At 66.5% G+C, this 57671-nt stretch carries 50 protein-coding genes and 1 pseudogene (2 of these 51 running past the window's edge); 27 read left to right on the top strand and 24 right to left on the bottom strand.

All coding sequences use genetic code 11. The annotated features are described in order from the left end of the window. Window positions 1-2807, top strand: partial view of an FtsK/SpoIIIE family DNA translocase gene (locus LK459_RS22920; protein WP_227920981.1) — the 3' portion only. The gene continues 130 nt to the left of window position 1, outside the view; 2807 of the gene's 2937 nt are visible here — the last part of the coding sequence; its start codon lies off the left edge, out of view; it ends in the stop codon at window positions 2805-2807. Between the two features lie 244 nt (window positions 2808-3051). Then, window positions 3052-4050, top strand: a complete 999-nt coding sequence (locus tag LK459_RS22915; protein WP_227920980.1) for a TerC family protein — start codon at window positions 3052-3054, stop codon at window positions 4048-4050. Between the two features lie 30 nt (window positions 4051-4080). Here LK459_RS22915 and LK459_RS22910 read toward each other — a convergent pair whose 3' ends face one another. Continuing rightward, the gene (locus LK459_RS22910) at window positions 4081-4365 is read right to left on the bottom strand and encodes a YciI family protein (protein WP_227920979.1); all 285 of its coding nucleotides are present in this window, start codon (window positions 4363-4365) and stop codon (window positions 4081-4083) included. A gap of 53 nt (window positions 4366-4418) precedes the next feature. Beyond that, window positions 4419-4979, bottom strand: coding sequence for an amino-acid N-acetyltransferase (locus LK459_RS22905; RefSeq protein ID WP_227920978.1), 561 nt, complete (start codon window positions 4977-4979; stop codon window positions 4419-4421). A gap of 37 nt (window positions 4980-5016) precedes the next feature. Between LK459_RS22905 and pgsA the strand changes: the two genes are divergently transcribed. From pgsA to LK459_RS22880, 5 genes are all read left to right on the top strand, one after another. Continuing rightward, window positions 5017-5715, top strand: coding sequence for a CDP-diacylglycerol--glycerol-3-phosphate 3-phosphatidyltransferase (gene pgsA / locus LK459_RS22900; RefSeq protein WP_007238154.1), 699 nt, complete (start codon window positions 5017-5019; stop codon window positions 5713-5715). 240 nt (window positions 5716-5955) lie between these two features. Next, window positions 5956-6300 carry a helix-turn-helix domain-containing protein gene (locus tag LK459_RS22895; protein WP_007238155.1) on the top strand — a complete coding sequence of 115 codons (345 nt, stop codon included), beginning with the start codon at window positions 5956-5958 and terminating at the stop codon, window positions 6298-6300. Between the two features lie 265 nt (window positions 6301-6565). Further along, complete coding sequence (gene pspA / locus LK459_RS22890) at window positions 6566-7390, top strand: phage shock protein PspA (RefSeq protein WP_039993780.1); 825 nt, start codon at window positions 6566-6568, stop codon at window positions 7388-7390. A gap of 26 nt (window positions 7391-7416) precedes the next feature. Next, window positions 7417-8619 carry a glycosyltransferase gene (locus LK459_RS22885; RefSeq protein WP_227923984.1) on the top strand — a complete coding sequence of 401 codons (1203 nt, stop codon included), beginning with the start codon at window positions 7417-7419 and terminating at the stop codon, window positions 8617-8619. 9 nt (window positions 8620-8628) lie between these two features. After that, window positions 8629-8823: a DUF3046 domain-containing protein gene (locus LK459_RS22880; RefSeq protein WP_007238158.1), complete on the top strand. Its 195-nt coding sequence runs from the start codon at window positions 8629-8631 to the stop codon at window positions 8821-8823. Window positions 8824-8882: 59 nt separating this feature from the next. On the opposite strand, the gene LK459_RS22875 is transcribed toward LK459_RS22880, so the two are convergent. Continuing rightward, window positions 8883-10160: a reverse transcriptase family protein gene (locus tag LK459_RS22875; protein WP_227920977.1), complete on the bottom strand. Its 1278-nt coding sequence runs from the start codon at window positions 10158-10160 to the stop codon at window positions 8883-8885. Between the two features lie 547 nt (window positions 10161-10707). On the opposite strand from LK459_RS22875, the gene recA reads away from it, so the two are divergent. Both recA and LK459_RS22865 read left to right on the top strand, forming a co-directional pair. Further along, window positions 10708-11751 carry a recombinase RecA gene (gene recA, locus LK459_RS22870; RefSeq protein ID WP_007238161.1) on the top strand — a complete coding sequence of 348 codons (1044 nt, stop codon included), beginning with the start codon at window positions 10708-10710 and terminating at the stop codon, window positions 11749-11751. A 14-nt stretch (window positions 11752-11765) separates the two neighbouring features. Beyond that, on the top strand, window positions 11766-12323 hold the full coding sequence (locus LK459_RS22865; RefSeq protein WP_227920972.1) for a regulatory protein RecX: 558 nt from the start codon (window positions 11766-11768) through the stop codon (window positions 12321-12323). 26 nt (window positions 12324-12349) lie between these two features. On the opposite strand, the gene LK459_RS22860 is transcribed toward LK459_RS22865, so the two are convergent. Genes LK459_RS22860 through LK459_RS22845 form a run of 4 tightly spaced genes read right to left on the bottom strand, consistent with a single transcriptional unit; the run spans window position 12350 to window position 15741 of the window. Further along, window positions 12350-13258 carry an amino acid ABC transporter permease gene (locus tag LK459_RS22860; RefSeq protein ID WP_007238163.1) on the bottom strand — a complete coding sequence of 303 codons (909 nt, stop codon included), beginning with the start codon at window positions 13256-13258 and terminating at the stop codon, window positions 12350-12352. Beyond that, window positions 13255-13926: an amino acid ABC transporter permease gene (locus tag LK459_RS22855; RefSeq protein ID WP_227920970.1), complete on the bottom strand. Its 672-nt coding sequence runs from the start codon at window positions 13924-13926 to the stop codon at window positions 13255-13257. Before LK459_RS22855 ends, LK459_RS22860 begins: the two co-directional genes overlap by 4 nt. Before the next feature lie 14 nt (window positions 13927-13940). Beyond that, window positions 13941-15011, bottom strand: a complete 1071-nt coding sequence (locus LK459_RS22850; RefSeq protein ID WP_407648678.1) for a glutamate ABC transporter substrate-binding protein — start codon at window positions 15009-15011, stop codon at window positions 13941-13943. Window position 15012: 1 nt separating this feature from the next. Then, the gene (locus LK459_RS22845; protein ID WP_051997906.1) at window positions 15013-15741 is read right to left on the bottom strand and encodes an amino acid ABC transporter ATP-binding protein; all 729 of its coding nucleotides are present in this window, start codon (window positions 15739-15741) and stop codon (window positions 15013-15015) included. 145 nt (window positions 15742-15886) lie between these two features. On the opposite strand from LK459_RS22845, the gene miaB reads away from it, so the two are divergent. Further along, the gene (gene miaB, locus LK459_RS22840) at window positions 15887-17473 is read left to right on the top strand and encodes a tRNA (N6-isopentenyl adenosine(37)-C2)-methylthiotransferase MiaB (RefSeq protein WP_227920966.1); all 1587 of its coding nucleotides are present in this window, start codon (window positions 15887-15889) and stop codon (window positions 17471-17473) included. A 94-nt stretch (window positions 17474-17567) separates the two neighbouring features. After that, the gene (locus tag LK459_RS22835) at window positions 17568-18284 is read left to right on the top strand and encodes an Rv2732c family membrane protein (protein ID WP_227920965.1); all 717 of its coding nucleotides are present in this window, start codon (window positions 17568-17570) and stop codon (window positions 18282-18284) included. A 71-nt stretch (window positions 18285-18355) separates the two neighbouring features. Here LK459_RS22835 and LK459_RS22830 read toward each other — a convergent pair whose 3' ends face one another. Then, window positions 18356-19786, bottom strand: coding sequence for a DUF349 domain-containing protein (locus tag LK459_RS22830; RefSeq protein WP_227920963.1), 1431 nt, complete (start codon window positions 19784-19786; stop codon window positions 18356-18358). A gap of 156 nt (window positions 19787-19942) precedes the next feature. Here LK459_RS22830 and LK459_RS22825 point away from each other — a divergent pair, with 156 nt between their 5' ends. The 4 genes from LK459_RS22825 (at window position 19943) to hflX (ending at window position 24215) form a co-directional block, all read left to right on the top strand. After that, window positions 19943-20719 (top strand): class III extradiol ring-cleavage dioxygenase family protein, encoded by a 777-nt coding sequence (locus LK459_RS22825; protein WP_322590801.1) that lies wholly within the window; start codon window positions 19943-19945, stop codon window positions 20717-20719. Further along, window positions 20716-21639 carry a tRNA (adenosine(37)-N6)-dimethylallyltransferase MiaA gene (gene miaA / locus LK459_RS22820; RefSeq protein WP_227920962.1) on the top strand — a complete coding sequence of 308 codons (924 nt, stop codon included), beginning with the start codon at window positions 20716-20718 and terminating at the stop codon, window positions 21637-21639. The genes LK459_RS22825 and miaA overlap by 4 nt, the downstream gene beginning before the upstream one ends. A 21-nt stretch (window positions 21640-21660) precedes the next feature. Then, window positions 21661-22560 (top strand): diaminopimelate epimerase, encoded by a 900-nt coding sequence (gene dapF / locus LK459_RS22815; RefSeq protein WP_227920961.1) that lies wholly within the window; start codon window positions 21661-21663, stop codon window positions 22558-22560. Between the two features lie 92 nt (window positions 22561-22652). Continuing rightward, a complete protein-coding gene (gene hflX / locus LK459_RS22810) occupies window positions 22653-24215 on the top strand; it encodes a GTPase HflX (protein ID WP_227920959.1) in 1563 nt (520 codons plus the stop codon). Between the two features lie 2 nt (window positions 24216-24217). Here the strand turns inward: hflX and LK459_RS22805 are convergent, their stop codons facing one another. The 4 genes from LK459_RS22805 to LK459_RS22790 all read right to left on the bottom strand — a co-directional run bounded on the left by LK459_RS22805 (window position 24218) and on the right by LK459_RS22790 (window position 28488). Next, window positions 24218-24478, bottom strand: a complete 261-nt coding sequence (locus LK459_RS22805; protein ID WP_007238174.1) for an HPr family phosphocarrier protein — start codon at window positions 24476-24478, stop codon at window positions 24218-24220. Between the two features lie 65 nt (window positions 24479-24543). Further along, window positions 24544-26634: a PTS fructose transporter subunit IIABC gene (locus LK459_RS22800; RefSeq protein WP_227920957.1), complete on the bottom strand. Its 2091-nt coding sequence runs from the start codon at window positions 26632-26634 to the stop codon at window positions 24544-24546. 121 nt (window positions 26635-26755) lie between these two features. Continuing rightward, the gene (locus tag LK459_RS22795) at window positions 26756-27721 is read right to left on the bottom strand and encodes a 1-phosphofructokinase family hexose kinase (protein WP_227920955.1); all 966 of its coding nucleotides are present in this window, start codon (window positions 27719-27721) and stop codon (window positions 26756-26758) included. Further along, complete coding sequence (locus LK459_RS22790; RefSeq protein ID WP_227920954.1) at window positions 27718-28488, bottom strand: DeoR/GlpR family DNA-binding transcription regulator; 771 nt, start codon at window positions 28486-28488, stop codon at window positions 27718-27720. Before LK459_RS22790 ends, LK459_RS22795 begins: the two co-directional genes overlap by 4 nt. Before the next feature lie 197 nt (window positions 28489-28685). Here LK459_RS22790 and ptsP point away from each other — a divergent pair, with 197 nt between their 5' ends. After that, complete coding sequence (gene ptsP / locus LK459_RS22785; protein WP_227920952.1) at window positions 28686-30401, top strand: phosphoenolpyruvate--protein phosphotransferase; 1716 nt, start codon at window positions 28686-28688, stop codon at window positions 30399-30401. A gap of 27 nt (window positions 30402-30428) precedes the next feature. Here ptsP and lexA read toward each other — a convergent pair whose 3' ends face one another. Beyond that, a complete protein-coding gene (gene lexA / locus LK459_RS22780; RefSeq protein ID WP_306302690.1) occupies window positions 30429-31076 on the bottom strand; it encodes a transcriptional repressor LexA in 648 nt (215 codons plus the stop codon). A 318-nt stretch (window positions 31077-31394) separates the two neighbouring features. On the opposite strand from lexA, the gene LK459_RS22775 reads away from it, so the two are divergent. Together LK459_RS22775 and nrdR are read left to right on the top strand one after the other, a co-directional pair. Further along, entirely contained in the window at window positions 31395-31997 is a 603-nt protein-coding gene (locus LK459_RS22775; protein WP_227920950.1) for a LysM peptidoglycan-binding domain-containing protein, read from the top strand. Between the two features lie 145 nt (window positions 31998-32142). Then, window positions 32143-32577: pseudogene (nrdR, locus tag LK459_RS22770) on the top strand (transcriptional regulator NrdR); the annotation flags it as partial. Window positions 32578-32697: 120 nt separating this feature from the next. Here nrdR and hrpA read toward each other — a convergent pair. Further along, window positions 32698-36714: an ATP-dependent RNA helicase HrpA gene (hrpA, locus tag LK459_RS22765; RefSeq protein WP_227920949.1), complete on the bottom strand. Its 4017-nt coding sequence runs from the start codon at window positions 36712-36714 to the stop codon at window positions 32698-32700. A gap of 134 nt (window positions 36715-36848) precedes the next feature. Here hrpA and LK459_RS22760 point away from each other — a divergent pair, with 134 nt between their 5' ends. After that, window positions 36849-38078 (top strand): aminotransferase family protein, encoded by a 1230-nt coding sequence (locus tag LK459_RS22760; protein WP_007238183.1) that lies wholly within the window; start codon window positions 36849-36851, stop codon window positions 38076-38078. Window positions 38079-38252: 174 nt separating this feature from the next. Here the strand turns inward: LK459_RS22760 and LK459_RS22755 are convergent, their stop codons facing one another. Both LK459_RS22755 and LK459_RS22750 read right to left on the bottom strand, forming a co-directional pair. After that, window positions 38253-38786 (bottom strand): carboxymuconolactone decarboxylase family protein, encoded by a 534-nt coding sequence (locus LK459_RS22755; RefSeq protein WP_007238184.1) that lies wholly within the window; start codon window positions 38784-38786, stop codon window positions 38253-38255. 11 nt (window positions 38787-38797) lie between these two features. Beyond that, a complete protein-coding gene (locus LK459_RS22750; protein ID WP_005172956.1) occupies window positions 38798-39385 on the bottom strand; it encodes a peroxiredoxin in 588 nt (195 codons plus the stop codon). Window positions 39386-39491: 106 nt separating this feature from the next. On the opposite strand from LK459_RS22750, the gene LK459_RS22745 reads away from it, so the two are divergent. Continuing rightward, window positions 39492-40463, top strand: a complete 972-nt coding sequence (locus tag LK459_RS22745; protein WP_407648674.1) for a hydrogen peroxide-inducible genes activator — start codon at window positions 39492-39494, stop codon at window positions 40461-40463. A gap of 2 nt (window positions 40464-40465) precedes the next feature. On the opposite strand, the gene LK459_RS22740 is transcribed toward LK459_RS22745, so the two are convergent. Both LK459_RS22740 and LK459_RS22735 read right to left on the bottom strand, forming a co-directional pair. Then, entirely contained in the window at window positions 40466-42565 is a 2100-nt protein-coding gene (locus LK459_RS22740) for a DEAD/DEAH box helicase (RefSeq protein WP_227923980.1), read from the bottom strand. Window positions 42566-42594: 29 nt separating this feature from the next. Beyond that, window positions 42595-43581 carry a PAC2 family protein gene (locus LK459_RS22735; RefSeq protein ID WP_227920936.1) on the bottom strand — a complete coding sequence of 329 codons (987 nt, stop codon included), beginning with the start codon at window positions 43579-43581 and terminating at the stop codon, window positions 42595-42597. Between LK459_RS22735 and LK459_RS22730 the strand changes: the two genes are divergently transcribed. Beyond that, the gene (locus tag LK459_RS22730; protein WP_227920934.1) at window positions 43580-44464 is read left to right on the top strand and encodes a hypothetical protein; all 885 of its coding nucleotides are present in this window, start codon (window positions 43580-43582) and stop codon (window positions 44462-44464) included. The genes LK459_RS22735 and LK459_RS22730 overlap by 2 nt on opposite strands. A 368-nt stretch (window positions 44465-44832) precedes the next feature. Continuing rightward, window positions 44833-45924, top strand: a complete 1092-nt coding sequence (locus LK459_RS22725; RefSeq protein ID WP_227920932.1) for a DUF4192 domain-containing protein — start codon at window positions 44833-44835, stop codon at window positions 45922-45924. Between the two features lie 28 nt (window positions 45925-45952). Here LK459_RS22725 and LK459_RS22720 read toward each other — a convergent pair whose 3' ends face one another. Next, window positions 45953-46636, bottom strand: a complete 684-nt coding sequence (locus LK459_RS22720) for a metal-dependent transcriptional regulator (protein ID WP_007238190.1) — start codon at window positions 46634-46636, stop codon at window positions 45953-45955. A gap of 133 nt (window positions 46637-46769) precedes the next feature. Here LK459_RS22720 and LK459_RS22715 point away from each other — a divergent pair, with 133 nt between their 5' ends. After that, on the top strand, window positions 46770-48014 hold the full coding sequence (locus LK459_RS22715; RefSeq protein ID WP_227920930.1) for an acetoin utilization protein AcuC: 1245 nt from the start codon (window positions 46770-46772) through the stop codon (window positions 48012-48014). Beyond that, window positions 47983-50919 (top strand): bifunctional acetate--CoA ligase family protein/GNAT family N-acetyltransferase, encoded by a 2937-nt coding sequence (locus tag LK459_RS22710; protein ID WP_407648673.1) that lies wholly within the window; start codon window positions 47983-47985, stop codon window positions 50917-50919. Before LK459_RS22715 ends, LK459_RS22710 begins: the two co-directional genes overlap by 32 nt. 10 nt (window positions 50920-50929) lie before the next feature. Here LK459_RS22710 and LK459_RS22705 read toward each other — a convergent pair whose 3' ends face one another. Continuing rightward, on the bottom strand, window positions 50930-51868 hold the full coding sequence (locus LK459_RS22705; RefSeq protein WP_233425548.1) for a sigma-70 family RNA polymerase sigma factor: 939 nt from the start codon (window positions 51866-51868) through the stop codon (window positions 50930-50932). 284 nt (window positions 51869-52152) lie between these two features. Continuing rightward, a complete protein-coding gene (locus LK459_RS22700) occupies window positions 52153-52539 on the bottom strand; it encodes a DUF3099 domain-containing protein (protein WP_007240446.1) in 387 nt (128 codons plus the stop codon). A gap of 183 nt (window positions 52540-52722) precedes the next feature. Between LK459_RS22700 and LK459_RS22695 the strand changes: the two genes are divergently transcribed. Further along, entirely contained in the window at window positions 52723-52998 is a 276-nt protein-coding gene (locus LK459_RS22695) for a DUF3039 domain-containing protein (RefSeq protein ID WP_039994443.1), read from the top strand. Window positions 52999-53055: 57 nt separating this feature from the next. On the opposite strand, the gene LK459_RS22690 is transcribed toward LK459_RS22695, so the two are convergent. Then, entirely contained in the window at window positions 53056-54306 is a 1251-nt protein-coding gene (locus LK459_RS22690; RefSeq protein ID WP_007240444.1) for a YihY/virulence factor BrkB family protein, read from the bottom strand. Window positions 54307-54634: 328 nt separating this feature from the next. Here LK459_RS22690 and LK459_RS22685 point away from each other — a divergent pair, with 328 nt between their 5' ends. After that, window positions 54635-56353: a DEAD/DEAH box helicase gene (locus tag LK459_RS22685; protein ID WP_227920926.1), complete on the top strand. Its 1719-nt coding sequence runs from the start codon at window positions 54635-54637 to the stop codon at window positions 56351-56353. Between the two features lie 115 nt (window positions 56354-56468). On the opposite strand, the gene LK459_RS22680 is transcribed toward LK459_RS22685, so the two are convergent. Then, a complete protein-coding gene (locus LK459_RS22680) occupies window positions 56469-56675 on the bottom strand; it encodes a DUF7455 domain-containing protein (protein ID WP_005173003.1) in 207 nt (68 codons plus the stop codon). 252 nt (window positions 56676-56927) lie between these two features. On the opposite strand from LK459_RS22680, the gene LK459_RS22675 reads away from it, so the two are divergent. Then, window positions 56928-57332 carry a DUF952 domain-containing protein gene (locus LK459_RS22675; RefSeq protein ID WP_322590800.1) on the top strand — a complete coding sequence of 135 codons (405 nt, stop codon included), beginning with the start codon at window positions 56928-56930 and terminating at the stop codon, window positions 57330-57332. Between the two features lie 41 nt (window positions 57333-57373). On the opposite strand, the gene LK459_RS22670 is transcribed toward LK459_RS22675, so the two are convergent. Further along, on the bottom strand, window positions 57374-57671 hold the 3' end of the coding sequence (locus LK459_RS22670) for an RNA polymerase sigma factor (protein WP_322590799.1). The gene runs 1163 nt beyond the window's last position; the window shows 298 of its 1461 coding nt (coding positions 1164-1461); its start codon lies beyond the right edge, outside the window; it ends in the stop codon at window positions 57374-57376.

Genomic DNA, 57671 nt, shown 5'->3' with positions numbered 1-57671 from the left:
GCGGTTCGGGTAACGGACGCCGCGCACAGGGATCGCGCTCGTCGGCGACGGGCACGTCCCGCCGTTCAGCGCAGTCGACCTCGCGCCGCGAGTCCGCAGACATCAGTCGGCGGTCCGCAGGCGCGGTGGTCGGCAGGGGAGTGGGCCGTGGAGTCGGCGGTGCGTGGTCGCTTCTCGCGCGTGGGGTGGGCTCCGTTGCCCGTGCGGGAAGTGGAGGTGCCGCCCGTGGTGGCGCCGCAGCCGTGGTCGACGAGGACGTCGTCGACTCCGACGGCGACTATCTGACCTCTGACGACGTCAGTGAATCGCGTGCGCGCACGTCGGTCACCTCGGGCGGTCACACGCACCGACGAGACGGTGTCGGGTTGGCGCTCCTCGCGCTGGCTCTGCTCGTCTCGGTGGGAGTCTGGGTCGGTGCCGGTGGCCCGGTGGGTGCCTTCATCGACGCCCTGATCCGTGCTGTCGTCGGCACCGCGGCTCTGCTGGTTCCCGTGGCGCTCGCCGCCTCGGCGATCGTCCTGATGCGGCGCGGCCCCAATCCGGACAAGCGTGCCCGTTACATCGGGGGCGCGCTGCTCATCGTCCTGCCGCTACTGGGTCTGATGCATCTCGTCGCCGGCGCACCGGAAGACCTTCCCGGCCGATCCCGTGCCGGCGGATTCGTCGGGTATGTGGTGGGAACCCCGCTCACCGCCGGTGTGACGGCCTGGGTGTCTGTGCCGATTCTGGTGCTGTGCATGGCTTTCGGCGTCCTCATCCTGTCCGGGCGTACGGTACGTGAGGTCGTCGACGGAGCACTGGGTTGGCTGGGACTCGGTGGCAGCCACTACGACGACGATGGTCTCCCGTGGGATGACGACGTCGACGACGCGGAATTCGACGACGCGGAATTCGACGATCCCGACAGCGACGACGACCTCGGCGATCCGTCACGTGGCTGGTCGTCGAGCGCTTGGTCGCCGTCGGCGCCCCGCTCGACCGATCCCTACGACAACTATCCGCCCGATGACGGGTCGGCCCCGCGCTCGCGCCGACGAGGCGCGCGCTCGGACAGGCGTAGCGCCCCGATCGAGGTGCCCGCGTCGACCACCGACACCAGCGACGCGCCCACGGACAATTTCGACGACATGCTCACCGAGCCCGTCGTCGACGAGGTCACCGAGCAACTCGCGCGACCTGCTGCGGCTACAGCCCGTAAGCGCGGAAGCGAGGTCACCAAGACGCGGGCACGGCAGACCTCACGGCCCGCCGAGCCCGTAGCGCCGGAGGCCGACAGCGCAGCGGATCCGGACGCTCTCGTCGTCACCGACGTCGAGGGTGACTACCGCCTGCCACCAGCCACGCTGCTCGTCGACGGTGACCCGCCCAAACGCGGCAGCCAGACCAACGACGACATGATCGACCGCATCACAGGCGTTCTCGAGCAGTTCAAGATCGACGCCGCGGTGACCGGTTACACCCGCGGCCCCACTGTGACCCGATACGAGGTCGAACTCGGCCCCGGGGTGAAGGTGGAGAAGATCACGGCACTGCAGCGCAACATCGCCTACGCGGTCGCCACCGACAACGTGCGCCTGCTGGCGCCGATCCCGGGCAAGTCCGCGGTGGGTATCGAGGTGCCCAATTCCGATCGCGAGATGGTCCGCCTCGCCGACGTATTGAAGTCGCCGTCGACCCGCAAGGATTCGCATCCGCTGGTGATCGGACTCGGCAAGGACATCGAGGGCGATTTCGTCAGCGCCAATCTCGCGAAGATGCCACACCTGTTGGTCGCGGGCTCCACGGGTTCGGGTAAGTCGAGCTTCGTGAACTCGATGCTCGTTTCGTTGCTCACGCGGGCCACACCCGAGCAGGTGCGGATGATTCTCATCGACCCGAAGATGGTGGAGCTCACGCCGTACGAGGGCATCCCGCACCTGATCACACCGATCATCACCCAGCCGAAGAAGGCAGCAGCCGCGCTCGCCTGGCTCGTCGAGGAGATGGAGCAGCGCTATCAGGACATGAAGTCCTCGCGGGTGCGTCACATCGACGACTTCAACGCCAAGGTCCGTTCGGGTGAGATCGCGACGCCGCTCGGGTCCGAGCGCGTCTACAAGCCCTATCCCTACATTCTGGCCATCGTCGACGAGCTCGCCGACCTCATGATGACCGCGCCCCGCGACGTCGAGGACGCCATCGTGCGCATCACCCAGAAGGCGCGTGCCGCGGGCATCCACCTGGTGTTGGCCACGCAGCGACCGTCCGTCGACGTCGTCACCGGTCTCATCAAGACGAACGTTCCCTCGCGACTCGCGTTCGCGACCTCGTCGCTCACCGATTCGCGCGTCATCCTGGACCAGCCGGGAGCCGAGAAGCTCATCGGCATGGGTGACGGTCTCTTCCTGCCGATGGGTGCCAACAAGCCGATCCGCATGCAGGGCGCGTTCATCACCGACGAGGAGATCGCAGCCGTCGTCGACTACACGCGTGAGCAGGCGGATCCGGAATACACCGAGGGGGTCACCACTGCCAAGGCCGGTGACAAGAAGGAGATCGACGGCGACATCGGCAACGATCTCGACGATCTGCTGCAGGCGATCGAACTGGTCGTGTCCAGTCAGTTCGGCTCGACGTCGATGTTGCAGCGCAAACTGCGGGTCGGATTCGCCAAGGCCGGTCGTCTGATGGATCTGATGGAAACCCGCGGCGTCGTCGGTCCAAGTGAGGGCTCGAAGGCGCGCGAGGTGCTCGTCAAGCCCGACGACCTCGCCGGGGTGATCGCATCGATCACCGGCGGGGGCGGCGACGAGGCCGAGGGCGAGTAGTCGACAGGCATGTCCGGCAAGTCGGATATGCCTGTGCGGGTGCTCCTGTTAAGGTGGTCGGCAGATCGAAGAGGGGAGTATCCCCATCTCGCAGCCCTTCCGTCAATACGGTCGAGAGGTCACACGATGCCGATCATCGTGCGGCGCTCCCGATCCGGATCGGCTGGTGCGGACATCGTCCGTACGGGAGAGACCTCTGGCATCGCAACCGTTGTGTGCTGCGCGCTGGAGGTAGATCGCTCTCATGAATGTTTCGCCCACCGTCTGGGCCATCACCTGTGTGGTGATCCTCGGACTCTTCGTCTTCGACTTCTTCGCCCACGTTCGGGTTCCACATGCACCGTCGCTCCGTGAATCGGGGACGTGGTCGGCGATCTACATCTCGATCGCCGTCCTCTTCGGACTGTTCGTGTGGTGGCAGTGGGGCGGCACCTACGGCGGCGAGTACTTCGCGGGCTATGTGACTGAGAAAGCGCTCTCCGTCGACAACTTGTTCGTGTTCGTGATCATCATGAGCAAGTTCGCGGTCCCGCGGGAGTATCAGCAGAAGGTGCTGCTGCTCGGCATCGTGATGGCGTTGGTCATGCGCGGTGCGTTCATCGCGGTCGGTGCCGCAGCCATCAACGCATACAGCTGGGTGTTCTACCTGTTCGGCGCGTTCCTCATCTTCACTGCGGTCAAACTGCTCCGCGAGAGCGACGATCCCGTCGAGCACGAGGAGGAGCGGGAGACCCGGCTCGAGCGCTTCCTCAAGAAGCGCCTGCGGACGAGCGACGAATACGACAGCGACAAGCTCTTCACCAGGATCGACGGCAAGCGGTGGGCCACGCCGATGCTGATGGTCCTCATCGTGATCGGGTTCACCGACGTGCTGTTCGCGCTCGACTCGATCCCAGCGATCTACGGGCTGACCCAGGAGCCGTATCTGGTGTTCACGGCGAACGCATTCGCGCTGATGGGTCTGCGTCAGCTCTACTTCCTGCTCGGTGGTCTGCTCGACCGGCTGGTGTTCCTGTCCTACGGACTCTCGTTCATCCTCGGCTTCATCGGCGTGAAGCTCGTTCTGCACGCCCTGCACGAGAACACGCTGCCGTTCGTCAACGGCGGGGAACACGTCGCGGTACCGGAGATCTCCACAGTCGTGTCGTTGTCGGTCATCATCGTGACTCTCGTCGTCACCACCGTCGCGAGCCTGCTGTGGTCCAGGCGCAAGGGTGCCTCGACGGACGAACCGGCGACCTGACGCGCGGTGCCGGTGGGTGCGCCGTGGGGCCTACTCCGTGAACGGGCCGTAGATCTGGGTGACCTCGACGACACGAACGCCGTCGATGGCCTGGTGCGCGTTGAACGGGTCATTCGCGATGAAGGCCTCGGCCTCGTCGAGGTCGCTGCCGCGCACAAGGATCAGGGCGCCCGAACCGTCGGGATACGGACCGGAGAACAGGACGTTTCCCGCGGAGAACTCCTCGGAGAGCCACTGGCGATGCAATGGCCTGTGCGCGTCGCGTGCAGCGGCCTTTCCGGGACCGTAGGTGTAGTGGATCGCGAAGATCGCCATGATTTCGCCTCGTCTCTCGTCTGTCGTCGGTCGAAGTGTGATCGGCTGACGTCTCAGGCCGGGGTCTCGTCGGATTGGATCCCGTCGGTCGGGGTCTGGTCGAGATGGGCCAGCATGCGGGTGTTGCCGAGTGTGTTGGGCTTGACGTAGCTGAGGTCCAGGAACTCGGCGACGCCGGTGTCGTACGAACGGCACATCTCTTCGTACACCTCGCGTGTGACGGGCGTTCCCTGGATCTCGCGGAACCCGTGTCGGCCGAAGAACGCCGTCTCGAAGGTGAGGACGAATACGCGGGACAGTTGCAGTTCGCGCGCCACGGACATCAGCTGCGCCACCAGCAGGTGGCCGAAACCCCGTCCCGCGTAGCGTGTGTCGACCGCGACCGTGCGGACCTCACCGAGGTCGGCCCAGAGAACATGCAGCGCACCGCATCCCACCACGAGGTCGTCGACCTGTGCGACCCAGAACTCCTGGACGGATTCGTACAGGGTGACGAGATTCTTCTCGAGCAGAATTCTGCCCGCGTAGAGGTCGATGAGTTCCTTGATGCGCGGTACGTCGGACGTGCGGGCGCGTCGTATCAGGGGCACCGTTTCCTGTTCGGCAGTGGGCACGGCATCTCAGCCTAGTCGGGACAGATACCCTGGAGGGGTGCGGAGCCCCGATCACATCACCGACCCGGTCGATCCGGTACCGGTGGTCAACATCGCCAACGCGCTGACGGTGTTCCGCATCCTGTTGGTCCCGGTGTTCATCGTGGTGCTGTTCATCGACGGCGGACACGACACGCTGTGGCGGATTGTCGCGGCTCTCATCTTCGCGGGGGCCGCCTTCACCGACAGGGTCGACGGCCGGCTGGCGCGCGAACGCGGCTTGGTGACCGATTTCGGGAAGATGGCCGACCCGATCGCCGACAAGGCGCTGATCGGCGCGGCTCTGATCGGATTGTCGATCCTGGGCGACCTGAGCTGGTGGGTGACCGGCATCATCCTCGCGCGCGAGCTCTGGGTGACACTGCTGAGATTCTGGGTTATCCGGTATGCGGTGATACCGGCCAGTCGTGGCGGCAAGCTCAAGACACTGTTGCAGTCGGTCGGCATAGGTCTACTCGTCCTGCCGCTGAGCGGACCGTGGCACACGATCGCGATGGTGATCATGTGGGCAGCGGTGGTGGTGACGGTCGTGACCGGCATCGACTACACCTGGCAGGCGTTACGCGTCCGGGTGCAGGCGGCACGATCGGACTCGACCAAGGGATCACTGCGCAAGGTGGTTTCCGAACCCGCGCGGCCGGATACCGGCTCACTCGACGGCGAGCCGCAGCGACGACGGCATTCCGACACCGTCTGACATCCCCCGACGTCGACGCACCTTGCGCCGGTTGACCGGCTCACCGTGGCGAGCGTTCGCGACGCGCGGACAGGCGGCGTACGGCGACCGTCGGGACTTTGGACTAGTGTCGTGCAGACACGCGGGGACCGAATGTATGTCGTCGGGGAACGTATCGACCGCTTCGGGCGTTGACAACGAACGGACAACTCGAACCGAACCGACGACAGTCACCTGAGACCGACACCGAGAGGAGACTCGATGGCGATGCTCTTGCGCGAGGCGCTGGGCGACAGCCTGCGCCGGGTGCGTACCCAGCAGGGCCGAACGCTGCGCGAGGTATCCACCAACGCACGGGTCAGTCTGGGATACCTGTCCGAGGTGGAACGCGGTCAGAAGGAGGCGTCGAGCGAACTGCTCGCCGCGATCTGCGACGCACTCGACGTGGAGATCGCTGATCTGTTGCTCGACGTGGGCAGCGCCATGCGGCCCGCAACGGCCGACGCCGACGCGATGGCACTCGCGGGCGATGCCGGACTCGCGTCCACCAAGGTGGTCATCCCATCACCCGACTCGCACCATGCCACCGCACTTGCTGCTGCTTGACGCCTGATCACGGTCCCGCCTGTCGCTGCCGTGTCGGCCCTCACCCCTTCGACCGGTTTCGAGGGACTGCGTCGTCGGACGGTGGAAGGATCGTCTGTTGCGTCGGGGGACAGGTCATCGCCGCTCGTCGTCGTTTGGCCGACATGCCCGGTTGCCACGGGTGGATAACCGCTAGATTGGGTGTCAACACCTCAACAGACCCGTCGAATGACAACATCCGTCGAACCGAGGTTTCGACGACCGCTGAATGGAGTTGACGAAGAGCATGGCGAATCCGTTCGTGAAGCTGTGGCGCTACCTGATGGCAGCGGGCAACGCGAAGATCGACGAGAACGCGGACCCCAAGATCCAGATCCAGCAGGCGATCGAAGACGCGCAGCGTCAGCACCAGGCGCTGTCGCAGCAGGCGGCGTCGGTGATCGGTAACCAGCGCCAGCTCGAGATGAAGCTCAACCGGCAACTCGAGGAGATCGAGAAACTGCAGGCCAACACGCGACAGGCGTTGACGCTCGCCGATCAGGCAAGCGCAGCCGGCGACACCCAGAAGGCCGCCGAGTACACCAACGCCGCGGAGGCGTTCGCCGCGCAGCTCGTGACGGCGGAGCAGAGTGTCGAAGACCTCAAGAGCCTGCACGATCAGTCGCTACAAGCCGCAGAGCAGGCCAAGCAGGCCGTCGAACGCAACGCCATGATCCTGCAGCAGAAGCTCGCCGAGCGCTCCAAGCTGCTCAGTCAGCTCGAGCAGGCAAAGATGCAGGAGCAGGTCTCGGCCTCGCTCAACCAGATGAGCGAACTGTCGGTGCCCGGCAACACACCGAGCCTCGATCAGGTGCGCGACAAGATCGAGCGTCGTTACGCCGACGCCCTCGGCTCCGCCGAGCTCGCGAAGAACACGGTTCAGGGTCGGATGCAGGAAGTGCAGCAGGCCAGCGTGCAGATGGCGGGACACTCGCGTCTCGAGCAGATCCGGGCGAGCATGAACGGGGGCGCGCTCCCGTCCGGCGGTGCCGCCGCGCAGCCGTCACAGAACGCCACCCCGGCGCAGCAGCCCACGCAACCGGCTGCGGAGCCGCCTCAGACCGGCAACTGACCGTCCGGCAACCGACAGACCGGCAACTGACAAGCACCCCGCCCCGCGTCGGTATCGTCGCGGGACCCGATGCAGGACATGCCTTCCCGGCGTTCGCGCTTGCCGAACGGTGCCGCGAAGCCGGCTGGCAACCCACGGTGTTCACCGGGACGCAGTGGTACGACACCGCAGGCGGTCGTGGCATCGACATCGCAGAACTCCCCGAACTGCGCGCCGACTGGGCCGACGATGATCTCGACGCAGGTGAGAAGCTGAGCGGCCGGGCGGCGCGCATGGCGGTGCGGCTGGCGCCGGTGCTGGCCACCCGAGGCATCGACCTCGTGGTCTCCGACGTCATCGCCGTCGCCGGAGCCTGGGCGGCAGAGCTCACCGGTTTGCCGTTCGTCGAATTGTCGCCGCATCCGCTGTATCTGCCGTCGAAGGGATTGCCCCCGGTGGGCGCGGGCCTGTCACCGGGTCGCGGCTTCCGCGGCAGGATGCGGGACGCGGCGATGCGCGCCGCGAGTGGTCGCTCGGTAGCTCTCGGGGTTCGGCAGCGCGCTGCGGCGCGTGCGGGCATCGGACTTCCCGGGCACGCACCGGCACCCGCGGCACGCTTGATCGCAACCCTGCCCGCACTCGAGGTCTGGCGACCGGACTGGCCCCGCGACACCCATCTGATCGGGCCGCTGCTGTGGGAGCCGACGCGGCGACTCTTCGAACGTCCCGCCGGCGACGGCCCCCTCATCGTAGTTGCCCCGTCGACCGCGGTCACCGGAAGTCAGGGGCTGCTCGACGAGACACTCACCGCGTTCGGCGAGCTGTCCTCGCGTACGCCACTGCGCGTGGTCATCTCATCGCTCGTTCCTCCGTCGCCGGAATCGGTGGCACTCGCCGGGGCGTCGTACGTGGTCCACGGACTCGGTCGTCAGGACGAGGTGCTCCGCCACGCCGACCTCGTGGTGTGTGGGGGTGGGCACGGCATGCTCGCCAAGTCGCTGCTCGCCGCGGTTCCCGTCGTGGTGATCCCGGGCGGAGGGGACCAATGGGAGCTCGCCAATCGTGTCAGCAGGCAGGGTAGTGGGGTGCTGGTCAGGCCGGCCTCGGCGGCGGCGATCGGCAGTGCCGTCGATACCGTGCTCTCCGACCCCGGGTACGCCGACGCTGCGGCAGCCGCCGGGAGATCGGCGAGCGCGGTGGTCGATCCGATCGACGTACTGCGCCGTGTCCTCGACAGCGCGGAAACGTAGGCTGGCCGGGTGCGTCTCACGGAGTTCACAGATCTGATGACAACCGAGTTCGGGGTGTCGTCGGCGGACGCGATCCTCGCCGACCACGTCCTCATCGACCTCGGCGGTCGGACAGGTGCCCAGGCCATCGAGGACGGTGTCGACCCGCGCGATGTGTGGGTCGCGATCTGTCGGGACTTCGACGTCCCGCGGGCCCGATGGTGAGTGACGCAGCGAATAGATCCTGCCTGCCACACCTTCGTCGCCTCACCCCTTGCGTCGCCTCACCTCGACCAATCGACACGGTCAGCCATGTCGAGTAGTCGACGTCTGCGTTCGTGGCCGGTGGCGCCGACCCATGCGATGAGTCCGTAGACGTGATCGCGAAAATTGTTGTGGCCCTGCAGGTTCTGTGATCGTGCGCCGGATCTGGCGGCGTTGTGCAGCAGTGCGCGCAGGTTGTCGTAGTCCTCACGTGACACCTGCGGCCGGTCGTTGACCACGAGTCCCGCCAGGCGTTGCTGCTGATGGCGGTGCATGACGCGCACCTTGTCGGGATGGACGACGAAGCCGCAGTCGGAGACGATCCGCCTGACGATCCACAGCGCGCGGCCGTGATCGAAGTCGTCGCCCGAGAGTGCCAGGTCGTCGCCGTATCGCGTGTAGTTCAACCTGTTGGCGCGCGCGTACCCGTCGATACGTCGATCCAACCGCGCGAGTGCGAGATTGGCGAGATGGGGCGACGTCGGTGCGCCCTGCGGCAGGTGTCGCCGACGGAGCAGTGCCGCGTGGGTGAGGTCGATGCCACCGAGTTGGTCGGCGGGTGTCGACGTCGTGCAGAGTTCTGCGAGAAGGCGGGCGATGTGCGCGGGGTAGCCGACATCGTCGAAGATCCGGCGGACACGGCCCGCGCCGATCGACTCGAAGCAGTGCTCGAGGTCGAGGCGCAGCACGGTCGGCCGGTCGCTGTGGGGCCAGGCGAACGCAGCGGTCGACGAACCGGGTTCGAATCCGCGCGCGGCAGGATGGGCCGGGATACGGGAGACGAGTCGGCGCAGTAGCCGGCGCTGTGTCTCGCGCATCCGTGGCTTGGGCGCCTCGATGACGCGGACACCCTGTCGCTTCTCGCGACGGAACACCCGATAGTGCCGCAGACGCGGGTTCGCGGTGCGCAACCAGGTGCCGCGGTCGGCGAACCATTCGAGTTCTGCGGGCGTGAAGTCGAGCCACGCGGCGAACTGTGCGACGTCGTGGAGCGGCGGCAGCCCGTATGGCAGGTCGGTCACCGGCGTCGGTCCCGGGAGTTCGACGGCGCGTGGGATGGGCGGTTCGGGAAGTGTCCAGCGTGACAGGGCGAGTCGGAACACTTCGGCGAGGTGTGGGGGCTCGTGCGGAGCGACGGCGAACGCTTCCTGTGCGACGTCGACGCAGATCTCCTCGGGCAGTTCTGCAGCGACCGCGCGCATCACGGTAGGCCAGGTCCAGTCGATGATCCGGTCGGCGAGGGCCGCCGCGACAGTGCGTACCTGGTCGGTGGTGAAGCCCGGGTCCGGTCGGGTCACGGCGCCACCCCGCACAGTCGACTCACGGCGTCACCGCGGCCGGTCGGGGAAGGGATGAGGGCGGTCGGGGCGACCACGAGCCGAACACTCGTCGCCGTCTGGCACGCGCAGCGTGCGGAGCGGCGTCGGACGCAGGAACCAACTGTGACATGTACCCAGGGGTTGCCCCTGAGACGGATCTCTCGATCCACACTCACCCCGACCACCCACGCCGATGAGCCTAATGGTTTCCTCGACGAAAGACCGACGATTACGCATAGCGCGCATATCGCCACGGCGGGGCGGCGATTCCGCTCCCACCCGCGTGTCACGCTTGCCGTCGAACAGGTGTTCGCTGCATGCTGTGTTCAGTGGAACCACAGCGACCGCGGCCGCGTCTGAGTTCTTGCCAGACCAGTTCTTGTCAGACCCACCGGCTAGCGTCCAACGCAACATGAAACGAACAACCGCCTCGAAGACACCGCGTTCAGCTCAGACATCTCGTTCAGCGCGCAGCACGCCGGACGGTACACACAAACCTCAACCATCCCGAACAAGGAGAGATCCCATGGCAGCAGCTCCCCAGGACCGCGAGAAGGCACTCGACCTCGCGCTGGCACAGATCGACAAGAACTTCGGCAAGGGTTCTGTGATGCGACTCGGCGAGGAGAGCAGGCAGCCGATCGAGGTGATCCCCACCGGTTCGATCGCACTCGATGTCGCGCTCGGGATCGGCGGACTGCCGCGCGGCCGCGTCGTCGAGATCTACGGACCGGAATCCTCGGGTAAGACCACCGTGGCACTGCACGCAGTCGCCAACGCGCAGGCCGCGGGCGGCATCGCTGCATTCATCGATGCCGAGCATGCTCTCGATCCCGACTACGCCACCAAACTCGGTGTCGACACCGACGCGCTGCTGGTCTCGCAACCCGATACCGGTGAGCAGGCTCTCGAGATCGCCGACATGCTGATCCGCTCCGGCGCGCTCGACATCCTGGTCATCGACTCCGTGGCCGCACTGGTGCCTCGCGCAGAGATCGAGGGTGAGATGGGTGACAGCCACGTCGGCCTGCAGGCGCGTCTGATGAGCCAGGCACTGCGCAAGATGACCTCGGCATTGAGCAGTTCCAAGACCACCGCCATCTTCATCAACCAGCTCCGCGAGAAGATCGGCGTGATGTTCGGTTCGCCCGAGACCACCACGGGCGGCAAGGCGCTGAAGTTCTACTCGTCTGTGCGGCTCGACGTGCGTCGTATCGAAACCCTCAAGGACGGCACCGAGGCTGTGGGTAACCGCACCCGCGTCAAGGTCGTCAAGAACAAGGTCGCCCCGCCGTTCAAGCAGGCCGAGTTCGACATCCTCTACGGTCAGGGCATCTCCAAGGAGGGGTCACTCATCGACATGGGTGTGGCAGAAGGCTTCATCCGCAAGTCCGGCTCGTGGTTCACCTACGAGGGCGATCAGCTCGGACAGGGCAAGGAGAACGCTCGGAAGTTCTTGCTGGAGAACACCGATATCCGTGACGAGGTCGAGAAAAAGATCAAGGAGAAGCTCGGCATCGGTGCTGTCGTCGACGCCGACGACATCGCGCCGGCGCCAGTGGAATTCTGATCCACTCATCGCGCATGAGTTCACCCGACGACCCCGGGGAACCGAGTGAGTCCACGACGGAACGGAAAGGTCCGACCGCCTGGGATGTTGCACTCCGGCTCCTCGGGGTCCGTGCTCGTAGCCGCAGCGAGATGGCACAACGTCTGGCACGCAGGGGGTTCGACGCCGACACCATCGCCGAGGTGATGGCCCGGCTCGACGCCCACAAGTTGCTCGACGACGAGGAGTTCGCCGCAGAATGGGTGCACTCGCGCCACATGTACTCCGGTCGTGGGCGCGTCGCGCTACGGCACGAACTCGCTGCCAAGGGGGTCGATGCCACGATCGTCGCGCGGGCGCTCGACGAGATCGATCCGGAGGACGAACGTGCCACCGCACGCGGTCTGGTCGACAGAAAGCTCACTCCGACGGTGACCGAACAACTCGTCCGTGCGCTCGACGACAACGACCGATCAGTGCGTGACAAGCACTTTCGACGCCTCGTCGGCATGCTCGTACGCCGCGGGTACCCGCAGGCGATGGCGATCGACGTCGTCGGCGGTGCGATCGACGAGATCACCACCGCCGACTGACGTCGGTCTCCGACTGCAGATGACCCTCAGGGTCGGGGTTTGGGCGAGGGCACGGGCATGTTCTCCATGGCAGCCTGATCGACCTGATCGGCGTGCGGCACGTCCTCGGCACTACTGCCACGGCCCTGCCGCAGCCTGCGCTCGATGTACGTCGCCAGCGACGAGAGGCCGAAGTTGATGATGATGAGGATCACCGCGATCACGACCAGCACCGGTATGTAGTTGCCGTACCGCGCGGCCGACAACTGCGCCATGTGGATGATCTCGGAGTAGCCGATGACATAACCGAGTGCGGTGTCCTTGAGGGCCACGACCATCTGGGAGATGATCGCCGGCATCATCGCCGTGACCGCCTGCGGCAGCAGAACCGACAGCATCATCTGCGTCTTGCGTAGACCGAGGGCCTTGGCGGCTTCGGTCTGCCCGGTCGGTAGCGATTTGATACCCGACCGCAGGATCTCCGCCATGACCGAACCGTTGTAGAGGGTCAGGCCACAGACCACGGCGGCGAATGCCAACTGGGACGACGGCACCACCCCGTATTGCGCGAAGAAGAACCACAGGAACAACATCAGGATCAGCACAGGGATCGCCCGGAACACCTCGATGAGGACGGTGCACACACCGCGAACCCAACCGTGATCCGACAGTCGTCCGATCCCGAGTATCGAACCGAGGATCAGTGCCAGGACGATGGAGAGTGCCGCGGCAGCCAGGGTGCGCCACAGGCCGGGGAAGATGTAGCCGGTCCATGTGCTCCACGTGACGAATGGACGCCACTTCTCGGCGGTGAATTGATCATTGCTCGCGAACACCGCGATCACGTAGGCGAGAATCGCGACGAGGACCGCGATGAACACGACTGCCACGAGCGCGTTACGCACGCGAGCGCGCGGGCCGGGAGCGTCATAGAGAACAGTTGCCTGGTCGCTCATCGTTTGACCGCCCATCGCTTCGCGAGCCAGCCGAAGACGGCTCCCTCGCTGAGTGTGATGATCATGAATCCGGCCGCGATCACCGCGAAGATGACCAGCAGCTGGTCGGCGAACGACTCGATCTCCGTCTTCATCAACGCCGCGGCCTCGGCGACACCGATCACAGAGGCGATCGTGGTGTTCTTGGTGAGGGCGATCAGAACGCTGCCCATCGGACCGATGGTCGCGCGCATGGCCTGCGGAAGCACGATGATGCCGAACACCTGGGTGAACGACAACCCCAGCGAGCGGGCAGCTTCGGCCTGTCCGAGCGGAACGGTGTTGAACCCCGACCGCAGGGTTTCGCAGACGAATGTCGACGTATAGACGATGAACGCGAGGACCGCCAGCCAGAAGTTGTTGGTCTTGATCGTCGACGAGAACGTCAGTCCGAGGTTCTGGTACAGGCCGATGGCCGCGAACAGGACGATCAGGGTCAGCGGTGTGTTGCGCACGGTGTTGACGTACGCCGTGCCGAAGCCGCGCATCACGGGTACGGGGGAGACGCGCATTCCCGCCAGGATGGTGCCCCAGATCAGCGAGCCGATCGCCGACCAGAAGGTCAACTGGATGGTCACCCAGAACGCAGGCCACAACTGCGGCCCCATGTCTTCCCAGAGTTCACTCATGTGTGGTCACCTCCTCACTTCAGGTCCGCTGGGCACGGTGTGGACTTCGATTCGAGGAATGCGAGATCGCCCGGGTCGGGCATGAACGCGAATTTCGAGCCGGGCTTCTGGGCACGCTGCGCGATGTCGTTGACGTAGTCGTCGCCGAGGCTGTCGCGTAGTGCGGTGATCCACGGTGACGGACCGTTGTCGGCGCTGGGCTTCAACATCGCGTCGAGTGCCTCGTTCACCTTGTCCACGGCCGCGGTGTCGCCCTTGGCCAGACCGATGCCGTACCGCTCGGTGGAGAACGGTGTGCCCGCTGCCTTGAGCGCATCCTTGACGCATGCGTCCTTGAGGTAGGTCATCTCCACCAGACGGAATTCTCCCTTCCAGAAGTTGGAGTACCCCGCCAGGATCGATTCGTCGGTGGTCAGCGCGTCGACCTTGCCCCGGCGCAGCGCCTCGACACATGCGGAGTACGAATCGTATTCCTGCAGTTCGATATTCGGGAGCTGCGCTTTGACGTTCTGTGCCGAGGTCGATCCGGTGACCGAACACAGTTTCTTGCCGTTGCCGAGGTCGGGCAGATTCTGGATCGACTCGTCGGACTTGCGCACCATCAGTCCCTGGTACGTGATCAGGTAGGGGCCGCCGAAATCGACCTTCTTCGCGCGGTTCTCGTTGATCGAGTACGTGGCCGCGATCATGTCGACCTCACCGTGTTCGATCATGGCCTCGCGGCGGGCGGAGGGGGTCTCTCGCCACGAGATCTTCGGGTGGGCGACTCCGAGTGAATCGGCGATGTGATTGACCACGTACTTGGAGACGGCGGGATCGAATCCGCTCATCGAGGTGTCCGGGTTGTAGATTCCCAGCCCCGGCTGGTCGAACTTGGTGCCGAGGACCACTTCGCCGCTACGGATCGAGTCGAGCAGACTCTTGGGTTCGGTGCTTCCGCAACCGGCGAGGAGGGACACGAACAGCGCACAGACGGGGAGGAACACTGCGAGGGCGACAGTCCTGTGCCGCCTTCGCGTCCTCGTCGGAGGTGCGCTCGCGGTTCGCTGCGAAGGCCGATGCGTCGTCGGCGACCTGTCGCTCATATCAGTGGCCCAAGATCTTGCCGAGGAAGTCTCTGGCGCGCTCGGATTGGGGGTTGTCGAAGAAGCTGTCGGGGTCGGTGTCCTCGACGATCGCGCCGTCGGCCATGAAGATCACGCGGTCGGCTGCCTTGCGCGCGAAGCCCATCTCGTGGGTCACGACGAGCATGGTCATGCCCTCCTTGGCCAGTGACACCATGACGTCGAGCACCTCGTTGACCATCTCGGGGTCGAGTGCCGAGGTGGGCTCGTCGAACAGCATCACCTTCGGTTCCATCGCCAGGGCGCGTGCGATGGCGACGCGCTGCTGCTGACCGCCGGACAGTTGCGCGGGATACTTGTCCTTCTGGCTGGCGATGCCGACGCGCTCGAGCAGCTCGAGCGCACGCTTTTCCGCGTCGGCCTTGTTCTTCTTGCGCACCTTGGTGGGCGCGAGGGTGACGTTCTGCAGGATCGTCTTGTGCGCGAACAGGTTGAACGACTGGAAGACCATACCCACGTCGGAGCGCAGTGCGGCGAGTTCCTTGCCCTCGGCGGGCAGTGGCCGACCCTCGACGCTGATCTCGCCGGAGTCGATCGGTTCGAGCCGATTGATCGTGCGGCACAACGTCGACTTGCCCGAGCCCGACGGGCCGAGGACGACGACGACCTGGCCGGCCGGCACCTCGAGGTCGATGTCCTTGAGCACGTGCAGATCGCCGAAGTGCTTCTGCACATCCCTGAGCACGATCATTGGGGTTCCGGAGGTGGGAGCCGGGGTGGCGGGCCCGACCGCCGAACCCCCCGTCGGTGAATCGGTCATAACCGTCGACAGTAATGCGGCAAACCCGTGTCGGCGCGCTGAATGCCAACCTCGGCGTTGCGCGCCGGGTGACCGGATGAGGCGATTTGCGCCGCACCGTACCCTGGATCCAGTGAGTACGGAGTTGTCGGAGCGGCATGAGCTGCCCCAATCGCGGCGCAGCTATCAGGTGCGCACGTATGGCTGCCAGATGAACGTGCATGATTCCGAGCGCATCGCGGGTCTGCTCGAAGACGCCGGGTATGTGCGCGCGGACGACGACGGCGACGCCGATCTCGTCGTGTTCAACACGTGTGCGATCCGCGAGAACGCCGACAACAAGCTGTACGGGAACCTCTCTCATCTCGCGCCGGTGAAGACCCGCCGACCAGGGATGCAGATCGCTGTCGGTGGATGTCTGGCGCAGAAGGACAAGGACACGGTGTTACGTAAGGCGCCGTGGGTTGACGTGGTGTTCGGCACGCACAACATCGGATCGCTGCCCGCGTTGCTGGACCGGGCGCGCCACAACGAGGAGGCGCAGGTCGAGATCCTCGACGCCCTCGAGGCCTTTCCGTCGACGCTGCCGGCGAAACGCGACTCCGCCTACTCGGGCTGGGTGTCGGTGTCGGTGGGCTGCAACAACACCTGCACCTTCTGCATCGTCCCGTCTCTGCGCGGTAAGGAAGTCGATCGGCGGCCGGGGGACGTGCTCGCCGAGGTCGGGGCGCTCGTGGATCAGGGCGTTCTCGAGGTGACACTGCTCGGTCAGAACGTCAACGCGTACGGCATGTCGTTCGCCGATCCCGACATGCCGCGCAACCGCGGCGCCTTCGCCGAGCTGCTGCGCGCCTGCGGCGACATCGAGGGGCTCGAACGGGTCCGTTTCACTTCTCCGCATCCAGCCGAGTTCACCGACGACGTGATCGACGCGATGGCGCAGACCCCCAACGTGTGCCCGCAACTGCACATGCCGTTGCAGTCGGGCTCCGACCGCATCCTGCGGGCGATGAGACGCAGCTATCGCACCACCAAGTTCCTCGGCATCCTCGACAAGGTGCGCGATGCCATGCCGCACGCGGCGATCACCACCGACATCATCGTCGGGTTCCCCGGCGAGACCGAGGAAGACTTCGCCGCAACACTCGACGTGGTCGAGCGCGCTCGTTTCTCGAGTGCGTTCACCTTCCAGTACTCGCCGCGACCGGGCACTCCGGCAGCATCGATGCCCGATCAGGTTCCGCCCGAGGTGGTCAGTGAGCGTTATCAGCGACTGATCGCACTCCAGGAGCGCATCTGTCTCGCCGAGAACCGCAATCTCGTCGGTTCCGACGCCGAACTGCTGGTCGTCGCCGATTCGGGACGCAAGTCCGCCGATACCGGACGGATGACAGGGCGTTCGCGCGACGGACGACTCGTGCACTTCCGCGCAGGCGACGCTGCCGCGAGCATCCGGCCGGGCGACGTCGTCGTCACGACGATCACCGACGCCGCACCGCATCATCTGATGGCCGATGGCGCGATCGCGTCGCATCGGCGGACACGGGCGGGCGACGCACACGAACTCAGCCGCACGCCGACGACCGCACCGGTCGGTGTCGGTCTCGGGATGCCCGGGATCGGCCCGGTGGCCACACCTGAGGTGACGGCGACGGGGTGCGCTTCGGGTGCGTGTGGTGCATGAGCGGATCACGCATCGTGACCTGCCCCGAGACACTGTGCCCTGCCGCTGCCGAGCAGCGGCGGCGCCTTGACCGACGAGAAATGAGGAGCGCGACATGAGCGATGAACCGCGCGACGACGCCACCGACGATCGGCACGAGCCGACCGAGACCGGATCATCCGGCAGCGAGTCGGCGCAGGCCGATCGGTCTGCGCAACCGGAGAGAGCGCCACAGACGGGGTCGTCCCAGCGCGCCGTCGACGTCGATTTCGCCCAGTACGCCGATGACCTCCGCAAGGCTGAACGCAAGGTCGCCGGTGAGATCGACCCGGGTGCCCGCGCACTGGTGGTCGCTGTCGCCGTGCTCGTCGCCATGGGATCGCTGCTTCTGCCGCACACCGGTTCGGCGAGCGGACTCGACGTGCTGACATCGTCCGCCGACGCCGCTGCCGAACGCGTCGCCGTGGTGTCGAAGGTGTTCGTGTGGTTCCTGGTCGTGTTCGGGATCTGCGGGTCGATGCTGGCGCTGGTGACCAGACGCTGGGTCATCGCGTGGATTGCTCTGTGCGGGTGCGCGATTGGCTGTGTGGCGGGGATGTTGGCGTGGTGGTCCCGAAATACGCCGGGTGTCGGGGGAGTGATGCCACCGTCGGGCGTCGGCGCCGGCCTGATCATCGGGTGGTTGGCGTTGCTCGTGTTGACCTTCCATTGGTCGCGCGTCGTGTGGGCGCGCAGCACCTATCATCTCGCCCTCGAGGAGGAGCGTCGTCGAGAAGCGGTGGCCCGCGAGGAGGCCGCACGCAGGTTGCAGCAGCGCCCGCACGAGCGCTGAGTTCCCGCGACAACGTCCGTGGTGGCGGACCACATGGGTAACCCGCTCTCACCGCTCACAGTCGGCAGGGGCTACCGATCGGCGATGGCGCTCTGCGCTGCCTGTGCCCACTCACGCCACTGCGCGGCCTGCTCGCGGAGTTTCTCGGCATCGCGGTTCTTGCCACGCTCCGCGGCCTTGGTCGCCTGCTCCTCGAGTTGTGCTGCGCGGTCGGCGAATTGCGCGGCTCGTGCCTGTGCCTCGGGATCGGTGCGCTGCCACTGGGCGTCCTCGGCGTCGCGGATTCTCTTCTCCAACGCGCGGGCTCGAGCTTCGAGGCTGTGCATCTGATCGCGCGGGACCTTGCCGATCTCGTCCCACTTCTCGCGGAACGTGCGGAACTCGCGGCGCGCCCCGTCGAGATCGGACGCGGGGTCGATCGACTTCTCGGCCTCGTCGAGCAGGGCGATCTTGGCTGTCGCGTTGGCGCCGAATTCGGCATCCCGCTCCGACGACGCCGCGTTGCGTGCGGCGAAGAACACGTCCTGCGCCGCCTTGAACCGCTGCCACAGCGCCTCGTCGGCGTCGCGTGGAGCCCGACCTGCAGCTTTCCACTCGGTCAGCAGCTCGCGGAAGGCACCTGCGGTAGGGCCCCAGTCGGTCGACGACGACAATGCCTCGGCTCGCTCGATGAGCTCTTCCTTGCGGGCTTTGGCCCCGGCACGCTCGCGATCGAGTTCGGCGAAGTGGGCGCCGCGTCGGCGGTTGAAGGCGTCCCGCGCCTTCGAATACCGCTTCCAGAGGGCGTCGTCGGTCTTGCGGTCGATTCCCTTGATGGTCTTCCACTCGTCGAGAATCGCGCGCAGGCGGTCACCCGCGGCTTTCCACTGGGTCGATTCCGCGCCGATGGATTCGGCCTCGGTGGCCAGTTCTTCCTTGCGGGCGATGGCAGCGGCGCGTGCCTGATCGCGCTCCGCCTTCAGCGAGTCGGCGACATCGTCGGCACTGCCGACGATGACGGTCAGACGTTGCTCGATGGCCGCGACGTCGCCGATGACGCTGGCATCGGGAAGTGTGTCCAGGAGGTGTTTGGCCGCCGCCTGCGACTTGCGCGGATCCCCGGTACGCGCGGCGAGGCGCTCCTCCAGGATCTCCACCTCGGTTGCCAGATCGGTGTAGCGACGTGCGAAGTGGGCGAGGCCTTCCTCTATCGTCCCCGCCTGCCACGACCCGATCTCGCGTTCGCCGGTCGGAGTGATGAGCCACACGACCCCCGCCTCGTCGATCCGGCCGAACTCACGTGGATCGAAGGCGTCGTGCTTGGTGGCGGCGACGATGGGGGCAGGCGCCGGTGTGGGCGACGCCGGTTTCGGTCCGGCACCAGGCCGCGGGCCGGGCCGCGGACCCGGTTTGGGCCCGGGCTTGGGCGCACCCGGTTTGGGGTTGGAGGGCGTGTCCTGGTGTGAATCCGCAGCGGGGCCCGACGCAGGTGTGGCCGGTCCGGTGGTCTCGTCGCTCGTCATGGTGTGGTCCCCTCACAGCGTCAGTGGTGCCGCGCGTCACGGCTGCCTGTCACCTCGCCCCGGTCGACTAGAGCCGGAGGCTGCAACCATTCAAGCAGGTCAGGGTTCTCGATGTGCGGCCTGCGCGACATCGCCTGAGCGAGTAGGACGCAGGCGGTGCTCAGCGCAGCGGTCGGTGCGGCGTCGGCTAGCGTCGATGATGTGCTGGCGTGCGTGGTTTTCGTCCCGAGCGCACCGCTGTTGGTTCCCGAACTCGCCGGGCCGGACGCGGTGGACACCTTCGAGGTGCGGTCGGCGGTTCGTGTCGCGGGCGCACTGCTCGCCGGCCATTCTCCGCACTGGTTGGGGGTGGGCGTCGACGACGCCTTCGCCCCGGTGAGCGAGGGTGTCGCAACGTCGGGCAGCTTCGGCCGGTTCGGCGTCGACGTTCCGGTCTCGCTCGGCACAGAACCGGCCCAGTCCGCGGGCCACATGCCGCTGTCACTGCTGATCGCCGGCTGGTTACGCGCACAGGCCGGTGCCGAGTCGGTCCGTCCTGTCGTGGTCGACGCCGAGGCGCCACCGGATGTGTGTGACGCGCTCGGCCGTCGACTCGCGGCAGACATCGACGTCGATCCTCACCCGGTCGGTGTGCTCGTCGTCGGCGACGGCGCGACTGCGCTCACGGCGAAGGCGCCGGGTGGCGGGCGACGGCAGAGTGCGGTCGCCCTCCAGGAACTCGTCGTCGACGCGATCGGGTCGGCAGATGTGGATGCCGTGCGACGTCTCGGTGTCGCCGAGTGCGCCGCGGAGGGCGTCTCGGGGCGCGCCGCGTGGCAGGTCGCCGCGGGACTCGTCGGGCACCGTCCGGTGCACGCAGAACTGCAGTACGTCGACGCCCCGTTCGGGGTCGGCTACCTCGTCGCGTCCTGGACCCCGGAGCGTGCGCAATGAGTGCGTCGGTGACACCGATCGCCGTCGTCGGCCCCACGGCGACGGGAAAGTCCGACCTCGCGCTCGACCTCGCCGAGCGTCTCGGCGGCGAGATCGTCAACATCGACGCGATGCAGCAGTACCGCGGCATGGACATCGGTACGGCCAAGTTGCCGCGCGAGGAACGTCGAGGCATCCCGCACCATCAACTCGACGTGCTGGACGTCACCGAATCGGCGACGGTGGCGCGGTATCAGAAGGCGGCGTCCGCCGACATCGAAAGGCTGCTCGACGCAGGTCGCACGCCTGTGATCGTCGGCGGCTCGATGATGTACGTCCAGGGTCTGCTCGACGACTGGCGGTTCCCCGCAACCGATCCCGCGGTGCGTGCACGATTCGAAGCGATGCTCGACGACATCGGTGTCGCGGCGCTGCATCGTCATCTGGCCTCGGTCGATCCGGCGGCGGCGGCGTCGATCCTCGACACCGATTCCCGACGCATCGTGCGCGCGTTGGAGGTCGTCGAGCTGACCGGGGAGCCGTTCGCGGCATCGGCGCCCACGATCGGCGAACCACGTTGGGGCACAAAGATACTCGCGTTGGACCGGGATACCGCCGACCTGGATGAGCGCATCGCGCTGCGTACCCGCCTGATGTTCTCGAACGGATTGGTCGACGAGGTCGCCGCACTTGCCGAGGTGGGGCTACGCGACGGAGTGACCGCCCGACGCGCCATCGGCTACGCACAGACCCTCGCAGCACTGGACGGCGAACACGACCTCGCGACCGCAGAGGAACTGACCTTCATCGGAACGCGCCGCTACGTGCGCCGTCAGCGCTCGTGGTTCCGCCGCGACCACCGCATCCACTGGCTCGACGCTGCGGCGCCGGCACTCATCGACGCCGCACTCGCGGCGCTCGACCCCGACGGATGCCACTAACGGGCCACGTATCCTGAACCGGTGACGACGATCAGCGAGGCAGTGACCTACGTCAAGGGACACGGCACACAGAACGACTTCGTGGTGCTCACCGACCCGGCGGTCGACCTCGATCTGACCGTCGATTTCGTCGCTGCGGTCTGCGATCGGCAACGCGGTGTGGGCGCCGACGGCATGCTGCGCGTCGCGCGGGCGGTGGCACTGGTGCGCGCCGGCGTGATCGACGAGCTACCAGCCGACGTCGAACCCGACGACTGGTTCATGGACTATCGCAATGCCGACGGTTCCATCGCGGAGATGTGCGGCAACGGGGTGCGCGTGTTCGCGCACCACCTACGGGCGAGCGGACTGGTCGACTCCGACGAGTTCACCGTCGGCTCACGAGCCGGTGCGCGACCGGTGGTGGTGCATTCGTTCGACGAGCTGCACGCCGACGTCAGTGTGCAGATGGGCCCTGTCACGATGGGTGCCGATGCCACCGTGCGCATCGGTGACGACCTCTACCCGGGAGTCGCCGTCGACGTCGGCAACCCGCATCTGGCCTGCGTGGTCCCCGACATGTCGGTGGACGACCTCGGTGCTGTCGACTTCTCCACAGGTGTCCTGCTGCCCGACGACACGTTCCCGCACGGCGCGAACGTCGAACTGCTCACCGCACCCGACGGCGGTGCGGATCACCTGCACGCGACGATGCGTGTCTTCGAACGCGGCGTCGGGGAGACGAGGAGTTGCGGGACCGGCTTGGTCGCGGCTGCGGCGGCTGCGCTGCGCACGCTCGACCGTGACGCGGGCGAGATGGTCATCGACGTGCCCGGAGGGCGGGTGTCGATCACTCTCGCGAACGGTCGGGCAACCCTGCGAGGACCTTCTGCTCTCGTCGCCGACGGCCGGCTGCGCGCGGGGTGGTACCGCGTCGACTGAGCACGCGGACAGCCCCGGCAGGTCCACGATCTGCGGTGCGTCGAAATATCCGCGTGCCCGAACAGGGGTGGGCGTGACACCATGGATGGTGTATGACCGAAACATCACCACAGGTACATGACCTGCACGACACCCGTCCCGTCGGCGCGAGTTCTCCCGCGATCGACCTCTCCCACGATCTGATCGATCCCGATGCCCTCCCGGCCGGTGAGTATCCGGGCGACGAACACGAGCGCGCGAACACCCCCACGACGGGCGAACTCGCCCTGTCCGACCGCGCATCGCTGCAGCGTGTGGCGGGACTGTCCACCGAACTCACCGACGTCACCGAGGTCGAGTACCGCCAGTTGCGCCTCGAGCGCGTGGTTCTCGTCGGGGTCTGGACCGAGGGCACCGCGGCGGCGGCACGCGCGAACATGGAGGAGTTGGCCGCACTCGCCGAGACCGCCGGTTCAGCGGTCCTCGAAGCGGTGATCCAACGCCGCTCCTCGCCCGACCCCGCGACCTACATCGGTTCCGGCAAGGCTCAGGAACTGCGGGACGTGGTCGCCGACACCGGCGCCGACACCGTCATCTGCGACGGCGAGCTCACACCTGCGCAGTTGACCGCGCTGGAGAAGGTCGTCAAGGTCAAGGTGATCGATCGCACCGCGCTCATCCTCGACATCTTCGCCCAGCATGCGAGTTCCCGGGAGGGCAAGGCCCAGGTGGCCCTCGCCCAGATGGAGTACATGCTGCCGCGACTGCGTGGCTGGGGCGAGTCGATGTCACGCCAGGCCGGCGGCCGCGCCGGCAGCAACGGCGGTGTGGGTCTTCGCGGTCCGGGCGAGACGAAGATCGAGACCGATCGACGTCGAATCCGCGAACGAATGGCCAAGCTACGCCGCGAGATTCGCGAGATGCGCACCGCGCGGGTGACCAAGAGATCTGCGCGCCTGCGGGGTTCGGTCCCGCGCATCGCCGTTGCCGGGTACACCAACGCGGGCAAGTCGAGTCTGGTGAACGCGATGACCGGGTCGGGTGTGCTCGTGCAGGATGCGCTGTTCGCGACCCTCGATCCGACGACGCGTCGCGCGACCCTCGACGACGGCCGCGAACTGGTCTTCACCGACACCGTCGGATTCGTCCGGCATCTACCGACACAGCTCGTCGAGGCGTTTCGTTCGACGCTCGAGGAGGTCGTCGACGCTGATCTCGTGCTGCACGTCGTCGACGGCAGTGATCCGTTCCCCGCCGAACAGATCACAGCGGTTCGTCGGGTGATCAACGACGTGGTGGCCGAGGAAGGGGTCGCACCGCCCCCGGAGTTGCTGGTGATCAACAAGATCGACGCGATCGACGCATCGCGACTGACCGAACTGCGCGCCATGCTCGGCGCCGGCGGCAGCACACACGGGCCCAATTCCGCAGGCGTGGTGTTCGTGTCGGCCCGCACAGGCGAGGGCTTGCCGGAGTTGTTCGAGACCGTCCGCGAGTTCGTCGGCCGCGACGACGTCGAACTCGTCGTCGACATTCCGTTCACCCGTGGCGATCTGGTGTCGCGGATCCACCGGGAGGGCGAGGTGCTGTCCACAGACCACAGCACCGAGGGCACTCGGATGCGTGTCCGTGTGCCCTCGGCGCTGGCGGGTGAGTTGGCCTCGCTGGCCGAGTAGCGCTACTCGGCGTCGAGGTCGGCCGCGACGAGCTTCGCGATCGCGTCGAGCGTCGCCTGATCGTCGGATTCGACCACGACAGCAGTGCCCTTCTCGGCGCCGAGCGTCATGATCATCAACGCTGAACCGGCGTCGACAGGTTCGCCGCCGACGATCGAGAGCGTGACGGGTGTACCCGCGTCGGCGACGGCCTCGGCGATGATGGTTGCGGGCCGCGCGTGCAGTCCGACGGCTGATCCGACCTCGACGGTGGTGCTTGGCATGAGGTGCTCCTTTGCAGGTGTTCTCGGGTGATGACTGAGTAGTGGTTGACGAGTGCGGATGCGGGTCAGGCTGCGACGGTCTCGAGCTGGGGTGCTGCCGAGCGCTCGGTGTGCGACTTGCCGAACTGCTTGGCGGCCACGACACAGACCGTGCCGAGCACCGTACCCGCAGCAAGCGCTGCGAGGAAGAGCAGCCAGTGGTTCATCGTGAAGAAGACGAAGATGCCGCCGTGCGGGGCACGTTGTGTGACACCGAACGCCATGATCAGTGCGCCCGCGAGTGCGCCACCGGCCATCATCGACGGGATCACGCGGACCGGGTCCTTGGCGGCGAACGGAATGGCTCCCTCGGAGATGAACGCTGCGCCGAGGAACCATGCGGCCTTGCCGTTCTCACGCTCGGGGTCGGTGAACAGACCGGGACGCACGACGGTGGCCAGCGCCATCGCCAGCGGCGGGACCATTCCCGCACACATCACGGCAGCCATGATCTCGAGCTGCGGGGTGTCGCCGATCGCGAGGCCCGTGGTGGCGAACAGGTAGGCGGCCTTGTTGACCGGCCCGCCGAGGTCGAAGCACATCATCAGGCCCAGGACGATGCCGAGCACGATCTTGGAGCTGCCGTTCATGCTGTTGAGGCCATCGGTGAGCTGAGTGGTGACCCAGGCCAGCGGCTTACCGAGGAGCATGAACATCAAGCCACCGACGATGAGGCTGCCGAACAACGGGATGATGATCACAGGTTGCAGGCCCTTTGCCCACTGCGGCAACGGAAGTCGCGAGATCGCGAGGCACACTGCGCCGGCGATCAGGCCGCCGATCAGGCCACCGATGAAGCTGGCGCCCACCGCAACCGAGACCAGACCGGCCACGAAACCGGGTGCGATACCGGGACGGTCGGCGATCGCGAAGGAGATGTAACCGGCGAGCACCGGCACCAGCATGCTCATGGCCAGGGCGCCGATCGCGAAACTGACGCCGCCGAGATACTGACCGAGTCCGCCCGCGGGCAGATCCCACAGACTGTTGTGCAGCGCGATGTAGGCGCCGTCGGAGAGCGTCTTGCTCGAATCGAGTGTCTTGTTGGCGATCTGGTAGCCGGCCAGCAGGAACCCGAGCGCGATCAACAGGCCGCCCGCTGCGACGAACGGGATCATGTAACTGACACCGGTCATCAGTGCCTGCTGGATCTTCTTACCGAGCGACAGACTCGACGACGAGCCCTCGCCGGTTGTGCCGCCGTCGGCCGCGCCCTCGACGCGCGAGGCGTGTGGATTGTGCGAGGCCTCGACCGCCTCGGCGATCATCGCGTCGGGTTCGTTGATCGCACGCTTGACCCCGGACTCGATCACAGGCTTGCCGTGGAAGCGGCTCTTGCCCTTCACGCCGACGTCGGTGGCGAAGATGACCGCGTCGGCACCGGCGATGACGTCCGGTGTGAACGGGGTGCTACCCGAGGAACCCTGGGGTTCGACGTGGAAGTCGACGCCCGCGCGCTCTGCTGCGTACTTGAGCGCGTCGGCTGCCATGTAGGTGTGCGCGATTCCGGTGGGACAGGCGGTGATCGCCACGATCGAGGGACGCTTCTGCGCTTCGGAGCCCGAGGTCGGGGCGGCGGCCGCGGTGACGCCCGTCGTCGCGGAGGCCGTACCTGCGGCGGCACTCGCGGAGCCGGGGGTTGCGGATGCCGTGGCGGCGGGGGCCGGATTGATGGCTTCGTCCACGAGCTCGACGACGCGCTCATCACTGGGGGCCTCACGGAGCGCCGCCACGAAGTCGGGCCGTACGAGTGCACGAGCGAGTGAACTCAGCAACTTCATGTGGTCGGCTGCCGCGCCCTCGGGTGCGGCGATCAGGAAAACCAGATCCGCGGGACCGTCGGGAGCGCCGAAGTCGACCTTGTTCGCCAGTCGGGCGAACGCGAGGCTCGCGGTGGCGACCGATGCGGCGCGGGCGTGGGGGATCGCGATGCCGCCGGGCAGTCCCGTTGCCGATTTGGCTTCACGGGCGAGTGCCGCGCGGGCGAGCTCCGACGGATCGGTCGTGCGCCCGGCGTCGCCGAGGTCCTCGGCAAGGAACGTGATGACGGCGGCGGGATCATTGCCCGCGTCGACATCGAGATTCACCGTGTTGACGGTGATGATCTTGTCAGACATTGGATTTCCTTCGATCTTTCTGTGGGTCCGGTGACGAGTCGTTCCGGTGTTGGTCGGGGAGTCGGTCGTTGTTGTGGTCGTGGGGTCGAGGTCGCCCGACCCGCGATGGGTGAGGGCGGTGTCACTGGATCGGGGCAGCTCCTGACAGTTCGACGACGGCGACTGAGTCGGTGTCGATGAGCGCGGGGTGCGGCGGCTGCGTTCCTGCCAGGGATGCGGCCGCGGCACCGTAGGCGACCGCCGAGCGCAGACGGTCGGGTTCGGTGGCACCGCTCGACTCCGCGATGAGGTAGCCGGCGAGGGAGGCGTCACCCGCACCGACGGTGCTGCGCGGCACGATGGGTGGCGGTGTGGCCAACCAACTGCCCGTCTGACTCGTGAGCACAGCACCGGCTGCCCCCAGCGTGGCGAGCACCGAACCCTGTGTCCTGGCGATCAATTCGCGAGACGCTGCGACCACCGGGCAGAAATCACGCGCTGCGATCGCTCTGGCGAGTTCGGCTGCATCTGCGCCGATGACCTCGGCGAGCTCTTCGTCGTTCGGCTTGATCAGGTCGACGGGCCCCGACGTCGCGGCGCCCAGCGGTGCTCCGGAGGTGTCGATGGCGACCCGGCACCCGTTCGCGACGAGGCGATCGGCGATGGTGCGATACCAGTCGTCGGGAACCCCCGGCGGAAGCGAGCCGCACAGCGCGATCCACGACGCATCGGCCGCGCAGGCGAGGACGAGTGCTGTGAGTTCGTTGAGTTCTGCGGGCCCGAGCGCGTTGCCGGGCGCATTGATCTTCGTCGTCGTCCCGTCGGCCTCGGCCACTGTGACGTTGTTGCGCACGTCGCCGTCGATGTCGATCGTGCGGTAGGGCAGAGCGACGGCATCGAGAGCGCTGAGCAGTGGATCGCCCGCATGGGCGGGCAGTACCGCCACGGTCGCGATGCCCGAGCCCGCCACCACACGGGAGACATTGACCCCTTTGCCGCCCGGCTCCGCCCGTGCGCTCACGCTGCGCTGGACCTCACCCCGTAGCAACGGGCCGGAGATCTCCAGCGTTCGATCGAGACTGGGATTGGCTGTGACCGTGAGGATCATGCGATCACGACCTCGATGCCGCGTGCCGAGAGCGCTGCGGAGAACTCCGGATCGATGCCGTCGTCGGTGATCAGCACGTCGACGTCGTCGAGTGACGCGAAGGAGCTGAAGTCGTCCCGGTTCATCTTCGACGAGTCGGCGAGCACGACGACGCGTTGTGCTGCGGCGATGATGGCCGACTTGACCGCGGCCTCCTCGACATCGGGGGTCGACAGTCCGTGGGCCTCGCTGATCCCGTTCGTGCCGACGAAGGCCACCGATGCCCGCATCCGGCTCAGTGCGGCGACGGTGTCGGCGCCGACCGCGGCCTGGGTGAGCCCGCGAACCCGACCGCCGACCATGAGCAGCGTGGCCCGCTCGTGCGCTGTGAGCGCCTGTCCGAGCTGCAGGCTGGTGGAGATCACCGTCAGTCTGCGGTCTGCGGGTAGGAGTTTCGCAGCCTGGTACGTGGTGGTGCCCGCGTCGAAGATCACCGATCCTCCGTCGGAGGGCAGGAATCTTATGGCAGCGCGCGCTATCGACGCCTTCTCCTCGGTATGGGCGGACTCGCGTTGGTCGAGCCCCAGCTCATCGAGAACCTCGACCGCTCCTGCCTTGACCGCACCCCCGTGGACGCGCTGCAGGCTGCCGGCGCGTTCGAGGACGGCCAGATCGCGACGCACCGTCTCGCTGGTCACCTCGAACCTGTCGGCCAACGCGGTCACGGAGGCGCGGCCGTGCGTGCGCACCTGATCCGCTATTGCCCGCTGTCGCTCTTCGGCGTACACCTGTCGTCTCCGATCTGTGGTGTGGCTCTCACGTCGGAAGCCCGGCTGTGAGTTTCTGTTGTTTTGAATGTTGATATATCTGGTTTTACGCCCGACTGTGTTGACAAGTCAAGCGTTCGGAGTAACTTTGATCACAGAACATGTCGGCAGTGAGCACCACTCACCCGGCAGATGGACCCGGAAGGCGGTAGTCACACATGGAGAATCACTTGGTATCGGACGATCGGGTCTCAATGAATGGACAGGGAGAACTGACGGGAACCCCCGTCGTCGCGGGATACGCCTACGGCCCCGCGCTGTGGCCAGGTGGCCGCGTCGAACACGACGATCGGCTACTCGGGGCCGACCGAAGTCTCGCCGACGACGACCTCGGCGCCGAGGCCGACAGGCTGGCGGCCGCCGCCGCAACGGTGGCGGGCCGACTGCGCAACCGCGCGTCGCACGCGTCGGGCGCCGCGGCAGAGGTGCTGAATGCGACCGCTGGTCTGGCCGAGGACAGGGGGTGGATAGGCGCGGCCAACAAGCTCGTCGCCGCCGGTACACCGGCGCCCGCGGCAGTCGTCGCCGCGACGCAGACCTTCGCCGAGATGTTCGCCAAACTCGGTGGGCTGATGGCCGAACGCATCACCGACCTCAACGATGTGCGAGATCGCGTCGTCGCTGAACTCCTCGGCGAGCCCGAGCCGGGAATCCCGACCCCCACGCAACCATCGGTCCTGCTCGCCGACGATCTCGCTCCCGCCGACACCGCGGGCCTCGACCCGACGGTCATCGTCGGCCTCGTCACACGGCTGGGCGGGCCGACGAGCCATACGGCGATCATCGCGAGGCAACTGGGTATCCCGTGCGTGGTCGCCGTGGCCGGACTCGGTGAGATCACCTCCGGTACAGAGGTGTTGATCGACGGCGCAGCGGGCTCGGTTGTCGTCGAACCCGATCCCGCCTCGGCTCGGGAACTCGTCGAGCGTGGCGCTGCAGAGGCTGCGCTGGTCGCCGCGTGGAGTGGACCCGGGCGGACCGCCGACGGCGTCGACGTGGCGATCCTTGCGAATGTCGCCGACGGCGCGTCGGCGCGAAGCGCTGCAGATGCGCCGGTCGAGGGGATCGGGTTGTTCCGCACCGAGTTGGCGTTTCTCGACCGGGGCGACGAGCCGAGCGTCGACGAGCAGACGCGACTCTATCGCGACGTGCTCGATGCGTTCGATGGCCAGAAGGTCGTCATCAGGACGCTGGATGCGGGTTCGGACAAACCGTTGGCGTTCATCGAGCACCCCGACGAGGCGAATCCAGCGCTCGGGGTGCGGGGCAACCGGATCGCCGCGGATCACCCCGAGATCGTGCGCGGACAGCTCGATGCGATTGCACGCGCCGCGACCGAAACGGGGTCGCGGCCCTGGGTGATGGCGCCCATGATCGCCACCGCCGCGGAGGCTGCACAGTTCGCGGGCATGGTGCGCGAACGTGGTCTGACTGCCGGCGTGATGATCGAGATCCCCGCAGCGGCGATCCTCGCTCGGGCGATCCTGGCCGAGGTCGACTTCGTGTCGATCGGAACCAACGACCTGACGCAGTACACGATGGCCGCCGACCGCATGTCCGCGGAACTGGCCGAACTGACCGATCCGTGGCAACCCGCCGTGCTCGCGTTGATCGCGCAGGTCGCTGATGCCGGGGCAGAGCTGAACAAGCCTGTGGGAGTCTGCGGTGAGGCAGCGGCCGATCCGGCGTTGGCGTGTGTGCTCGTCGGACTCGGTGTCACCTCGTTGTCGGCTGCTCCGGCCGCAACGCCCGCGGTGGGAGCAAAGCTGTCGACGGTGACACTCGACCAGTGTCGGGCAGCGGCCGCTGCAGTACTCCAGACCACGAGCCCGGCTCTCGCCCGCCGCGCGGCCGCCGAGCACCTCGACGACTGAGGAGCGGCACGCGATGATCGACGGGCGTCAGACCCGTCGCATCACCGTCACGACCTTGCCGAGGATGGCGGCGTCGTCGCCGGGGATCGGATCGAAGAGCGGATTGTGCGGCATCAGCCACACGTGTCCGTCCTTGCGCTTGAAGGTCTTCACTGTCGCCTCGCCGTCGATCATCGCCGCGACGATGTCGCCGTTGTCGGCGACGTTCTGCTGACGAACCACCACCCAGTCCCCGTCGCAGATGGCGGCATCGATCATCGATTCGCCGACCACCCGGAGCAGGAACAGTGAGCCCTCGCCGACGAGTTCGCGCGGCAGCGGGAACACATCTTCGACCGCTTCCTCCGCGAGGATCGGCCCGCCGGCCGCGATCCGTCCGAGAACCGGAACGAAGGTGGGCGTGGGGAGATCTCCGTTGACCGCGTCCGAGTGCATCGCGTCAGGAGCCTCGGAGACGTTCACCGCACGGGGGCGGTTGGCATCACGCTTGAGGAGACCCTTGCGTTCGAGCGTGCGCAGCTGGTGGGCGACCGAGGAGGTCGACGTGAGGCCGACGGCATCGCCGATCTCACGAATGCTGGGCGGATAGCCGCGTTCGCGCACCGACTTGCGGATCACGTCGAGAACGCCGCGTTGCCGATCCGTCAGTGATGCCTCGGCGGCAGCCGGATCGATCTGCGGTTCGGCATCACCCCCACTCTTCTTGGCGGCGACGCCGCGACCGCTGCCTTTCGGCGCCGACGGGCCGCGCCGTGACTTCTCTGTCATCGAATCCGTCCTTTCCGGATGTGTGCTGTGGTCGGGGTACCGCTGCTCGGGAATCGGCTCGGTCGTGTCGAGACCGGTCCGCGGTGCATCATCTGGCGCCGAGACTATCCGAGGCCTCCGACAACATCAAACATTTGTTCGACGTGTCGCACGACTTTGTCAGACCCCCGTGATAGAACTCGAACATCCGTTCATCGAACGCATGATCGAGCACTGGAGGTAGCGATGACCACCCTGTTGAGCCCCCTGGACGCCCGCCCGGAGTCCTCTCTGCAGACCCCCCTGACAACCCCGCCGGCCCCGACCACGGCCAGGGCCACGTCCGCGTTCGCGCCGACGCCCGTGCGGACGTCCGCGCGTCGTGCCGCGCCTCGACGAGTGTCGACGGGCCATGGTGTGACCACCGACCGTGCGGCGCGGGGGACGGGCCGAAACTCCCACGCGGGCGTTGCGCCTCGGAATCGTCCTGCGCAGGCAGCGGTGACCGCACGCCCGGTCGGCACTCGCTGTGCCGGCGGAGTCGGCGAGTTGACCGCCGCTCGTCGTCGGCGGGCGACGCTGTTGGCGGTGCTCGCAGGCGTCGGACTCGCACTGACCGTCTGGGTCGTCGGTGTCGTCGGTGCCGACTACCAGCGCGCCACCACGCCGACAGCGACGTCGACGCAGGTCGTGCACGTGCGTGCGGGCGATTCGCTGAGTTCGATCGCGCAGCGGGTCGCACCCGATGTACCTCGCCAGACTGTGATCGACGAGATCGTCGATCTCAATGATCTGCCGTCGAGTGGCCTGCGCGTGGGGCAACCCCTGCTCACGCCGACCTATCGCTGAGAACAGGGCGGTATTCTCGATGCCACAGGGTCCAGTCGGAAACCGACACGGTCACCGCCTCGGTCTCGAGCCCGTCGGTCGTCTGACGATCGACCGGGTCGAGACCTGCGGAGCCGATGCGTCCCGAGATTTGCACGAGGACTACATGCGCTGCCCGTTTTGCAAGAACGAAGACACCAAGGTCGTCGATTCGCGTGTCGCCGACGAGGGACAGGCGATCCGACGCCGCCGCGCCTGCAGTGAATGTGGTCGCCGGTTCTCCACTGTGGAGAGTGCGGTGCTCGCCGTGGTGAAACGAAACGGGGTCACGGAGCCGTTCAGCAGGGAAAAGGTGATGCGCGGAGTCCGCCGCGCCTGTCAGGGACGACACGTGAACGAAGACGACCTGGCGCAACTGGCCCAGCAGGTCGAAGATGCGGTACGGGCGTCCGGTTCCGCCGAGATACCCAGCAACGAGGTCGGTTTGGCCATCCTCCGACCCCTTCGCGACCTCGACGAGGTGGCGTATCTGCGTTTCGCGTCGGTCTACCGTTCCTTCGACTCGCTTGACGACTTCCAGCGCGAGATCGACGACCTGCAGGGCACTCTCACCGGGTCGCGAAACACCGCGGACGACGATGCCGCACCGGGTGGCCCCGACGCCGACCACGCTGGTGCCACTCCCGACGATTCGAACGCGGCGACCTCCCCGGCCGCGGTGTCAGCTGAGGCGGTCCAGAGCTCGTAGAGCTCGCTTCTCCGAAATCGGGTATGCGGTGCCCAGTTTCTGGGCGAAGAGACTCACCCGGAGTTCCTCGACGAGCCAGTGTGCTTCCTCGTTCACCACATCGCGCCTGGCCTCGGGAAGTTGGGCGAGGCGTTGGTTCCACCGTTCCGTGACACGGTCGATGGTGGCCAGTCCGTCCCGATCACGCGCCGCGGCAGCGGGAAGTTGCTCCAGTCGCTGGCGTGCACCCCTCAGATACCGCGGCACGTGTTGAAGGTGTTCACGGCCTGTGGCGAGGACGAATCCATCGAAGACGAGGTCGGCCAACTGTTCGGCGACGTCATCTGCCGCGACCCGGCCTGAGTGCCGGTCGATCTCAGCGCGCAGCGGTGCTATTTCACGGAAGACTGCAACAGCGAGCGCGAAGTAGTCGGGTGCTGCCGCGGCGACTCGGGAACGCAGCGTGGCGACGAGGTCGTCGAAGGCCGCCGGTGTACGTATCGATCCGAGGTCGGCTGCGGCAGGCGCGATGTCGCGGATAGCCCGTCGGGTGCAGTCCGAATACAGCGCGTCGGGTTTCTCGTATGGGCTCTGACTGAGCGCCAGTCTGTCCGACGGATCGAGTCCTGCGCTGATCTTGCGCGACAGCGGCGCGATGGCGTGATCGAGGAGTTCGATGACCGCGGCGCCCAGCTGTGCGCGCCGCTGGGCGTCGGTGGTGGCGAGTGTTCGTGCGACGCCCCGGGTGCCCTCCGGCCCGGCGACGACCTCGAGTGAGGGGTACCGCGTGATCTGCTGCCCCGCAACGGTGGTGACGACAGAGTCGTCGAGCGTTCCGATCCCGTCCGCTGTCCACGACGAATAGGTGCGACGCGGCGCGGGCTGTGGGGAGTCGCCGTCGACACGGGTACGCAGTTCGGCGAGTGACTTACCGGTGGCTACCGACTCCTCCTTCTCGTCGATCACGACGAAATTCATCCGTAGGTATGCCGGAAGGCGTTCCGGTGCGAAGTCCTCCGGCGCGATCGGATGTCCGGTGATCGTCGACAACTCCCGGGCGAGGCCGACGGTCAGTGGCTCTTTGCGCGGAGTGAGCCGCGACAGCGCGAGGTCGGCGAACCGCTGGGCGGGCGCCATCGTCTTTCGGATGGGCTTGGGCAGCGTTTTGATCAGCTCGGTCGCGAGTTCGCTGCGCATCCCCGGTACCAGCCAGTCGAAGCCCGCCGGGCGAACGTGGCGCAGTAGCGGACGCGGAATCAGTACCGACACACCGTCGTCCGGCGCGCCGGGCTCGAACCTGTACCGCAGGCGGTACCGGGTGTCGCCCTGTTGCCACGCTCCGGGATAGTCGGCGTCCGCGACGTGGACGTCTGCGGCCACGTCCTCTGGAGTCAGGTCGAGGAGTGTCGCATCGGATCTCCTCGCCTTCTTCCACCAGGTGTCGAAGTGACGCGCGGATGTGACCTCGGTGCCGATGCGCTGATCGTAGAACTCGAACAGCTGGTCCTCGGTGATCACCACATCGCGGCGACGGGCACGGTGTTCGACTTCGGCGGCGTCGCTGAGAAGCGCTCGATTGCGTTCGAAGAACGCGTGATTCGTCTTCCAATCGCCTTCGACCAGGGCGTGTCGGATGAACATGTCGCGCGCGGCGGCCGGATCGATGGGGCCGTAGTCGACACGGCGTCGGGCCACCAGCGGAACGCCGTAGAGCGTGACCCGTTCGTAGGCCATGCTCGCGCCGCGCTTCGACGACCAGTGCGGTTCGCTGTGCGTGCGCTTGACCAGGTCACCTGCGAGTCGTTCGGCCCACAGCGGGTCGATGCCCGCCACGGTGTGCGCGAACAGCCGTGAGGTCTCCAGTATCTCGGCCGCCATCAGAAACGCGGGTGGTCGTTTGGACAGCGTCGACCCGGGGAAAATCATCAGGGTGGTGTTGCGCGCGCCGGTGTACTCGCGCCCCTCGGCGTTACGCGCCGCGATGTTGCTCAGCAGACCGGCGAGTATCGCACGGTGGATCGAATCGGAATGCTGCGACGTCGCGCCGTCGTCGGACTCAACCGTCACCTCGACCGCCTGTGTCGACCACCCGAGGTCGTCGACGATGCGTCTCAGTTGCCGGTGCAGATCCTGCCACTCACGGATGCGCAGGTAGTGCAGGAATTCGCGCTCGCAGGTACGTCGGAACTGGTTGCCGGACAATTCCTGTCGCTTGTCCTGCAGATAGCGCCACAGACTCAGATACCCCAGGAAATCGGAACCGGGCACGACAAACCGCTTGTGTGCTGCGTCGGCGGCCTCGCGGTGATCCGCCGGACGCTCTCGGACATCGGGGATGGACAACGCGGCAGCGATCACGAGTACGTCGGCGAGACAACCGGATTCGTGCGCGGCGATGAGCATTCGCGCCACGCGCGGTTCGACAGGGATGCGTGACATCGTGCGTCCGACAGGTGTGAGGCGTGGGGTGGTGTCGGTCTTGTCGGTCGTCGTGATCGCACCGAGTTCGGTGAGAATGCCGATGCCGTCGCGGATGCCGCGCGCATCGGGCGGTTGCACGAACGGGAAGTCGGCGATGTTGCCGAGTTTCAGCGATGCCATCTGCAGGATGACCGAGGCGAGGTCGGTACGCAGTATCTCCGGGTCGGTGAACGCCTGCCGGGAATCGAAGTCGTCCTCGCTGTACAGGCGGATGCACGTGCCGGGTGCCACGCGGCCACATCTGCCGGCCCGCTGACGCGCGCTGGCCTGTGAGATCGGTTCGATCGGCAGCCGATGAACCTTGGTGCGTGCGGAGTATCGCGAGATGCGGGCGGTGCCGGTGTCGATGACGTAGCGGATGCCTGGGACGGTGAGCGAGGTCTCGGCGACGTTGGTGGACAACACGATCCGATTGCCCTGTGACGGCGTGAACACCTTCTGCTGTTCGGCGATCGACAAGCGCGCGTACAGCGGCACGATCTCGGCTCCGGCGGCGGCTCTCCGCCGCAGTGCGTCGGCGGCCTCCCTGATGTCGCGTTCGGTCGGCAGGAACACGAGGATGTCGCCGCCGCGTTGGGTTCGTCCCCACAGTTCGTCGATGGCGGCGTCGATGCCCTGGATCTGATCGAGATCCGCATGCTCGCCGCCCCCACGCTCGTCACCGGTGTCGGGGCCGTCGGAGGAGATCAGCGGACGATAGCGGACTTCGACGGGGTAGGCGCGACCCGACACCTCGAGCACCGGGACCTCGGCATCCGGTGTGGTGAAATGCCGTGCGAAACGGTCGGGTTCGATGGTCGCGGAGGTGATGATGAGCTTCAGATCGGGGCGCCGGGGCAGGAGGCGGTGCAGATAGCCCAGGATGAAGTCGATGTTGAGACTTCGCTCGTGTGCTTCGTCGACAATGAGCGTGTCGTAGGCACGAAGCATGGGATCGGTGGCGATCTCACGCAGGAGGATGCCGTCGGTCATCACCTTCACCAGCGTGTCGGCACCGGACCGGTCGGAGAAGCGCACCGAGTACCCGATGGCGTCGCCGAGTTCGGTGTTCGTTTCGTCGGCGATGCGTCGCGCCACCGAACTTGCGGCGATACGGCGGGGCTGGGTGTGGCCGATGGCGCCGCGAACGCCGCGACCGAGTTCGAGGCAGATCTTCGGGAGCTGGGTGGTTTTGCCCGATCCGGTCTCGCCGGCGATCACGACGACCTGGTGGGCAGCGATGGCGGCTGCGATCTCGTCGCGCGCCTCCGACACCGGCAGCTCGGGCGGGAACTCCAGTACCGGGACGGCGGCACGACGTCGCTCCACCCGACGCGCCGCCGCGTCGATGTCGCGGGAGACCGACAGGAGGCGGTCGTCGCTCGGAGATGCGCCGAGCTTGTCGATGCGACGTCGCAGACGATGTTGGTCGACGATTGTCAGGTCGGTGAGGCGTCGACGCAGAGAGCGCGGATCCGTCGAGGCGGAGTCCTCGGTTCTCGCGGGAGCCTCAGCTGGCCGATCGGGCCGTGGTTCAGGGGAGACGGACATGGTCATTCCAGGATATGGGTCACGAGCAGATCTGCTCCGCCCGGTGACCCGCGCGCTCTTGCCATTGGCGCGTACGCGCGGTGGCCGGGACCCTGGGTGCTCGAACAAAGCCCCCGGCGGGCATCATTGACCACATGTCAGGTTCACTGTGGCACGGATTCGCCGACATGGGGTCGGTCAGCGCAAACGGACCCTTCGTGGTCACGCGGGGCGAGGGCACCCGCATCTGGGATCGCGACGGCAACGAGTACCTCGACGCGACGGCCGGACTCTGGTTCACCAACATCGGCCACGGGCGCACCGAGGTCGCGCAGGCGGTGGCCGACCAGCTCGGAAAGCTCGCGCACTATTCAGGATTCGGTGACCTCACCGCTGACGTGACCGACGCGTTGGCCGACCGGCTCGCCACCATGGCACCGGTGCCCGGGAGCAAGATCTTCTTCACGTCGGGCGGCAGCGACTCCGTCGACACGGCGGCGAAACTCGCCCGACGCTACTGGGTCGAGGTGGGAAAGCCCGAGAAGACGATCATCGTCGGGCGGACCAAGGCGTATCACGGCATGCACGTCGCGGGCACCTCGCTCGCCGGCATCCCCGGCAACCACGACGGGTACGGCACCCTGATGCCCGACGCGCAGACCGTCGAGTGGGACAACGCGAAGAGTCTGCTGGGCCTCATCGAGCGCGTCGGAGCCGACAATGTGGCCGCCTTCTTCTGCGAGCCGATCATCGGCGCGGGAGGCATCTACCTTCCTCCCGAGGGCTACCTGGCCGAGGTTCGGCAGATCTGCCGCGACAACGACGTCCTGTTCGTCGCCGACGAGGTGGTCACCGGCTTCGGACGGATCGGCGGTGACAGCTGGTTCGCCTCCTCACGTTTCGATCTGCAGCCCGACATGATGACCACCGCCAAGGGGCTGACGTCGGGTTATGTCCCCATGGGTGCGGTGTTCATCGCACCGCGCATCGCAGAACCCTTCTACGCAGGCGGGGTGTGGTGGCGGCACGGATACACCTACGGCGGCCACGCCGGTGCCGCGGCGGCGGCCATGTCGAACCTCGACATCATCGAGCGCGAGGGACTTCTCGCCGAGGCGTCCCGCCTCGAGGGTGACCTTGCTGCGCAGCTTGCGCCGCTGGCCGATCTCGACGCGATCTCCGAGGTACGTACCGGGCTCGGCGCCGTCACCGCCGTCCAGCTCGCCGACGCCGCCCAGGCGCCCGCTGCGGTCGGCGCGCTGCGCAAGCACGGTGTCAGTACCCGCGCCGCAGGTCAGGGAGCTTTGCAGATCTCTCCCTCGTTCGTCATGCAGACCTCCGAGGTGGGCGAGTTGGCTGACCGCATCGGCGCCGCGTTGGGCTGAGAGCGCATCTCTCACCCCTGCGTCGTCGGCAACACCTCGATAGACGCGGCGTTGACCGTTGCCGGTGACGACACCGACCACGCCACGGCCTCCGCGATATCGGAGGAGTGCGTACCGCGAAGTCGAGAATGCCCCGGCCTCTGACGAGACCGGGGCATTCGTGTCCGTTGGTGATCAGGCGTTGGCCAGCACCTCGGTGGTGGCGATGGCCTGCGCGACACCGGAAACGGTCGCGGCGACCTTGACGGCCTCCCAGACCTGTTCCTTGGTGAGGCCCGCGTCGCGGACGACCTTCGCGTGTGCGGCGGTGCAGTCGTGGCAACCGTTGATGGTCGACACGGCCAGGCTCCACAGCTCGAAATCGGTCTTGTCGACGCCGGGGTTACCGATGATGTTCATCCGCAGTCCCATACGCACCTGGGCGTAGTCGTCGCCGAGGAAGCTCTTGGCCCGGTAGGCGACGTTGTTCATGCCCATGATCGACGCCGCGCCCAGCGCCGCGTTGTAGGCCTCGGCCGACAGTGTGTCGGCGGCTTCCTCGGATACCTCGGCCAGCACCTTCGCGTTACGCGATGCCGCCGCAGCGGCGAGGAAGGTGCCCCAGAGCTGCTGCTCGGAGAGTTCGGTCGAGCGGGCCAGCGAACCCAGGTTCAGCTTGAGATCCTTGGCGTACTCGGGGAGGGCTTCCTTGAGATTGTCGATGCTCATACGAATTCCTCTCAGACGCTTGCGGTGAGGAGCTCGCCGGCGTCGATAGTCGGGTCGCCCTTCTTCCAGTTGCAGGCGCACAGCTCGTCGGACTGCAGCGCGTCAAGAACGCGGAGCACTTCGTCGACGTTGCGACCGACGGAGCCGGCGGTCACCGAGACGAACTGGATCTCGTTGTTGGGATCGACGATGAACGTCGCGCGGTCGGCGACACCATCGGCGTTGAGAACGCCTGCTGCGGTTGCCAGCTCACGCTTGAGATCACTGAGCATGGGGAAGGGGAGGGTCTTGAGATCCTCGTGCTGTGCACGCCACTGGAAGTGGACGAACTCGTTGTCGACCGACGCGCCGAGCACCTGGGCGTCACGGTCGGCGAACTCGTCGTTCAGCTTGCCGAAGGCGGCGATCTCGGTCGGGCACACGAACGTGAAGTCCTTGGGCCAGAAGAAGATGATCCGCCACTTGCCCGGGTGATCGTCGCTCGACACCTGGGTGAAGTAGTCGTCGGGCTGCTGCGCGTCGACCTTGCTCAGATCGCCTCCGATGACAGCCGTCAGGTTGTATGCGGGGAATTGATCTCCGATGGTCAGAAGAGCCATGTGTCTTTTGCTCCTTCGTGTCGATGGCGTTCGTGGGTGGCGCGCGAACTCACGTATCTGCAGTTGCCCCTCAATTCTGCCCAAAGACCACCGAAAACGAAACGTGATGATTAGCACTAGACTGATAGGCATGAGTGATAGAAGTTATCAGCCGTCGATCGCCGGTCTGCGGGCATTCGTCGCGCTGGCAAGAAAACGTCATTTCGGTTCGGCGGCAACGGAACTCGGCGTCAGTCAGCCGTCGCTGTCGCAGGCGCTCGCCGGCCTGGAGGCCGGGTTGGGTAGGCAGCTCATCGAACGCACAACCCGGCGTGTCTTCTTGACTCCGGAAGGCGAGGCGCTCCTGCCCAAAGCGATCGCGGTGACCGATGCCGTCGACGAGTTCCTCTCCGCGGCCGCGGGATCCGACGACCCGCTGACCGGCACCTTGCGGCTCGGCTTCATACCGACGGTCGCGCCGTACATTCTGCCCACGGTGCTGCGCGGGCTGGCCGAAAAATTGCCATCTCTCACTTTGCGTGTGGTCGAGGACCAGACCGCGCGACTGCTGGCTCAGTTGAGGGAGGGATCGCTCGACGCGGCGTGTCTCGCGCTGCCGGCGGACGCTCCCGGACTCGCCGAGATACCCATGTACGCCGAGGATTTCGTCCTCGCGCTGCCTTCGGATCATCCGTTGGCAGGGCGCAAACGTGTTGATCCGAGCTCGCTCGCCGATTTGCCACTTCTGCTGCTCGACGAGGGGCACTGCCTACGCGATCAAGCGCTCGAGGTGTGCAGGCTCGCCGGGGTGCGTGCCGACATCGGGCACACCCGCGCGGCGTCCCTCGCCACCGCGGTGCAATGCGTGGAGGGTGGCTTGGGAGTGACCTTGATCCCCGGCACCGCCGTGGCCGCGGAAACGGCCGGCGGCGACCTCGCCACCGCGACGTTCACCGTGCCCCGTCCCGGCAGACGGATCGGGCTGGTCTACCGCGAGTCCTCGGGGAGGGGTGAGTCGTATCAGCGACTCGCGTCCATCATCGCGCGGCTCGTCGAACAGACCGGCGCGGTGCGCGTGGAAAAGGCCGCGTCGGTATGAGGTCACCTCTCACGGGCCAGGGCGTCGGCGGCATCGGTGCGAGCCAACTCCTCCCATTCGTCGAGCAAACTCGAGTCGACCTCACGCACCATGTCGCCGACCCGCTCCGTGATCTCGACGATCTCGTCGGTGAGGACCGTCGTCGGTACCCCCTGGCGTAGAACGCGATAGCAGTCGGACAGGTACCGCAGTACCACTCCTTCGCTGCGGGCAAGGCCGTATGCCGAGATCAACTCGGTGAACGTCATGGCCCGCTCGAGCATGAGGCGTAATACCGATTTCGGCGACGGCGGAAAGCCCGCGATCCACGGATGCGAACGTCGATAGACGCCGAAGGCGTAGTCGATCTCCTCGGCGAGTGGACGCGGCCAGGTGATCTCCTCGAGGCGAGCCATGCGCTCCTCGTACTCGATTCCGTCGGCCTTCATCTCGGCGATCGCCGCGTCGCGCGCTTCTTTCCGTTGCGCCATCAGGACGGGGCGGGGGTCGTCGAGCGTCGCTTCGAGGATCGAGATCACGTCGAGCGCATAGGTCGACGAGTCCGGGTCGAGCAACTCGAACGCGGCGAGGGCGAACGCCGACAGCGGATTGGTAAGCGCGAAATTCTCCGGCATGTCGACGCTGAGCGCGATGTAGCGGCCGTCGGAGTCGGGCTCGGGCAGTTGTACGACGATGCCGGCGTCGCGCAGGTCGCGGTAGAGACGAATCGTGTGCCGGATCTGGCCGAGCTGGCGGTGGCGCGGGAGGTGGTTCTCCTCCAACAGATGCCGCGTGGCGGTGAAGCAGTCGCCGGGCCGTCCGAGTACCTCGAGCAGCATCGCCGTGGTCATGCGGAAGTGTGAGCGCAGTGGCTCGTCCGGTGCGTCGACGAGTTGCAGGAACGTCTTCTCGCCCCATGAGACGAAACCCTCGGGTGGCTTCTTGCGGACGATCTTGCGCAGCTTCTTCGGGTCGTCTCCTGCCTTGGCGACGGCGCGTGCGTTCTCGACGTCGTGTTCGGGCGCCTGGGCCACCACGTAGCCGATGGTGTCGAAGCCCGCGCGGCCGGCGCGGCCGGCGATCTGATGGAATTCGCGAGCGCGCAGTCGACGTACGCGCGTGCCGTCGTACTTGCTCAGCCCGGCGAAGAGCACGGTCCTGATCGGAACGTTGATGCCGACTCCGAGGGTGTCGGTGCCCGCGATGACCTTGAGTAGACCTTGCTGTGCGAGGCGTTCGACGAGCCGACGGTAACGGGGCAGCATCCCGGCGTGGTGCACGCCGATGCCTGCGCGCAGGAGTTTCGACAGTGTCGAGCCGAAACCCGTCGAGAAGCGGAAATCGCCGATTGCTTCGGCGATCTGCGCCTTCTCCTCCTTGGTGGTGATACGCGCCGACAACAAGGCCTGCGCGCGCTCGACGGCCGCGGCCTGGGTGAAATGTACGACGTAGATCGGCGCGCGGCCCGCGTCGATCAATCCCTCGATGGTTTCGTGGATGGGGGTCATCGCGTAGGTGTACTCGAGGGGGACCGGCCGATGCGTGCCGGTGACCGCACTCGTGCTGCGACCGGTGCGACGGGATAGATCGTCGACGAAGAACGTGATGTCGCCGAGCGTCGCCGACATCAGCAGGAACTGCGTGTTCGGCAGCTCGATCAGCGGAACCTCCCACGCCCATCCGCGGTCGGATTCGCCGTAGAAGTGGAACTCGTCGGCGACGAGGACACCGATGTCGCTGTCGGGGCCGTCCCGGAGAGCGAGGTTGGCCACGATCTCGGCGGTCGCGCAGATGATGGGAGCGTCGGAGTTGACCGACGCGTCACCTGTCATCAGGCCGACCTGATCGGCTCCGAACTGTGCACAGAGGTCGAAGAACTTCTCGCTCACCAGCGCCTTGATCGGCGCGGTGTAGAAGGCACGTTGGCCGCGGCACCGCGCGAAGTAGATGGCGCCGGACGCGACCAACGATTTTCCCGAGCCCGTGGGTGTCGCCAGGATGACGTTGTTGCCGGAGATCAACTCCAGCAGTGACTCCTCCTGGTGCGGATAGAGCTCGATACCGCGATCAGCCCACCACCCGGTGAAAGCGTCGAACGCGGCGTCGTCGTCGGCGACGGGGATCAGTGTCGCCGACGACGCGGTGTCGTCGATCAGTTCGGCGATGACGGACCGCCGCTGTCGCCGCCATCGTTCTCACGGCCATCGACATCGCCACGTGACTGCTCGGCCAAGAACTTCTCGAGTTCTGCGCCGAGTTCGTCGCCGCTCGGCAGTGGTTCGTCGGCGGCCAACAGAGAGGCTCGCTCGGTCTGGGCCTCGGTGAAGCTGTCGTACTGTGCCTCGAGTGCGGCGACCACCGACTCGATCTCACCATTACCAGACACCTCGGCGTCAACCTGCTCACGCACAGCTGCGGCCGCGGATTCCAATGCGCTGGTGGGCAATTCGAGCCCGGTCAGTCCTGACACCGCGTCGAGCAGTCGGGCCGCCGCAGCCGGATAGTCGGTCTGGGAGAGATAGTGCGGCACATGCACCGAGAGTCCGGACGTGCGTCGGCCACCCTGGCCCAGGCGTAGTTCGAGCAACATCGACGCGCTCGCGGGCAGCTTCATCTGCGAGCCCCAACGCGGCAGGTCGCCGAGCGAATCGGGTTCGTTGCCGTGTGCGGTCAACGACGACGGCCGCGTGTGCGGAACTGCCATCGGAATGGCGTTGAGACCGATCACGTCGGTCACCCGGAAGTGATCGGCGAGGCGTTGAATGGCCTCGGTGAACTGTTCCCAGCGCAGGTCGGGTTCCGAACCCGACAGCAGCAAAAACGGCTTGCCCGCGTTGTCGCGGATCGCATGCAGCGTGAGCGAGGGCATCTCCACATCGGTGAAGGTCTCACCGCTGAAGGTGATCGTCGGACGACGCGAGCGGTAGTCCATCAGCTCGTCGTTGTCGAAGGTGGCGACCACCTCGGAGTCGAGAGAATCCCGAAGATTCTGCGCCGCCAATGCGACGGCGTGCCCGGCATCGGCGAAGCCGTCGAGCGCATGCACGAGTACGGGACCCGTACCCGCCTCATCGGAGACCCGCGGGGCGGGGAAGGCGAGCTCGAAGAGCTGACGGCCCTCGTGTGGATTGGGATCCATGTCGTCCCTCCTCTTGAAGATCGGCACGTGCCTGTCCTACCTGTTCGTCGAATTGTCCCGTATGCACGCCTCGCGTGACCAATCGGTCTCGACGTGGGGATGCACGGGTGTCCGTCTCTTTGGTTCAACAGCGGCAGCGACCTGTGGATTCCCCGCAGTTCCGACACGGTCGGAGTGTCGGGAGCAGGTCACGGCCCGGCCGGTGGCACAGTGGGATGTCGTGGGTGGACGCAGCGTTGGTGTGGTGATCGGCTTGGCCGCCGCGTTTCTCGTTGCAGCGTGTTCGGTCGACGGCGACGCAGTACAGAACACCGACGATCTCTCGCCGCGATCGGTGACCGCAGCGGATTTCCCGGTCCAGGGCGCCACCCGCGTCCCGCAGAATTCCGTGGCCTATGCCATCGGTGATCTCATCGGACGACCCGCCGACTCGCCGTATGATCCGCCGCAGTGCCAACCGGCGGCCGTGCAGTCGGACGGCGCCGTGGTCTACCTGGGAATCGTGCAGGCCGATCGGGCTTCCTTCACCTCGGCGGTCGTGGGCGTCGACGACTCATTGAGCACCGTGGTCGACAAGGTCAGGGCGTGTCCCCGTGCGAAGACGGGCAATGCCACGACCGCCACGAGCACCGTGCAGAGCAGGGTGGTCGACGCGCCGGAGCATCCGGCGGGCGTCGACACCGCCGCGATACTGCGCACGGTGGAGACCGGCGGAGACCAGGCGCCGTTGCTGACCCGGACCATGACCTACATCGGGCAGAAGCAGAAGGTGCGCGTGTACTGCCAGTACCGCTGGCCGTCGGCGGGTGACATCAGCGAGCAGGCGTCTGGGCAGCTCGCCTCGCTGTTCGACAAGGCATTGAAAGCGGCGTTCGGCACCTGAGGTCACTGCTCCGCGGCGACTTCTGCTCCGCAGCGACTTCTGCTTCGCGGCGACTTCGGCGTTCGGTGTTTCCGCACATTCATGTCTGGCCGCATTCATGTCTGGCCGCATTCATGTCTGGCCGTATCCACGTATGTGTGCATTCGCCTACGCGTGCATCGGTGTCTCCGTATGTGCGCTTCTCCATGGAGTCGTGGCTCTCTGCAGTTGTGGGTCTGTGCAGTTGTGGCTCTCTGCACTCGTGGCTCCACGAATTGGCGACTCCACGACATCGGTGATCTGTGCACACGCCAGGAGTTGTGCACAGCCACGGTGTCCGGGGCCTTTCCGGAGTCGAGCCGTCGTCGCGCGAGCCCAAGATGTTCGACATGTCACCTCGAAGAAATCCTCCGAGCGGTCCCATCCGGACCGTCTCCGCGCTGCTCACCGCTGTTCCCGGCTTTTTCGGCTTCATCCCGACTCGCTCGCTGATCCTGCTGGCGCTCGCGCCCGACGCTCGAACGATCCAAGCGTCGGTGCGCGTCGACCTCGATCTCCGTCCCGACGGCGCGCTCGACTCACACATGCTCGCCGAGATCGATCACCTCGCGGCGATCCTGCAGGGCTATGGCAGTTCCGACGTGATCGCCGTCGTCGCCGATGACCGTTTCGACCTGGAGAGCCCGACCTACCGCGCGGTGGTATCCGTCGTCGACCGGAGGATGTGGGCATGCGGAGGTGTCGGTCGTGGCTACGTGTGCAGTCGCTTCGGCGAGGGTGAGCGCTGGATCCAGGTATGGGAGGACGGCGCGGAACTGACGCTGCGGCTCTCACGCAACCGGGGTGTGCTCGGCGACCCGCGGATCTCACCGACCGCGGTCTCCGATGCTGTCCACTCGGGCAGATTGTTGCTCGGTACGCGCGAGGAGATCGAGGCCATGCTCCAGCCGACCTCGCACTGCGACGACCCGTGCTGCGCCCCTGATTCGACGCGATGTCCCGTGATCGAGGCAGTACTGGACGCGCACGCGACCCCGCAGCAGTCGATGGCCGCCATTCACGAAGCGATCGCCGTGCGGCGTCTCCGGTTCGATTGCGCGAGCATCGCCGAACTCGAGCGCGCCGTCTGCGACCTGCGGGTCCGTGACGCGGCGTTGGCTTTCGCGGTCACCGATCTGCGCACGGAGGCAGAGGCACTGTGGCGGGAGCTCACCAGACGACTGTCGGGTACGGGGAGGGCGAGTGCTGCCACCCTTCTCGCCCATCTGCACTACATCGGCGGCGAGGGCAGCTTCGCCGGAGTCGCCCTCGACGTGGCGCTGGATGCCGACCCGCAGTGGAGCCTGGCCCGACTTCTCGATCGCTCCCTGCGAAACGGACTGCGTCCCGACAACCTGTGGGAGATCATCGGGGACTCATACGACGCCGCCGCAGCCCTCGGGGTGGTCATCCCGAGTGCCACTCTGCGTGATGCGAGCTGACCGCTGTGGTCGTAAACGACGTTGCGGCTCAGACCTTTTCGACGAACAGCGAGTGGGCCATCTCGGGTGACAAGGTCAGGCCGGCGTGTCCTGGCGTACTGATCTCGACCTTGTGCGGCGTGCACGTCACCGTCACACGTGCATTGGGCACCACGCCCGCCTCGCGCAGCGCTGCGATCAGTTCGGTGTCCGACTGCGCATGTTCGGACAGTCGGCGCACGATCACCGGAACCGCCTCGCCCTGCGGGAGATCCGACAGTCGAGCGGCCTCGCCCATCGCCTCGGGCGGCTCGACACCGAGTTCTGCGAGCCCCGGAATCGGATTCCCGTAGGGCGAGGTCGTGGGATTGTCGAGGACCGACAGCAGACGGCGCTCGACGTTCTCGCTCATCACGTGTTCCCAGCGGCAGGCTTCCTCATGCACCTCGTCCCAGGGCATGCCGATCACGTCGACGAGCAGCCGCTCGGCGAGACGGTGCTTACGCATCACGGCGATCGCGAGGGCCCGGCCCTTGTCGGTCAATTCGAGGTGGCGGTCGCCCGCGACCCGCAGCAATCCGTCACGTTCCATGCGTGCGACGGTCTGCGACACCGTCGGGCCACTCTGCTCGAGACGTTCGGCGATGCGTGCGCGCAGTGGGACGATTCCCTCTTCTTCGAGGTCGTAGATCGTCCGGAGGTACATCTCGGTGGTATCAACCAGATCGTTCACTTGAGTCCAGTCCCTTCCGTCCTCACAAGGGTACCTTGACCTGCGTCGCGTCTGGCTCGTCACATGCTGAACGCGTCCGGGCCACGCAACGAGGCACTAACGTGAGAACCGTGGCTAGTGCGTGGAGACGACGATGAACGCGGCTGTGATCTGGAGTGAGGACTTCCTCTCGTACCGTTGGGCACACACCCACCCGATGAATCCGGTGCGACTGGCGCTGACCATGACGCTCGCTCAGAGCCTCGGCGTCCTCGACGACATCGACGTGTCGCCACCCCTCGATATCGGTGACGACGCGCTGACCGTGGTGCACAGCCAGGACTACATCGATGCCGTACGGGCGGTGGGTTCGGGAACTGCGTCGCTGTCGGGGCCGCTACTCGAGAGGCTGTTCGGCCTCGGCGACTCCGACAATCCCGTATTCGACGGGATGCATGAGGCCGCGCGGCTGCTCGTCGGCGGCACGCTGGCCGCAGCACAGGCCGTCGGGTCCGGCGCCGTGCGGCGTGCGGTGAACATCGGCGGCGGCATGCATCACGCGATGCGTGCGCGGGCGGCGGGCTTCTGCATCTACAACGACTGCGCCGTCGCGATCCACTGGTTGCTCGAGAACGGATTCGACCGCATCGCCTACATCGACATCGACGCCCATCACGGAGACGGCGTGCAGGTCGCGTTCGCCGCCGACCCGCGCGTCATGACGGTGTCGCTGCACCAGCATCCGGCCACGCTGTGGCCGGGCACCGGATGGCCGACCGAGGTGGGCGACGACGCCGCAGAGGGGTCGGCCGTGAACGTCGCCCTCATGCCCGACACACAGGACCGGTTGTGGTTGCGCGCGTTCCACGCCGTCGTGCCGTCGCTGATCGCCGAGTTCAAACCGCAGATCATCATCAGCCAGTGCGGCGCGGACAGCCATCGGGCGGATCCGCTGACCGACCTGTCGTTGACCGTCGACGGGCAGCGTGCGGCCATGATCGCGATGCGTGACCTCGCCGAGAAGTACTGCGACGGCCGCTGGATCGCGGTCGGGGGCGGAGGCTATGGAGTGGTGAACGTCGTGCCCCGTAGTTGGTCGCACCTGCTCGGCGTCGTCCTCGACCGCGACGTCGACGTCACGACACCGATCAACGAATCATGGTGTGCCACAGCTGAACAGATCGCGACCCAGGTGCACTCGGAATACTCGCAGGCGCCGGTGCGCGTGATGGGCGACAACGGCGACGTCGACTTCGTCGAATGGGACGGCGACACCGGCCAGGAACCGCCGCCGGGGATCGACGACAGTGCGCAACGGCAAACTGATCGCGCGATCATGGCTACCCGTCGTGCGGTGTACCCACTGCATGGACTCGACCCGGAGGATCCCCGTGACTGAATCCACTGTGCGTACCGGGGAACAGAACGAACGCCCCGACGAGGACCACGCCGACGGTGTCCGTGACGAGGGGGAGCGTCACGAGGGTGAGCGGCCCCGCGGTCCGTGGGATTACCCGCGGCACTGGATCGCCGACGTCCTCGCGTCCGACGGAGGGGTGGTGCACCTGCGCCCGATCGTGCCCGACGACGCCGACCGTGTCGTCCGATTCCACGCGGGATTGTCTGAACGCACGAGGTACATGCGGTATTTCGGCCCGACGCCGACTTTGCCGCCGCGCGAGGTGGCGCGGATGACCACGGTCGACCACCACCAGCGGGTGGCGCTCGTCGCGGTTCTCGGTGGTGAGATCATCGCGATCGGCATCTACGAGGGACTCGCGGCCGACGGTAAGCCCGAGTCGGCGGAGGTCGCGTTCGTCGTTGCCGACGAACACCAGGGCCGCGGTCTCGGTCCGATCCTTCTCGAACATCTCGCGGGAGCCGCTGCCGAGAACGGTTTCACCCGATTCGAAGCAGAGGTCCTCAGCGAGAATCCCAACATGGTCGCCGTCTTCCGCGATGCCGGTTACCAGATCTCCCGTGCGTTCGACGGCTCGACCGTCCATGTGGAATTCACGATCGATCCCACCGAGGCGATGCTCCTGGTGCGCAACGACCGTGAGCGCGCGTCGGAGGCGCGCAGCGTCGCCAATCTGTTGCGACCTGCGTCCGTGGCGGTGATCGGGGCGTCGACAGACCCGAAGAAGGTCGGAAATGCGCTGTTGGCCAACATCATCGCGGGTGGATTCACCGGACCCGTCTTCCCGGTCAACGGCCCCGACCGCGAGCCAGAAGACGACCAGGACGCCGTGTCCGGTCACGACGCGGCACGCAACCGGGCAACACGACCGCCGCAGCGACGACATCGCGGCCCGTCACGCACACCACATGTGCGGCCCCCCTCGGTGCGGGGTATCCGCGCGTACCCGACCGTGCGCGACATCCCCGACCCGGTCGACCTGGCCGTCGTCGCGGTCCCGGCCGCCAGTGTCGACGAGGTACTCGACGACTGTCTGGTCAAGGGCGTCCGAGCGCTGGTCATCGTGTCGTCGGGATTCGGTGAGAGTGGCGAGGCGGGTCTCGAGAGCGAGCACCGCCTCGTGCAGCAGGTCCGCGAGCACGGGATGCGGTTGGTGGGTCCGAATGCGCTCGGTGTCGCGAACAACGATCCGTCGATCGCGCTGAATGCCACACTGGCGCCGCGTATCCCACCACTGGGACGTGTCGGCTTCTTCTGCCAGTCGGGTGCGCTCGGCATCGCGATCCTGGACACGGCAGCGCATCGACAGATCGGCTTGTCGACGTTCGTGTCCGCGGGTAACCGGGCCGACGTCTCGGGCAACGACCTGTTGCAATACTGGGACTCGGACGCGTCCACCGACGTCGTGTTGCTCTACCTCGAGAGTTTCGGAAATCCCCGCAAGTTCTCGCGCATCGCGCGTCGGGTGTCCCGGTCGAAGCCGATCGTGGCAGTGAAATCCGGCAAGGGGGCGATGAGTCCGGTGCGCGCCGAACGGACTGCGGCCGCGAGTCTCGACGACCGCATCGCACAGATGATGCTCGACCAGGCAGGTGTCATCCAGGTCGACACCATCCCCGAATTGTTCGACTGCGCGTCGATCTTCGCGTATCAGCCGACACCGCGCGGCCCACGGACCCGCATCATCGGCAACTCCTCGGTGCTCGGCAGCCTCGCCGCCGACACCGCGCGGTCCGGCGGCCTCGAGGTCGAGTCGACGATCGACCTCGGTGCGGGCGCTTCCGAAGACGAATTCGAGACCGCCGTCGCGCAGGCGATGGCTGACCCGGCGGTCGACAGCGTGATCGTCGTGTTCGTGCCGCCGGTCGCCGTCGACCTCGATTGGCACGCGCGCGCACTGATGGCAGGCGCGAACACACCGGATGCCGACGCCCCCAAACCGATCGTGACCACCTTCCTCGCGGTCGAGGGTATTCCGCCCGGGTTGATGAAGCCCGGCCCTTCGGGATTGCCCGAACGCGGCTCGATCCCGTCGTACTCGTCGCCGGAACGAGCGGCGGCATCACTCGCGCGGGCGTGGCAATACGCGCGGTGGTGCGCACGGCCGGAGTCCGAGGTCGAGCGACCCGATGGCATCGACCCCGAGGCGGCACGGATGTGGGTGCGCGAGGCGATGAGCGAACTTCCCGACTCCGACGACGACTCCGACTCGGAGATGATCCTCGGCGATCTGGATTCCGCGCGGCTGTTGGCCTGGTACGGCGTGACGGTGGTGCCGTTTCGCGAGGTCTCGACAATGCACGAGGCATCGGCGGCGGCGCGGGAACTGGGCTTCCCCGTTGCGGTGAAGGCCACGTCGCCGGCCTGGCGCGGCAGACTGGACCGCGAGGGGGCCCGACTTGATCTGCCGGACGCCACGGCCGTGGTCACCGCTTTCGCGGAGTTGGCCGAGTTGACCGGCGACGACATGTTGCACGTGCAGAAGATGGCGCCCAAGGGGGTCGGCACGATGGTGCGGATGCGCGACGATCCGTCGTTCGGGCCGCTGATCTCGTTCGGACTGTCGGGACGAACCTTCGAGCTACTGGGCGACGACGGGTATCGCGCGATCCCCATCACCGCGCTCGACGCGGACGAACTCATCGACGAGCCGCGGTCGGCGCCGTTGCTTTACGGTTATCGCGGTGAATCGCCCGTCGACAGGGGAGCACTCGTCGATCTGCTCATCCGGATCTCGACGATGGCCGACGACATCCCGGAGATCCGCGAGATCGTCGTCGATCCCGTGCTGTGTTCGCCCGAGGGCGCCGCGGTTCTCAATGCCCGGATACGAATCGGTCCGGTGCCCACCATGGCGGACACCGGACCGAGACGTCTGAGTTAGGAGTGCGAGGTCAGCTCGCGTAGGCGCGCAGGCGCTCGGCACGCTCGCCCTGGCGAAGCTTGCCCATCACCTCGCGTTCGATCTGACGGACGCGTTCCCGCGACAGTCCGAACATGCGGCCGATCTGGTCGAGGGTGCGTGGCTGTCCGTCGTCGAGTCCGTAGCGCATCCGGATGACCTGCTGCTCACGCTCGTCGAGCGTCGCGAGCACGGCACGCACATCCGAGTGCAGCAGACCCGCGATGACAGCACTCTCCGCCGACGTGGCTTCGGCATCCTCGATGAAGTCTCCGAGCGGAGCCTCCTCGTCGCTACCGACCGGCATGTCGAGGCTCACCGGGTCGCGGCTGTGATCGAGCAGGTCCGCGATCTTCTCCGCGGGGATGCCCGATTCGTTGGCCAGTTCGTCGTCGGTTGCCTCACGCCCGAGTTGCTGATGCAGCTCACGCTTGATGCGTGCCAGCTTGTTGACCTGCTCGACGAGGTGGACGGGGAGACGGATGGTGCGGCTCTGGTCCGCCATTCCGCGGGTGATGGCCTGACGAATCCACCAGGTCGCATATGTCGAGAACTTGAAGCCCTTTGCGTAGTCGAACTTCTCCATCGCGCGGATCAGTCCGAGGTTGCCCTCCTGGATGAGGTCGAGCAACGGCATTCCGCGGCCGGTGTAGCGCTTGGCAAGCGACACCACGAGCCGCAGGTTGGCCTCGAGGAGATGGGCACGAGCGATCTCGCCCTCACGGACGACGATGGCCAGATCACGCTTCTTCGCGGCGGTCAGTCGCTTACGGTTCTCCAGCACATGCTTGGCGTAGAGACCGGCTTCGATCTGCTTGGCGAGTTCGACTTCCTGCTCGGCGTTGAGGAGAGCGGTACGGCCGATGCCGTTGAGGTAAACACGGACCAGATCTGCCGCAGGTGACTGTGCGTCGAGATCTTGTTCGGTCATCGCCGGACGAGCGGGGGTGGCGCCGTCTGTGGCGACTGTGGACGAGGTGGAGCGTGTGACGGTGGAGCGTGACATCTGGCCTCCTAATCGAGTGCGTTCATAGAGTGCAACGACATGCACTCCATGAAAGTTCCCGCGGCTCCGTGTCGAGCTTTCACGCGCTGACCTGCGCGGACAGTGGTTCCTGCGTCTCGGTGCGACTGAGAATCGACTGAGATATCGCGCCGTCTCGCCTCAGACGGGGTGTCGGTCAGGCGGCGAGCGGGGACAGCGTGACGGCCACGTCAGTGGGGATGTCTGTGATCGGAGACGGTGGAATCGATCACGGTCGACTCTGGACCCAGGGCCTGAGGGCCGACGACGCGATGGTCCGGGCCGTACTTGTAGTGGGCGACTTCGCCGCGCTTACGGGGTGGACGGTCGTTGGCGATCAGCACGGCGACCCAGGGGAGCGGAATCGACAACGCGACGATGCCCAGCGCCCACCAGCCCGACCCGGTCGCGCTGTAGACGATGCCTGCCACGATCAGCGCCGGGACGCGGAACGCCATCAGCGTCAGATATTTGCGCACGCGAGCTCTGTGCTGGTCGTCGAGGGATTCCTGTGCGTCGGTGATCAGGAAGGTCTCCGACGACGAGTGATCGCGCCTCGGTTCGTCAGCGGCAACCATGACTGCGCTTCGCTCCGTGGGTTCGCATGTCTCCACTGTTCCACTTTCGGTTCCCGATTGCACCGACGGGCCGTGCGTGACGTGACGCGTTCGGGCGTGTCGCGTCGGTGGGAATCGTCCCAGGTCGGCACGTGTCGCGGGTCAGTGAGCCGGAATCGGGCGGTGAGGGGCACAATGGATCGCATGGCAACCGAAACCATCGAGCGGCCCGACCTCGACGAATGGTCGGACACCAAGACCGACGAGCGGCCAGACGCCGACGCCACGGACAGAGGCGACGACGACCGGCCCAAGTTCTTCCACTACGTGAAGAAGGACAGGATCGCCGAGAGCGCGGTCATGGGCAACCACGTGGTGGCGCTGTGCGGCGAGACATTTCCGGTGACCAGGTCGGCCAAGCCGGGATCGCCGGTGTGCCCCAAGTGCAAGAAGATCTACAACCGGATGCGCAAGGACTGACACTCCAGCCAGTTGCCGTGCGCACCGACGGCGACGGACTGGTGATCCGGTGATCGGCTAGTGATTCCGCGGACCGACGTTGTGGTTGCTCGTCGGGTCTCGGCGACCCGATTCGTTCCCGCGCACCGATTCGTCCTCCCGCGCTGGTCGGGTGCCGTGGGGTGGCTTGCGGATGGGTCCGGTGGCGAGGCGCTCGGGAAGCGACCGGATGTGGTCGGTGATATCCGAGGTCTGTTCGTGAACCCAGTGTCGGACATGCGCGGTGGCGGGGGGTTTGGCAGGCCACAATGACTGCACTGCGGCGTTGAACTCGGCACCGATCACGATGGCGAAGCCGAGGAAGAACGTGAAGAGCAGGAAGGCGATCGGTGTCGCCAACGCCCCGTAGGTGTAGCCGGCGCGGGTGATCGCCGCGAGATAGATGCGCAGCACATAGCTGGCGATCCAGAAGAAGATGCCCGCGATCACCGCGCCTCCGACGAGCCGGTGCCATGGCAGCGGGTTGGGCAGCGCCAGGTGGTAGAGGGTCGTCAGGACCAGCAACAGGAGCAGCGCCACGAACGGGAAGTAGCCGTAGTCGATGAGCGTGCTCACTCCGCGGTCCCAGGAGTCGGGGACGATCTCGCGCAGGTAGTTCGGGCCGAGCGCGACCAGCGGCAGCAGGAATACCGAGACGATGAGGAAGCACACGTAGAGCAGCAGAGCAAAGATCCGCTGCCACACCGGATTGCGTACCTCGTGCTGGTCGTGGGCGCGCACGATCGAGGCGACGAAGCACGACACGGCCGACGAACCTGCCCACAGTGACAGGATGAAGCCGATCGAGATCACGCCGACACGGCCGCGGCCGAGCACGTTGTCGACGGTCGGGGTGATGAGATCGGTGACCACGCTCGCCGAGAACGTGCGTTCGGAGAAGCTGATGATCCGTGCCGAGATGACCTCGACCGTGTCGGGGCCGAACCATCCGGCGATGTAGCCGACGCTGCCGAGGAGTCCGAGAAGCAGCGGAGGCAACGACAGCGCCTGCCAGAACGCCGCCTGTGCGGCCCAGCCGACGATTCCGTCGTCCCACGCCTTCTTGATCGTGCGCCAGACGACGCGGTGGATGTTCGGCAGGACAGGCGGCCCGGGCGGCGGCGGCTGATGGGCCTGCGGGTCGTCGGTGCCCGTCGGTGCGGTTTCCTCGTCGCGGTAACCCGATGTCTCGTCGCCTCCGTGACCGCGGGCGCTCGGCGGCGGGGTATCACGGCTCGGGGCGCGTGGGGCGTCGCTTGGCCTGCGATCCTGTCCCGCGGTCAGATCCATCGACACCGGTGCGGGCCGTCGCCGTGACCGGCGTGTGCGATCCCCGACGGCCGGCGACGGGGCGTCGTCGCCGGTCATCGGAACGGGGTTTCGGCGTGGGGTTGCTATGGGTCCAGCATCCCTGATAGCCCGAGGTTGCGTGCGACACACCCCTCGCCGCGTGTCACGTGTCTGGCGTCGGGAGCGTCGGGGGCAGCGGTTAAGATCGTGAAGTCCCCTCGGAGTGAATGCGTTCTGAGTGAATGTGTTCTGAGTGAATGTGTTCTGGCACCGTCCATCTGGCCGAGGGGTTGTTTCTTGCCTTCGCGCCGTCGGGAGCTTTGATTACGTGACTTCTGCCCAATCGTCCGCAACACCCGCAGGTCCGCCGCTACGTGCCTGGCAGCGGCGGGCGCTGACGAAGTATCTGGCCTCTCGACCAACCGACTTTCTCGCCGTGGCGACTCCCGGCGCCGGAAAAACGACCTTCGGACTCCGCGTCGCGCGCGAGCTGCTCGACGACCGCACCGTCGAGCAGGTCACCGTCGTCACCCCGACCGAACACCTCAAGCATCAGTGGGCACAGGCCGCCGCGCGTGTCGGCATCGCACTCGATTCGCGGTTCCGCAACTCCGACGGTCAGACCAGTTCCGACTACAACGGCGTCGCGCTGACCTATGCGCAGGTTGCGGCCCACCCGTCGAGGCACCGGGTGCGCACCGAGAATCGCCGGACCCTGGTGATCCTCGACGAGATCCACCACGGTGGTGACGCGAAATCGTGGGGTGAGGCGATCCGCGAGGCGTTTTCCGACGCTGTCCGCCGGTTGTCGCTGACCGGAACACCTTTCCGCTCCGACGACTCGCCCATCCCGTTCGTCACCTACGAGCCGGAGGAGGGCGGCGTGCTGCGGTCGAGTGCCGACCACACCTACGGCTACGCAGACGCGCTGGCCGACGGCGTCGTGCGGCCTGTCGTATTCCTCGCCTATTCGGGTCAGGCGAGTTGGCGGACCTCCGCGGGCGAGGAGTACACCGCGCGCCTGGGCGAGCCGTTGTCGGCCGAACAGACCGCACGCGCCTGGCGAACCGCGCTCGACGCCCACGGCGACTGGATTCCCTCGGTCTTCCAGGCGGCGCACACCCGACTCGGCCAGCTGCGCGCGGCAGGCGTCCCCGACGCCGGAGGGCTGGTGATCGCGACCGATCAGACGGTGGCCCGTGACTACGCAGAGCTTCTGGAATCGATCACAGGGCGCAAACCGGTCCTGGTCCTGTCCGACGACCCGAAGTCGACGTCGCGCATTTCGCAGTTCGCCGAGTCCGACGACGAGTGGATGATCGCTGTGCGCATGGTGTCCGAAGGCGTCGACGTGCCGCGGCTTGCGGTCGGCGTGTACGCGACGAGTGCGTCGACGCCGCTGTTCTTCGCGCAGGCGATCGGGCGATTCGTGCGATCGCGGCGCCCAGGGGAGACCGCGAGCGTCTTCCTGCCGTCGGTTCCTGTGCTCCTGAACCTCGCGAGCCAGATGGAAGCCGAACGCGACCATGTACTCGGCAAGCCCCACCGCGATAGCGACGGACTCGACGATGCACTGCTGATCGACGCGAACAAGCAGAAGGACGAACCGGGCGAGGAGGAAAAGGGCTTCCAGTCGCTGCACGCCGACGCCGAGCTCGATCAGGTGATCTACGACGGTTCGTCGTTCGGTACCGCGACGTTCGCCGGCAGCGACGAGGAGTCGGACTACCTAGGTCTGCCGGGACTGCTCGACGCCGAACAGGTACGGGCGTTGCTACGGAAGAAACAGGCCGAACAGGTGGCGCAACGGTCGACGGTCACCCAGATCACCCCTGCCCAGACGCCCCCTCAGCCGGCCCCGGGGGAGAACCTGCACGCGCTGCGTAAGGAACTCAACGGTTTGGTGGCGATGCACCACCACCGCACCGGCAAACCACACGGCATGGTGCACAACGAACTGCGCAGCCGGCTGGGCGGGCCTCCCACGGCGATGGCGACAGCCGACCAGCTGCGTGAACGGATCAAGGCACTGCGAGAGTGGCGCTGACACAGGGCGGGTAGGCACGGGCACGTGAACCCCGGCCAGATCCGTCGCAGTCGAAACGACAGAACGCCCCGACCGCATCGGGCGGTCGGGGCGTTCTGAGTACGTCTGTCGGTCTCTAGACCAGCTCTCCCGCTGACTCCTCGACGGTGGCACTCAGCTCGACGAGTCGCGCCTCGTGCTCGTTGAAGTGGTGGCGGCAGAAGAGAAGCTCGCCGCCCTTGGGAAGGACGGCACGAACCTTTGCGGCTGCGCCACAGCGATCGCAACGATCGGCAGCAGTGAGCGGTATGGAGATCGGGGTTGTGGTGGCGATGTCAGACATTTTCCTCCGTCCCGGTCCGGCGCCTGTGTGGTCGCCTTCCCTTCAGAGCCAACGCATCCGGACGATGCGTCAACCTCACTGTGTCAGACGTTTGGGATGCTCGTATTGTTCCGCGGGTTTCCCGGGTGTGTCGTCACTCACCGTTAACAGCGGTTCTCCAAGGTGCAACACGGCAACACGAACCCGTTACGTGGGACGCGATCTGGCTCACATCCGGTGTTCGACGAGACTCGTGGTGGCTATGGTGCTGCCGTGACGCCATCCACCGAGCGGCAGGCAACCCGGTACCTCGTCCACCTGATGTCCCATGCGGACTGGCAGGCTGTGCAGCGATCACGGGGCGCCGGGTACTCCGAGCTGCGTCCTCTCTCGCTGAGCGAGGTCGGATTCGTGCATCTGTCCACTCCGCAGCAGGTGCACCTCCCGGCGAACCGGTTCTACGAGGATGAACATGACCTCGTCGCGCTCATCGTCGACACTGCACTCATCGACGATGAGATCCGATGGGAACCCGGCACCTCCGACGACCCTGCAGACATGCGATTCCCGCATCTGTACGGTCCTCTTCCGCTGACAGCCGTCGTCGATGAAACAAGCTATCCGCGTGGCGCCGACGGCAGGTTCCCGCCCTTCGGTGAGGGCCGGGCGAGCCGCTAGGACTCGCCCGGATTCAGAACCGAGCCGTCGGCTGAGGTTTCTCAGTCGAGGTAGTCGCGCAGGACCTGTGACCGGCTCGGGTGGCGCAGCTTGGACATGGTCTTCGACTCGATCTGGCGGATACGCTCGCGGGTCACTCCGTAGACCTGACCGATCTCGTCGAGCGTCCGCGGTTGCCCGTCGGTGAGGCCGAAGCGCAGGCGCACCACACCGGCCTCACGCTCCGACAGGGTCTCGAGCACCGACTGCAACTGGTCTTGCAGGAGTGTGAAACTGACCGCGTCGACCGCGACAACGGCCTCGGAGTCTTCGATGAAGTCGCCGAGCTGCGAGTCGCCC

Origin of the sequence: Gordonia otitidis, assembly GCF_020735545.1 — a bacterium.
In the GTDB taxonomy this organism is placed as follows: domain Bacteria; phylum Actinomycetota; class Actinomycetes; order Mycobacteriales; family Mycobacteriaceae; genus Gordonia; species Gordonia otitidis.
The sequence above is the reverse complement of the archived record's forward strand: the minus strand, read 5'-3'. Positions and strand labels throughout refer to the sequence as shown.

Coding starts and splice junctions, on each gene's coding strand:
- ptsP (WP_227920952.1), top strand. CDS start 28,686: ATGGAGAATCACTTGGTATCGGACGATCGGGTCTCAATGAATGGACAG.
- LK459_RS22745 (WP_407648674.1), top strand. CDS start 39,492: ATGATTAGCACTAGACTGATAGGCATGAGTGATAGAAGTTATCAGCCG.
- pspA (WP_039993780.1), top strand. CDS start 6,566: ATGGCGAATCCGTTCGTGAAGCTGTGGCGCTACCTGATGGCAGCGGGC.
- LK459_RS22795 (WP_227920955.1), bottom strand. CDS start 27,721: ATGATCCTCACGGTCACAGCCAATCCCAGTCTCGATCGAACGCTGGAG.
- miaA (WP_227920962.1), top strand. CDS start 20,716: ATGAGTGCGTCGGTGACACCGATCGCCGTCGTCGGCCCCACGGCGACG.
- LK459_RS22735 (WP_227920936.1), bottom strand. CDS start 43,581: ATGGATCCCAATCCACACGAGGGCCGTCAGCTCTTCGAGCTCGCCTTC.
- LK459_RS22775 (WP_227920950.1), top strand. CDS start 31,395: ATGACCACCCTGTTGAGCCCCCTGGACGCCCGCCCGGAGTCCTCTCTG.
- LK459_RS22800 (WP_227920957.1), bottom strand. CDS start 26,634: ATGTCTGACAAGATCATCACCGTCAACACGGTGAATCTCGATGTCGAC.
- LK459_RS22700 (WP_007240446.1), bottom strand. CDS start 52,539: ATGGTTGCCGCTGACGAACCGAGGCGCGATCACTCGTCGTCGGAGACC.
- LK459_RS22710 (WP_407648673.1), top strand. CDS start 47,983: ATGGACTCGACCCGGAGGATCCCCGTGACTGAATCCACTGTGCGTACC.
- recA (WP_007238161.1), top strand. CDS start 10,708: ATGGCAGCAGCTCCCCAGGACCGCGAGAAGGCACTCGACCTCGCGCTG.
- hflX (WP_227920959.1), top strand. CDS start 22,653: ATGACCGAAACATCACCACAGGTACATGACCTGCACGACACCCGTCCC.
- LK459_RS22895 (WP_007238155.1), top strand. CDS start 5,956: ATGGCGATGCTCTTGCGCGAGGCGCTGGGCGACAGCCTGCGCCGGGTG.
- miaB (WP_227920966.1), top strand. CDS start 15,887: ATGAGGCGATTTGCGCCGCACCGTACCCTGGATCCAGTGAGTACGGAG.
- LK459_RS22755 (WP_007238184.1), bottom strand. CDS start 38,786: ATGAGCATCGACAATCTCAAGGAAGCCCTCCCCGAGTACGCCAAGGAT.
- LK459_RS22715 (WP_227920930.1), top strand. CDS start 46,770: ATGAACGCGGCTGTGATCTGGAGTGAGGACTTCCTCTCGTACCGTTGG.
- LK459_RS22750 (WP_005172956.1), bottom strand. CDS start 39,385: ATGGCTCTTCTGACCATCGGAGATCAATTCCCCGCATACAACCTGACG.
- LK459_RS22845 (WP_051997906.1), bottom strand. CDS start 15,741: ATGATCGTGCTCAGGGATGTGCAGAAGCACTTCGGCGATCTGCACGTG.
- LK459_RS22690 (WP_007240444.1), bottom strand. CDS start 54,306: ATGGATCTGACCGCGGGACAGGATCGCAGGCCAAGCGACGCCCCACGC.
- LK459_RS22805 (WP_007238174.1), bottom strand. CDS start 24,478: ATGCCAAGCACCACCGTCGAGGTCGGATCAGCCGTCGGACTGCACGCG.
- hrpA (WP_227920949.1), bottom strand. CDS start 36,714: ATGTCCGTCTCCCCTGAACCACGGCCCGATCGGCCAGCTGAGGCTCCC.
- LK459_RS22705 (WP_233425548.1), bottom strand. CDS start 51,868: ATGACCGAACAAGATCTCGACGCACAGTCACCTGCGGCAGATCTGGTC.
- LK459_RS22915 (WP_227920980.1), top strand. CDS start 3,052: ATGAATGTTTCGCCCACCGTCTGGGCCATCACCTGTGTGGTGATCCTC.
- LK459_RS22680 (WP_005173003.1), bottom strand. CDS start 56,675: ATGTCTGACATCGCCACCACAACCCCGATCTCCATACCGCTCACTGCT.
- LK459_RS22725 (WP_227920932.1), top strand. CDS start 44,833: ATGTCACCTCGAAGAAATCCTCCGAGCGGTCCCATCCGGACCGTCTCC.
- LK459_RS22850 (WP_407648678.1), bottom strand. CDS start 15,011: ATGAGCGACAGGTCGCCGACGACGCATCGGCCTTCGCAGCGAACCGCG.
- LK459_RS22910 (WP_227920979.1), bottom strand. CDS start 4,365: ATGGCGATCTTCGCGATCCACTACACCTACGGTCCCGGAAAGGCCGCT.
- LK459_RS22835 (WP_227920965.1), top strand. CDS start 17,568: ATGAGCGATGAACCGCGCGACGACGCCACCGACGATCGGCACGAGCCG.
- LK459_RS22830 (WP_227920963.1), bottom strand. CDS start 19,786: ATGACGAGCGACGAGACCACCGGACCGGCCACACCTGCGTCGGGCCCC.
- LK459_RS22865 (WP_227920972.1), top strand. CDS start 11,766: ATGAGTTCACCCGACGACCCCGGGGAACCGAGTGAGTCCACGACGGAA.
- LK459_RS22730 (WP_227920934.1), top strand. CDS start 43,580: ATGTCGTCCCTCCTCTTGAAGATCGGCACGTGCCTGTCCTACCTGTTC.
- LK459_RS22855 (WP_227920970.1), bottom strand. CDS start 13,926: ATGAGTGAACTCTGGGAAGACATGGGGCCGCAGTTGTGGCCTGCGTTC.
- LK459_RS22695 (WP_039994443.1), top strand. CDS start 52,723: ATGGCAACCGAAACCATCGAGCGGCCCGACCTCGACGAATGGTCGGAC.
- LK459_RS22760 (WP_007238183.1), top strand. CDS start 36,849: ATGTCAGGTTCACTGTGGCACGGATTCGCCGACATGGGGTCGGTCAGC.
- LK459_RS22860 (WP_007238163.1), bottom strand. CDS start 13,258: ATGAGCGACCAGGCAACTGTTCTCTATGACGCTCCCGGCCCGCGCGCT.